The following is a 57,671-nucleotide window of genomic DNA, read 5'->3' as shown; positions in this document are numbered from 1 at the left end:
CCGAGCAGACTCTTCACTTGCTCGATGAATTAATGCTGGAGTGCAAAATTAAAAAAGGAACCATGCTTTTCATGGATAATGAGGCTGCTGGGAAACTTTATTTTGTTAGGGAAGGAATTATTAAAGGGACGAAAATGACAGAGGATGGCAAAGAGCTTGTCCTTTCCATGTTTCAAAACGGTGATTTGATTGGAGAACTGAACGCATTTGGAGATGAAAAGCATAATTTTAGCGCAATTGCTTCCACTGATAGTGTTGTAGGTGTCATTCAACAGGCTGATCTTGAAGAAATGATGAGGGAGCATGGCGAAGTAGCCATAGAATTTGTACGCTGGACGGGTCTGATGCATCAGATTACACGTTCCAAGCTTAGAGATCTAATGTTATATGGAAAGAACGGTGCTTTGTGCTCTACTCTTATCCGTCTGTCCAACTCCTATGGTAAAATGGGCAAAGACGGAATCGTTCTTTCTCTGCAGCTTACCAATACTGAACTGGCTGAATTGATTGGTACTTCACGTGAGACAGTCAATCGGATGCTGGGTGTGTTGAAGAAGGATAAGGTCATTGATCATGATGAGAATGGTAATCTCGTTATTACTGATCTGGACTATTTGAAAAATGTATGCAACTGTGAGGAGTGTCCGCTTCAGGTGTGCAGGATATAATTGGGTTGAACAAATAAAAATCAACACTGGCTAATTCAAACCAGTGTTGATTTTTTATTTATACTAGTGGTTCTAACTCAGCCACATTCTTCTTTATAATATTAAGCATATTTAGAACTTCTTGAAATTTGGAGTTATTATATAATTCCATCATCGAAATGTAGACTTCTGATTTGTCTTCCCAGTTTAAAATTACTTTTGATTGAGAATACAGACGAGTATACTTAGCAGAGGGTAGCTTTGATTTTTGCAAAAACGACACTCCCAACTGTTCTAGGTCCTCTAATAATTTTAAACGATTATCAAATTGCAATGGACCTAGTTCTAAGGTTAATTTCAAACGGTCATCATTTAAACGATCAAACCAGAAAACGAAAGTGCTATCATGCCACCACCATTTTTCTCGAGTTTTTCCATATGTTCTTTCAAGGTCTCTAAATATAGGTAAGATAAATGAATGTTGTCGTAATTTCATAAGGAATTCACCTTTTTGTAAGGCTAACGTTTCTGTGAATTTTGTAAAAGCTTCCTTTGGAATTTCCTCTCTTGGAATACTTGATCGAATGATTTCGGTTTCTAGTTCTTCATCCGCTTTAGAGTATAAACTTCCCAATTTCATTTTCTCTACTGCAGATGCAATCATTTTAAAGGTCGATTTAGTTAATGGGTCTTGGTATAAGCGTTCCATACCTTTTACAATTTCTGTTTTAGTTGCCCAATCAGGAATATCTGTTACCTGGTTATATATACGTGTATATTTTTTACCTTCCATTTTAGAAGAAGATCGAATAAAGAAACCTTCAGATTCAAGGGCATTTAATAAAGCTATACGCTTTTCATCAGGCACCGGACCTACTTCTACTATCATTTTTAACTTCTCATTCCAGGTACGTTCAAACCATATAATAAAACCGCTTCCTAGCCAATAACCATCCTCTGGCCTACCAATTGTTTCTTCAAAATCCGTCCAGTCTGGCAAAATGAAGTTTGGTACCCTCACATGAGCTTTATAAACTTCTTCTGGAATTTCTTCAATTTTAGCAAATGTTAAAAACGCTTCTTTTAAAAGGTTGCTGCCTATTTTATATATGTAGTCAATCGTCTTTTTTTGTTTAAGGTAGATTCGCAATAATGCATGTCTATAGTTTTCTGATATGCTGTCTAATTGCTGAAAAACCTGGCTATAACGTGAGTATTTACGGTTTTCTTCATGTTGACTCAAGTATAATAAATCAATAGCAGCTTGATTTTTTTCATAAACGTCAACTGCAAGTTGTATAGAAGTTTCATCTAAGATAAGTTCTTCACGTAATATTTCAGTATAATTTAATAAGAATGAATATACATTGTCAGGAATAGCTTCATGATTGAGTTCTAAATGGAGTGACAACATTTCTAAAATATCACTATAATCCAAAACCCAGAAATCTTTATGAGAAGGAGCATCACTATTCAACGTTAGGAATACAGGAACTATAGTATAGTTGACATAAATAGATCGTGCATATGTAATATAATCATCCAGCTGGCCTAGTGACTCACCTGTGTGGAATTTATTCTCAATTACTAACACTAACTTTTGTGTTGTATCAACAACTACTAAATCAATGTAACGTCCAGTCGTTGTTTTTACTTCTCGGTAAACTTCAACATTTCCATATGAATGGTCAAGGTAATCTAGAAATTGAAAATTCTCAGTTTTGTCTTCATTCTCTACACGAGTGACTAAACGAGAAAGTAACTTACTAACAAAAAAACTGCCTAGCTTATGGTTTTCACTAGGATCTAGTAGCCATGCTAATACATTTGAATGTCGAATTTCAAATTGATCCACCCTTAAAACTTTTAAAGGATTAAATTGATGAAATTTTTGATGAAGTGCTGCAAACTCTTTTGAATGATCTAATTGGGCAATAGATTCAAGGGAATAAGTCATAACTTTAATTTTCTCCTAAGATTTTTATAAATTAACAGTAACACTAATTATATATAAAACTAGTAAATTTTTGTGTTATGTTTTTTACGAATATATTATATAAACAGTCGCGTTGAATTAACGCCCTTTAATCCATTGTTCAAAGAAGTTCCAATCTTTGATAGACTCATATTTATTTAAAACATCAAGATAAATTCCATCACCCTTTCCAACCTGCTATAAAGCTTGAGTACAGTGCTTTATCTGAAATAAACCTTACTTCTTACATTTTCACGAATGTATTTTTACCAGATCCAAAAGTTTCTGCCAGGAATGCAATAAAGTATATATCTATATAACTTGCTCCTAAACCATGTTTCCTCTCGGCATTAATTTTAAAGCCCCCATCTTATACCGCTTATGAAACCCTTCTGTGTAATACCTTAATTCCTCACCATTCTGCTGAAATGGTGTCATTATATATACCTCTTCTACCACTTGCTCATCCGTATGGATGTTTCTAATTCCGTCTCTGTATTTGTGCATTTCACCAAGTGCCGTTCCTATGTTATTAGGCACCCGATACTTCGGATCATAAATGTATAGCTTGTCTTTACGCTGGATGACAATATCGGGAATCATTCTTTGAGTAAATGTATAGAATAGCGCTTTAGAATCGAGAGCAACACGGTCGGGATCTCTGTATTGAAATACTCGTTGAAATGTAATGGTGTCATCGTCTACCAAGTTGACCGTACTTTCTTTATTTTCTGCTAAAGATAAAAAGATACCATCAGCTGTAGTTTTATAGAGTCCAGATGTATCAACAAGTTCTCCATTTTTCCTGGCTTGTTTAATGAGCTGCATATAACACCACATTTCGTATAATTGAAAGGTGTCTTTTAGTGGTATATCATAATCAAACCCAATTTCATATTTTTGATGTTGGTATAGTTTATCAAACCAGGTTATCCACTTCCGGTAAATTGGTTGCTTTCTTAACCTTTGGGTTATCGTGATCTGACCCTTATGTGATGGAACATTTATAAGAAATGAGTGATTTATCCAATAAAGCACTTTATTACTCATCTGTTCTGCTTCCTCTTTTAATGTTCCGTTTGCGTAAGTACGGTATTGAGAAAGGAGATGTCTTAGTTCGAGAAGCTGTTGTTTTAGTAACCTGTTCTCATAAAGATCATGGGTTTCATGTCGTTTGGAAGTCCAGATTTGGTTTGGGACATGCTTTTCGATCGTTCCATGTTTTCTTTCCAGCCATCGCTCTGTTGAAGTATGCACTTGTTGAATTTTTTCTCGGTTCATCAATAGACTTTCTTGCCTTAGTACTGAAAATGGGTTGGTTTTTATCTTCTGGAAAAGCAGTGATAGCTGGTGAAAACTTCTTTTTACATATGACCACTGTGCCCACGATAAATACCGTTCTCTCCCACTCGAATTGAATCCCTTATTTAACCCGCTATAGTTAAAACAGACAGCAGCTTCACTTAAAATATCACTCAACATCCAATCGTACTGCTCGTTAGTCATCTTTCTTTCATCAGTATAAATATAAGTTGTAATACTATAATCATTTATTTCAAAAACAGCTTCTCCTGATTGAAAGGGTGTAATTAGCGTCCCAGTGACACCTGCATCATTCAAAATAGATGGAAGTGGTATTCCATTAAATAAGACCGCAGAATTGGACTCTCCCTCAAGTTTCCATTCATAAGAAGTGGCTTCTCTTAGATAAGCTTCTTTTATGGGCAACCACCCCTCCTCATTTGTTTTTATTAAGAACCTAACGCCAGAACTGGGTTGCTCCATAACGCTCCAGCTCCTTTTCCATTCTCACAATATGACTACATGATTGAGATTCTTCTCCAAAGTAATCTAGAAATTTACTTTTCAATGTCGTGAGTAGTTCTGTTATTCTCTCGTCACCTCTTAACTTCGGTAATATCTTTTCACTGATGACTCGATCAAGTGCAGACATTGCATCAAGCCCAAAATCCTCATCCAGTTCTTTATTTCTAACCAATTTATTAATCATCTCGTTCATTGTTCTGTATCCAAAGTGAAGGTCAAATGATTTTAGATCGCTATGGATCCCAGTAAGAATATCGAATTCATTATTTATCAATACTTTTACAGACTGATCAAGTGTTGACCAGAAATTCTCAAAATCCACATCAGAAAGTGTCATGACAAAAGCGCGATCCAGCACTTTATCAGATAAACTGTGTGTCGTTTCGTCCACGTTAATTGTTCCCAAAACATAAACATTAGGCGGTATACTTATTTTTTGGGGAATATCTTTCACATCCTCACGATTATGAAGCAATATCTCTTTACGAGATTCAACTGCACTTAAATAATCGCTTAAATAATATTCAACTCGAGCCAAGTTCATTTCATCCAATACAATAAAGTGTGGTTTTTCCCGCTCTCTTTGTGCTGAAAGTAAAACTTGAAGAAACTCAGTCATCACATACTTTTTTTCAAAAGAACTATAATATCCGAAAAGTGCAGTTGCATCCATCCAATCAGGACGCACTGGAATAATTGTTAGATATGGATTCTCTGATTCATAATCAAGTCCGTATACAGCATTTGCATACAAACGGCATAGCTGAGTTTTCCCAGTCCCTGAAATACCATTTAGAATAACAAAGTGCTTGTCATCTAAAGCTGTGAGATTCAAATGAAAATCACGTATGATATCTAATGAAAATGTAAACTGGCTGTCAATAATGATTTCGTATATATCCTTAAAAGAAAAATTACTAACAAATTCAATTTCTTGTGTTTCATCTACCTCTTTATTTTCTTCTGACTCTTCAGTGGTACTAGGCAACTCTAATTTTTCACTTGCAAAAGCAAACAATAAACAGGCAATAACTAGGTCCTTTTTCATGGCACTTATTTCTTTATCGAAGGAATTATTTTCATTATTAAAAGTACCTATGTAATATGCATTGTTGTCAGTCTTAATTCCATGATTAGTTAGTAAGTTCATGGCATATTTCATAACCTCTGTGTTATCTAGGTTGTGGGTTGCAAACAATTTCTTTATCCACCATTCTATCTTGTTATTAGAAATCAATTCTCTAACATTAGAATAGATATGTCTGTGTCCTTCCAATGTTACACACATAACTTGATTGGGTGCATGGGCTTGATCGATTTCAAAATACACAAAATAACCCTTAGTAATTAGTTGGTCCTTATCATATATAGAAAAAAGTTGTCGCCTCGCCCTAGGCTTATAACTTTCTACCTCTCCATAAATAAGAGAATACGCGTTATTTAACAGTTGAACTGTATCTTCTTTTTGAGAATCCTCTGCAAACAAATTTAAAATGTAATTAGCTTTTTCTCCTAAAACTTTCTCATCTTTTAGCCTTTCTCTTATTGGTAATGTCTCATCCCAGACCTTAAATAAATAATACTCTAATTTCTTACTCTGCAAAGTTTCAATTAAGGGCAGTTCAATACCAAAGTGATAGTAAGGACGTTTTCTTTGTTTTTTAAATCTGGAAAAGACATTTTCAAATTCTTTAACACTTACTATTTCTTTTTTAAACCATTCCGTTTGAAAGTAAAAGGATATCTCCTCTGGTAATTGATGAATAGTAGACATCATTTTACCTGTTCTCATTAAGTACCAAATAGGAAAGAAGGTAGAATCTACAGAAATATAAAGTTTTTGATCAACGCCGTTAAACTCTAACGTTAACAAATTTACTTCTTGTAGTCCGATTCTTTCATTAAGTGCAATATAATATTTCTTACCAGTACTTGAGTTCTTTTTTTTCTCTTCATATTTTGGGTTTCTTGAATCGCTATATGTAGTTGATAATGTATCAGAGTAATCTCTAATGAAACGATTTCCTGTTAAAAGGAAATTTTTCTTGCAAAATTGTTCAAAAAACGGCTTAATTTCAACATGGATATTTTCTAAAACACTGCGACATCGGCTTGCAGTTTCACTTTCATTAAAGATAGCTTGGTAGCTTGACAGATTGAAAGAACCCTCGAATACTTCATTCATGTTTACTTCAACCCCTTTATTTGAAACATGTCTATTCTCATTTTCATATCGTTCCGGGAAATGGTCTCTGTCTTTTTCCCATCCCCTGTTTTCTTTAAAATGACACATTGTGACTTCAGATAATTTGTATTCATTTTTGTATCCTTTTAACAATTCCATTCCTTTAATTTTTGCTTCAGCCAATGTATCTGCCTCAGTTTCTCTAACAAAACTATTACCATCAACAACAAATACTTTATAAGGTGTATTTATAAGATTTGCTGTCAAGACATAAAAACGAGTCTCTTTACCGATACGATAATCATTATCTCTGAAACTTCGATCTAATTTTTCATTTAAGGAAATCATAGTTGGACGTCTCTCCCTAATAATGTTTATTACTTAAAGTTTACCAATAACCCTGTGCTAAAAAAAGGAAACGTTTCTTACTAGCTGGAAGGGATAAATATCATGTTCATCGAATTATCCATTGGATATTGATTCTATGAATGAATTCTAAAGAAAGGATGTACTCCATGAACTATACCTATTTTAATCTAGACCAAGCAGCAGACAGCATCTACGCAGCAATTTCCAAAGATGGAACCGGCTCACTGGGCAATGCCGGCTTTGCGGATTTAGGCGGGGAAACAGTTGTTTTTGATACGTTTCTTACTCCTGCTGCTGGTGAGCAATTGAGGAAGGCGGCTGAAGCACTGACAGACAATAAGGTAAAGTATGTTGTTAACTCTCAATGGCATGGAGACCATGTATATGGGAACCAGGCTTTTGAGGATGCAGTGTTTTTTGGGACAGAAAAACTGCGTCACGTATTTTGGGAGAAGCATTCTATTGATGTGGAAAAGGTTCAAGCGGGTTTCTCTGGTTATCTTAACAGCTAAAAAGAACTGCATGCGGCTGAAACCAATGAGGCGAGACAGCGTTCAATCGCCATTGACATTGAGGATAAGACAGAATTGTTTAATGCCATTCCGATCCTGAAACCTGTCGCACCATCGATCACCTTTACAGATCGATTGGTGCTGCACGGAACCAAACGCCGTGCAGAACTGCTAACCTATGGAGGCGGGCATACGGATAGTGATTCCATTCTTTATTTTCCGGATGACAAGGTCTTGTTCTCAGCTGATCTTGTCGTCATTGATAACCATCCATGGATGGGGGCTGGCCAGCCTGAAGAATGGTTAACAATCCTTGACAGAATGGCTATGCTCGATTTCCATACGGTCGTTCCAAGACATGACCCTGCAGGAAGACAGGGTGCAGAGCATCTGGAGCCTGTCCGACGATACATAACCGAAGTTCTGAATGCGGTTCAGAACCTCAAGGATCAGGGAATCGATTCTGCTGAGGCTGCGAATCTCGATCATCTTGAGTTTACGTCCGGATCGGAGCCTGCAGGCTTCTTAGGTAAAAACATTTCTGCTCTATTGTCTCAAACGAAAGCAGCACAATCCGTTTAATAAACTTGGGTTCACCATCTTTAAAAAACGCAAAACAAGCCCCGAAGAAGAAAAATGAATAGCGTTTTTATTCTTTAGGGCTAAGAAAGAGACCTGAATTTGGCCTCTATATTTTTAATTTCATTCTTACTTGTACTTGCTTCTGAACACTTTTTAATATATTAAATATGTACATAGCCTTCTTGATATAGTCAGAAAGCTGTACTCCAAATTTCTCTCCTATTTCAGGATTCTCTTTATAATAACGTTCAGCAGCTTTGGAAATTTCAGGATCATCAAAAGTCAACTTTTTGAGGAACTCGTTCCATTGTGTTGCCAATTGTGTTACATCCAGGTCTTCAGGTGGTGTCCCCTTCTCGTATTCCACACGGATCTTTGCGGTTATGTCAGACCATTCACTAACATACTGCTTTCTTTTCTCCAGTCCAAACTGTTTGAACATCTTTTCCTGTTGCTCTTGGGTAAAGTATTTATCTTTATTCAAATTAATCACCTCAATTAAATTTATAAATTGTTCATGAGTCACTTCTTGTTGATTATTAAGCAATTCGTAGATTTTCTCCAAACGGCTGCATAACAGTTCCTGTAGGCGTATACGCTTTTTCACATCATCTAACTGTACTTTGATGAGTTCAAGTGGATTAAAATTTTGATTCTCCAATATCTCTTTTATTTCTTCCAATGCAAACCCTAATAGCTTAAGGGACATAATTTGCTGCAGCCTGACTATATCAGACTCTGTATAAAGCCTATGACCCGTTTCTGAATGCTGAGAAGGAGAAAATAGTCCAATCTTATCATAGTGATGAAGCATTCGTACCGTAAGCCCGGTTTGTTTAGCTAATTCTCCTACTTTCCAATTGTTCTTATTCAGGATCAATCCCTCATTTCGTACGAATTGTTTTTGCCGGCAACCTAACTATACAACCTGACACTGTGTTAGCTTCAAGCCCATTACGTTTATTTAAAAAATTTAATCCAACCACCCCCTGGCCTTTTTTCAGCCTACTATTATTTATAAGACAAAGCCCATACACACAAAGAGTAATGCTAAATTAGAAAGATTCTTTCAGCTTGCAATGCAAAATTTATTGGACAAATAAAAAAAAGCGAGGATTTCTCCCCGCTTACGCTATTTGTTTAATAAGCTTCTCTTAAAAAATGTTTGGAGCTATAGAGCTATTTATGTTTAAAATCCGGTTTTTTTTTCTGTATAAATGCTTGAACACCTTCCACTACATCGTGGGTTTGAAAGACCTCACCAAAATATTTGGCCTCTACGTGAAGCCCTTCTTCCAGTGAACCATTACAGCCCTCATGAACCGATTTCTTAATATAAGATAGGACCGGCAATGATAATTCCGTTAGTTTCATAGCAATTTCTTTTGCTTTTTCTACCGACTTTCCTTTTTCAACTACATAATTAAGGAGACCTATTTTCTCTGCTTCTTGGGCCGTTATCGGCTGGCCCGTATACATCAGTTCCTTTGCCTTTGTCTCACCTATAAGCCGCGGCAGACGTTGTGTTCCCCCCGCTCCTGGAAAAAGTCCAAGCTTGATCTCAGGCAGTCCAATCAGTACATGTTCTTCCGCAATCCGCAAATCACAAGCAAGCGCAAGTTCACACCCTCCGCCTAATGCAACTCCATTTAAGGCAGCTATGGTAGGTTTGTTTAATTCATAGATTTGATGAAAGGCTCTTTGCAATTCCCTGGATTTCTGCTCTGGGAGCTCCTCTCCTTTCCCCATCCATTCAGGAAACTCTTTAATATCCGCTCCAGCCATGAACGCTTTGTCACCTTTTCCTGTAATAATCACAGCGACGATGCTTTTATCGTTTTCCAGTTCTTCTGCCCATGCAGATAACTCAGAAACCACATGGCGGTCCAGTACATTTAACGGTGGGTTATCAATCATTAAGATCGCTATTCCTGCTTCTTTATGACATGCGATTGCTTTTGTCCGCTCCATTTGCTTTCAACCTCACCTTCCATTTACCTTTAGCCTATAATTGGCTTGTTCCCTGTCCCATGCATCCCCAATACCAAGCGCTTTTAACTTGAATTTCTGAATCCTCTCAGTTGCTGTTTTTGGAAATGAATGGATGAATTCAACGTACCGGGGCACCATAAAATACGCCATCCGATCACTGCACCAATCAATAATTTCTTCAGGAGTAAGACTTTGCTCCTTATGGAGAATGACATACAGCTTTACATCCTCTTCCCCTATTTCCGACGGAACGCCTACTGCAGCCGTTTCCAATACGTTTGGATGGTCATTCACCGCTTTTTCTATTTCCCATGAGGAGATATTTTCCCCCCGCCTTCTAATGCATTGTTTGGTTCGGTCTGAAAAATAAAGATAGCCTTCTTCATCTTGATAACCGCGGTCTCCAGTATGGAACCAGCCGCCTTTTAAAGCTTCGTCTGTTTTCTCCGGATTTTTGAAATATCCCTTCATCAGCACTTCTTCTTCCATCGGATGAATTAAAATTTCACCCAGTTCTCTAACTGGAATCTCACGATCTTGTTCATCTGCAATCTTCACTTTAACCGATGAAAAAGGCTTCCCCATAGAAGGTGGACGGTTGGCCGTCAAGGTGTTGGATATGCAAAAGCCGGTAGTTTCCGTTAGTCCATAGCCTTCAATAATTTGGACACCAAACCGCTCTTCAAATACCTTCCAAAACTCTTTTGGAGTAGCAGCACAGGCCGTTCGCCTTGCCGGGTTATTATGGTCATTCGGTCTTTCCGGCTGCTTGCAAAGGATGGGGATCATGGAACCGAGTGAATTAAATATGGTTGCCCGGTGATCACGGATCTCATCCCAAAAACGTGAGGCGCTGAACCTTTTACCAAGAGCGATTGTGGCGTTTTGTGCAATTGCTCCCATGACAGTATGCGCTTGGGCATTAATGTGAAACAGCGGTAAAGATGTAAATAAAATATCGTCTGAAGTGGCTTGTATCATATGTTCGGCAAAGGCTTGTCCGGATTTCACATAAGAGGCATGGCTGAGCATCACTCCTTTTGGCAAGCCGGTTGTTCCTGAGGTGTAAAGAATGCTTTGAATGGCGTCTGGAAAAACGGATGGATCTATATCAACAGGCTGAGCAGTCTGCAGAAGCTGTTGATAGGAAAAAACGGGGTTGAAGTCGATATGAGGCTCTAATTCCGTTTTTTCGGAATCTGTGTCACTGTCATTAACAATAATGAGTTTCACTTGCCGGTTCAATTCAGAGATGCTCGGAAGAATTTGGGGAAGGAATTCATGATGAAAGATAATAGCCTTGCATTCAGAGTGAGATAAAATGTAGGTTAACCCTTTTCCTATTAAGTGTACGTTTAACGGAACAGATACGGCTCCCAAAAAGGACAAGCTAAACCATACATCCAAATATTCAGGGCAGTTATTTAACATGACACAAACATGGTCTCCGTTTTGAATATCAAGTTCCTTTAGCCCTGAAACAAGACGGCCGATTTTTTCATGCAACTGCTCGTAAGTAAATTTCTCCTTTTCAAATTGCAAGTACACTTTATCGGGGGTTTTCTCGATGTGATTCAGTAAAAAACTAGGGAAATTAGATCGTTCCAACTAACTCTCTCCTTTCCTTTGAAGCACTTGGAGTTGATTTGGCCGCTTTTAAAAAATAGAATACAGGATAATCGCCAAGAACATGCCGACTAACGGCAGGGCCACACTTAACACAAAGACCGGTTTATACGTACGTTTATGAGTCTCTCCACATATCGCGCGGATCGTTGTCACGATATACCCGTTATGCGGCAGTGAATCTAATCCTCCCGATGCCAGTGTGGAGATTCGATGCATGGCATTCGGATCCAAACCTTGAGCCATATAAATCGGGGCCAGAATTGGCAAGGCAATCCCCAATCCTCCAGAAGCTGAACCTGTCAGCCCGCAAATTAATGTGACCGCAACTCCTAAGCCCAATAAAGGCGGTCCTGGGATATTCACTAATGAATCGACAACTACTCCAAACGCGGGAACTTTCGCCGCCACGCTTCCAAATCCTACGACGGCACATGTATTGGCAATCGCGACAAGAGCATCTTGTGTACCAGCGGCCAGAGATCCCCAATATTGTGGAACGAATTTCAGGTTGAGCACCCATGTCAATAAAATACCGGTTCCAAGCGAGATGAGAGCTGCACTCGTAGAAGAAGTAAACTGAGCCATAATATTTAAAATACCGATAACCCCAATTAACGGTATAAGAGAGGTGACGATGTTCGGTAATTCCTTTTTAAATGGTGATTCTGTTTCAATGGCTGTTACTTCTTCAAGCGCTGCTGCTAATTCAGTGGCTTCACCTTTTTTCGGACGAAATAACGGATGGGATTCGGGCAATGAAAAGGTTTCCCCATTGTTTACGGCTTTTCGTACTTCACGCCCTATATAAAGACTGCCTGCGATTAAAATAAAGATTCCAATCAGGATGCCTATTAATCCTCCAGCAGTTGGCTGTGTTTTAAAGAAGGTAGTAGGAATGATGTTTTGTATTTCTGGTGAACCCGGGGAAGTCATTGAAAACGAAATGGAACCGAATACAAGGGCTGCAGGAATGAATCGATGAGGAAGGTTGGCTTTTCTGAATAAAGAAACAGCTATGGGATAAACCGAAAAACCAACAACAAACAAACTAACGCCGCCAAAAGTCATAATGGCACACGCTGCAACAACCGCAAAAACCGCTCGCTTTGGCCCGGCTGTACGGCTGATCCAGTCTGCAATGGAATCAGCAGCTTTCGTGTCCTGCATGACTTTACCAAAAATCGCCCCTAGCAGAAAGATTAAAAACCAGGTGGCAAAATAGCCTGTAAAGCCGTCCATATAATACTTGGTCAAGGCTGTCTCAAGGTTGATTCCACCTGTCAGTGCAACAACTACTGAGCTAATAATGGCTGCAATAATAATATTGACCCCTCGCATGGTTAAATAAATTAATAGGGCAAGTGCCAGAAACAGTCCTATCATACTCATTGTGATTTCCCCCGTTTCTACGATTTAATGGTTTGAGAATTGGTAAACTGGTAATCATAGCATAATTTGTACAGTTCCATTAATTCACTATCATCCGGCACCCTCGGATTATTGCCGGGACTACCGCTGGCGATCGCGTCTCTGGCCATCTTTTCTAGACTTTTCAAAAATTGCTCCTCCTGAATTCCCCATCCTTTCAAGTTAGGAATACCAAGCTCGAGGCAGAGGGCTTTCATCTCTTCCACCACTTTTTGCGCTGTTTCCCGTTTTGTAAGCCCTTTCATTTCTTTGAGAATTAAATCCCCGATGTCTGCTAGCCTCTCATAGCAATCTTCCAGACTATACTCCAAAACAGCAGGAAGAAGCATCGCATTCGAAATGCCATGCGGCACATGAAACAGTGCACCGATCGGCCGGGACATTCCATGAACTAAGCAGACCGAAGAATTGGAAAATGCCATTCCTGCCTGCAGAGCTGCAAGGGACATTTTTTTCTTTGCTTCTATATTTTGAGGCTCATGATAGGCATCTCGTATACTTTCCATAATGTGCCCAATGGCGGTTAACGCTAGAAAATCGGTAAAAGGATGAGCACACCTTGAAAGATACGCCTCAATCGCGTGAGTAAGGGCATCAATTCCGGTTGCAGCAGTTATATGTTTAGGTGAAGTAATAGAAAGGACCGGATCAACAATCGCTGCTTCCGGCATGAAGGCGGGCTGTTTAATCATCATTTTAATATCATGGACGGTATCGGTTATGATTGTTGCATCAGTTGCTTCAGACCCGGTCCCAGCAGTTGTAGGAATAGCGATTAATGGAACGGCTGACTTCTGTGCAATCTTCCGGCTATTCATATAATCGCTGATGGATCCTCCATTTGTACCAAGAACGGCAACCGCCTTTGCGGTATCAATACAGCTTCCTCCACCCAAGCCAATAATGACGTTGCAGGACTCGGCGTTAAGCTTGTCCAAAGCTTCATAAACAAACGTATCTTTCGGCTCAGAATTAATATCTAAATACGTGGCTGAGGATACTCCTGCTTCTTTTAAATAATGCTGGCATTCTTCAACGTACAGCTGCTTTTCCATCATTCGGTCGCTAATGATGAGTGCGTTGTTTCCGAGTTTAGACGCTACTTCTCCGACTTTCTTAAATGAATCCTCTCCGTAGAGTATGGTTCTTGGCATTTGCAGAACTGAAACCATAATAACTACCTCCTTTTTTGTTTATTATTAGAATCCATAAAAATGCCTTTCTTCCATGCGATTTACTTCGACAAGGTTAAGGAGATACCCTCTAAATACAAATTGTTTCTTTTTGTTTTCAATTTCCTGTATGTAACAGTGTGTGAAACTACTGTTTCAATATAAGTCACCAGTGCTTCACAATGAAAATCCTTCCAAAGACTAATCAGATCAGTCCTTATTTTTTTCAATAAATCAAAAGGCTTGCATTGGTCAGCGTAAGGGAATACTATTATTCGACACTGAACTTGATGGAGGTTTTTAAATGAGTGTGAAACGTATTCCATTCCTGGATGAAACGGCGTATGCCATTGAAAACGAAGAGATAAAGGCCATTGTCCTCCCTTCCCAAGGGAGCAATTTGATTTCTATTGTGGATAAGAAAACAAACACTGAAATACTGAGAACGCCTAAAACCAGAGAAGAATACGAAACGCGAAGGATGGTGTTTGGGACACCTGTACTGTTCCCGCCTAACCGGATTGAAGATGCAACATTTGAGTATAATGGCCGGAAGTACGAATTGGAGATGAATCGGCCGAAAGAGAATGTTCATATCCATGGATTTGTTCATGATAAGGAATGGAGCGTTCTTGAGATCGAAGAAAGCATCCCTAGAATGAAAACACAGCTCCGATCGGCTGATTATCCGCACATCCTCAATCAATTCCCTCACGATTTTTCGATCACGATGACGATTGAGATCGAGGGAAACGAAGTGATACAAACCACTGAAATCACAAATAACGGCGACTCCCTTATGCCGTGCGGAATTGGCTACCATACAACCTTTCAATTTCCGCAGGAAGCCAAATTATTTCTTGATGTTCAGGAAAAATGGCTGTTAAATGAACGGCATCTTCCTACAGGGGAGTTGGAAAGTATCGCAAATAAAAAAGAGTTTTCCGATGGAACTTCCCTGTCTGGCGTGGCGATGGATGATGTTTTCTTAATGACAGAAAACAAGACGGCAGGCATCGAACGTCCTGGACAAGGCATTAAAGTCTCCTACTCCCTTTCTGATGATTTTACCCAATGGGTTTTATTCACAGCCAGCGGTAATGAAAATCTGCTTGCTGTTGAACCATATTCCTGGGTGACCAATGCGCCGAATTTGAAGCAGCTCCCAAGAACTTTAACGGGGTTTGACGACATTAAGCCGAAAGACACAAAAGAATATGTCTCCAGATTTAAAGTCGAGCGTGACTAAGGCACAACAAAGGGAGTCCTTCATTAAAGAAGGGCTCTCTTTGTTGTCCATTAGGGGTGCCTTTACTCTTTACTTAAAACAGTTTATCTTCGTCCGAGTTTCTTGGTGTCCGTCTTGTCCGGTCTCTAAAGTCGCGGTCTGCCTCATTCCTTACATCTTCATCTGGGTATAACTCTCGGTCTGTATCATCCGTAAGATACGAGTTTGCCCGGAGAGGCCGCTCAGTGTTATCCATTACATCAGCATCTCTTCGAAAGTCTCTGTCACGATGGTTATTGTCAGTAGTGTTCCCTGCAGTGTATCCATCTCTGGTATCTTCCACATCCGTAGCTATCCTAAATGTTCCATAATCAATCCCAGCATTCGTAGGATTTAAGGCATCTGATTCATCCGTTGCAAGATCACGGTCTGAATCGACCATCAACAAAATTTTGCCTGATTCTACGTCAGAAGCATAGGATGCAGCTTCCCGGTCAGGTATTCCATAATCCGATAGTCTTTCGCCCAGGCTATTCTTGCTGTTCGTGTACTCATCATCCATAAATGCAGCTTTTAGTTTGTCCAAGAAAGACTCTTTATGAGGCTCTTCCACATTGTCGACCGTTGCACCGGTTATTGTTTCGACGGTATCCGTATAATGATCATGATTCGTTACTACGGAGATCTCATCTGTGTCATATCCTCTCAATTGCAATTGCTGTACAGCACTTACGACCGCTTCCTCAGATTCATATACACCTATGACATGCTTGCCCATAATGAATTCCTCCTTTATAAATGGTCTTTCTACTGTGGTTAAGTACCCGGATCTACACTTTGCAAACAAAAATAAGGAAAATATACAGGTTTCATTTTTTGAAGCATGAAAAAGCCCGTTTATCCCAGTTTCGATAAAAGGCTTTTATTCGAACCTTGCAGATACTATACTTTTACTCTCTCAATCCATAGATCTTTATAATCCGCCCAACCCAATATGTTGAGCGTTACACCCTGCAATGATTGATGGTGGAGAATGCTCTGTTTTGAATGGTAGAGGAATAGGAGAGCATGGCGCTGTTTCAGCAAATCTTCCAATTCGTAAAATCGCTGCATTCTTTCATCCATTGTAGTAGCTTTAAATACTTGCTGGATCATCTGGTCCTTTTCTTCACGAAGATCCTCATCCATCAAAGAGCTGATAAAGGAATTGCCGACTTCATACATATCGAGAAGAGCTAGTTCCACAGGATCGGCAAGGACCTCACCTGACAGGATAAGATCGGCCTCCCGCATCACTTCTGCTTTTTTCAATTCCTCGATGGGTACAACCACAATCTCTATCTCCACTCCCACACTGGCAAGCTGCTCTTTTACCCACTCTGCGTTTAATTGGTTGGTTCTCATTTCATAGGTATATAGCTTTAAAGGTTCACCTTTGTATTCGGTATCAATAAGGAGGCGTTTCGCTTCAGACTTTGAATGTGTTCTCTGCGATTCTATTGAACGTGCTGGGAGAAAACCTGCTGCCGGCAGCATCCTCTTCCCACCCAGTTTTTCAATCAAGTCTTGGGAATCAACAGCTTGCTCGATCGCTTTACGGAAAAGAAACGAAGACTGCGGCCCTCCTTTTTTCAGGTTGAACATCAGGTAGGTCGCTCCTTTTTCAATATGATCGAGTGCCTTGTAGTGCGCTTCTACTTCACTAGCGACTATAGGATGCGGCACATATTTCATCTCACCTGGAGGAACGAACAACATCTTCTCCCCGTCATAATCTGGCCATACCCAAATTTCAATCCGGTCTAAAAAAGGCCGTTCCTTAAAGTAGTGCGTATGTGCAGTAAGCTGAAGCTGTGACTCGTCATTGCTCTCCACAATAAATGGACCACTCCCAACCGGCTCTCGTTTATAGTTAGACAACAATTCAAAATCACGCGGCACGATGGAAAGCCGTTCCGTACTGAAATAATAATCAAAAAGGCCATTCGGCTCGGACAGTTCAATTCTTAGTTCATAATCGTGAACAACCGTGATAGATTGAATCCTCTCCATCATCCATCGATGTGGGGAACCGTTAATAGGATCGTGAATTCGCTCGATGGTGTATTTAACGTCTTCAGCTGTTAGCAGCTTCCCGTGATGAAACAGAATTCCTTTCCGCAGGAAGAACGTCCAGACCATCAGCGACTCATCACTGCGCCAATGATGACAAAGGTGTGGTTCGAGTTTACCTGAAGTACCGTTATAGACAAGAAGGGTATCAAAAATCTGCTGAATCATATGTGCTTCTGTCCGCCGATTCACATACGCCGGATCAATGTCTTTGATCTCCCTATAGAACGGGAACCGCAGCACGTCAATCGCGATGTTCTCCTTCTGTTCCAGATGATAGCCTAACTGCTGCTGTACCCACACATTGAATTCCTGCTGATACGCTGCATCCAGTTCATAGTTATGTAAAAGTTGCTGAGCCTGACTTAAGTCACCCTTCACTACCTTCTCTTTTGCCAGCTCCATCAGAAAGGAATTCTGCTCTATTAAAAAAGCGAGAGACGAACGATTCCCCCGCCCCCTGCCTGGCAACCAGCTCACCCACTCCTGATCCACCATCTTGTTCAGGAGAAAGTTTGCATTTCGCTTGGAGCAAAAAAGTACCGAACTGATCTCCTCCAGTGTGACCGAAAGCGGCAGATGGATCCCTGTATCTCTGTAATGTTGTCTTAAAGTGAGGTAATGCTCCTGCAGCTGCATCCGGTCACTCTCCTTTTTGATAAAAGATGAAAGATTTTGATTTTAATTTACACTTTTTTTCATATTTAAGGAAGATACACTGGTAATAGAAGGGAGCGTTTCTGATGGAGATGGAAAAGGTCGTTCAGATGCCGGCTGCAGAAAAGCCGGTGTTATGGAAAAATAAGAATTTTATGCTGTTGTTTATTACAGGACTCATCTTTTCGGTCGGAGGGAAGATCTATGAGCTTGCTCTTCCCCTCATTTTATATGATTTCACCCATTCATCGGTGGCTATGTCGAACATGAGGGCCATCGAATTTTTGCCAAATCTGCTGCTGGCCATGTTCATCGGAGTGCTCGTCGACCGGGTGAACAAGAAACATTGGTCTCTTTGGACGATCGGCATCCAGAGTGTCGTTTTATTCGGATTGTTCTTGGCCCTGCAGATGGGATATCATTCTTTACCGCTCTTTTATGTATGTGGTTTCCTGCTTATGACATGCAGCTACGCGTTCTTTAATGCCCGCTACAGTATGGTCAAACAGGTGCTTCCGAACGAGCTGCTCACACCGGCCAATGCCTCGTTTTCGTTTGTAACAACACTGATCGGTATTATGGGGCCAGCGATTACTGGGTTTATCTTGATGCTGTCGAGTCTTCATGATGGACTTCTGCTTACATCTGTTGCCTTTTTCGTCACCTTTTTATTCTTGTTGAAGCTTGATCATAAGGAAGTGGTTGTTCGAAAAAAGCAGCACTTTCTCGAGGATTTAAAAGAAGGGTGGATAGCTCTCCGCGAAAATCGGCCGCTTTGGCTAATTACTATTCTTGTTGTTTTTATCAATTCTACCTCTGGTATGGTCGACACGATGATTGTCTTTTTTGCCAAGGATGAATTGAGGCTGACCACATCAGAGCTTGGGTTAACCCTTTCCTTTGCAGGGGTGGGCGGCTTGGCGGGCAGCAGTATGGTCAGTATTTTGAGGAGAAAAGTGAAGCTCGGCAAACTGCTTGGTTTGACGACATTTGGCTCAGGTTTGGGGTACTTTATCTTATTTCTTGCTCATACCTCTCTTCTGCTTGCGACAGGTTTGTTTTTTGAAGGGTTGTTTGGAACGATATCCTCGGTATGCATCTGGACGTTCAGGCAGGAGACAACACCTCAGCACCTCATCGGCCGGATCGGCGGCCTGACCGGATCCATCTTCAAGCTCGGTATGCCGCTTGCCATTGTTGCCGCCGGCTGGATCGCGAAGTTTTCGCATCCTGGTACCGTCTTTTGGATTGCTGCACTGGCAAATGTTCTTATCTTTTTAGCATATTGGAGATCGTCCTTATGGCGGGTATAATCATCTACAAAAAAAAACAGTTGTAATCAATGAATGATTAACAACTGTTTTTACCTTTTATTTCGTATATTCCTTAACCAACACGGCGTTGTTCAAGTTTAGCTAATTCAGCCATTACCTCTTCTGATACACCAGCGTGATGCAGAAGCAAAGCCAAATGTTCCGGAGTAAGATGAGCGCTGCCCAGTTCCATCTCTTTAATGCGAATGCCGTTCTTTTCTTTTTCCACCTCAAGAATGGCACCATGGAATCCAGAGCTTAAACGAGCCGTCTTTACTCCATCTTTAGATTCTCTAATTACAATTCTGTGTTCTCCCATATTCAGTTCTTTAATAATTTTATCCATTCAAATATTCCTCCACTTAGTTTGGTACCAAAATTATATACTTCATTTTACTTTTTCAAGTTTAATATGTGATTTTTTATAATATTCCTTTTGAACAATAAAAGACCAATCATAATGAGTAAATAACCTATCGTTCCACCAAACGTATTAAGGATCGGATCATTTGTATCGAAGGATCCAAATTTGAAAAACAATTGGGCCATCTCATAGATAAAACTCAAGTGAAGGTTGCCAGTAATACCTATCGTACTTAAAGTTAAAATGACTTCACCAAGATGTAAATTCCCATTAAGACGCTCGATGTAATATTAACGGCCGTTTACATTCTTATCTCTATATTTGTTTTAATGCCAGGATCGGTGTGATGATCCGCTCGTCTTCATTGTGGATGTAGACATAGTTAGAGATTAGTACTTTACCCCATAATGCATCCAGGATTTCATTGGATTAAAATATAGTAAAACCCCTGGCTTATTCACGATTAGGTGGAAGGACAGTTTCAAAAACAAAAAAAGCTGCCGCAGCAGCTTTTTTGGATGAGTTAACTTATTTTCCTAATGTTGAAATTTGCCACGTTACACCGAATTTATCTTTTAGCTGGCCATAAGATGGGCTCCAGAAGGTTTCTTGCAGCTCCATGATTACTTGGCCGCCTTCTTTTAATTTTTCAAAAACTTCTTTTGATGTTTCAACACTGTCAATCGTGATTGCTACTGTTACTTGGTCTCCAGTTTCATAGGGCATCCCTGGGAATGTATCAGAAAGCATCAAGTCATGATCTCCCACTTTTAAATGGGCATTCATTACACGGTCTTTAGCTTCTGCTGGAACAGGATATTCCGGATTCTCCGGCTGGTCGCCAAAAGTTTGTACAGATAAAACCTTTGCATTCAATGCCTTTTCATAAAACTTAACAGCTTCTTGTCCATTTCCATTCGTTACTAAATAAGGATATAGCCCTACGATCATACTAGACACCTCGTTTTTTTATTTTGAATTTTTCCGAACAAATGTTCTTATTTATTTTACTATATGTGACATTAAGATGCAATATATTATTCACTCAACTGCTCATTATTTTTTAAGTGAGCAGTACAATTTGTGAATCGGATGAGCTGGCCATTGCGAGTGTATTCAAGCAGATGAATGCCTGTATTGTCAGAGTGAAACCAAACGGTGTTGACGAGAGGCAGCTCCAGGAAGCCTTCAATAATCTGGGTGATCATGCCTCCATGAGAAACAACCGCAACTCTGCTGCTATTCTTGCCAAGTTCCCTAATTGAGGATAAGATCTTTTCTCCTCTCATCCTGAAGTCTGTTTTACTTTCATCTTCCTGTTTTTCTTTAAGGTAATCTATGTAGGTTACTGAACAGCCAGTCGTCTTGGATAGAAGATCAGCTGCCTGTCTGGCTCTGATCAGGGTACTGCTCCAAATCAGATCGGGCGGAAGTTCAGCACAAACTCGCTGTGCCATCCTTTCCACCTGTTCAACCCCTCTGCTTGTCAGCGGCAAATCAGTTGAGCCAGTGTAGTCTTCATCTAAAAAGTCATCTTCTGATTCACCATGCCGAATCAATAAGATCTGCATATGCACCTGCCTTTCCTAAAAAAAGAACCGATATTACATCGGTCCTCCATTGTATGAACTATTATTTTTCGCATTCTCTGATTCTAGAAGTTTAACCGGGTCATCCTCTTGGAGTATGGTCCTCGTTGCTTTGCTGGAGTTTACAAAAAATCCAATCATAACGGCAGCTGCAATCAACAGCAGCAATAACCAAGCCACCAGACATAACCTCCCCTTTTTTATACCATCTCTCTGCTCTACCCTATGAAACGAATTCGCAAATGATGAAGAAAAAGGCTGGAATGGTTTAAAACCATCACTGCCCTATTAAACTTCTCTGTTAAAATGCACATTCCTCCTGAGCCATGAGAAATTTTTCTCTGGTCTTCAAGCTATTTCACCTCAATGGCCAGCGCGTAGCTTGCGTCTCCTTTTTCCCAATGAGCAGAGATGTCATAGATGTAGATCCCTTTTTGTTTAGGTGCTTTGAATGCATTTCCAAGTACCTTCACGGCTTTTGTTTTTTTTGTTGTTCAGCCGCGAGTCACATCCAAGGATTTTCTCAACGGCTTTTTCTTAAAGGAGATGTTTACCATTTCTCCGGATGACAAGTATTTATTTCACCATAGCTACAGGCTTTCTTTTATTTCGATTCATTTTTGACCGATACTGCATCAGAATAATGGAAGCTATGACAAATGAACAGATACCAAAGCCGATGACCATTTTTTCAAAACCAATGGTATCCAGGAATAACCCGGTTAACAGCATGAGAATTTGAAAGATAATGTTGTCTGTCATGCCTTTGATGGAGAAGAACCGCCCATGATAATCAGAAGGAATATCGGTTTGGAAGATGGTCGTTGTCACCGGAAAAAGCATGCCCGCTGACAGACCAAACAAGCCGAACGAAACGACAGACATCACGGGATGATTGGCTAAAAATAGTGATGTATGAGCGGTCGCGATGAGAAATGTGATTGCAAACAAATACGGCAATCGCGGACGTTCACGAAAGAACCTTCTTGCTAAAAAGGTGCCAAGGAACACACACAGCCCCTCTGTTGTATAGAGAATTCCTTTGATTCCGGGATTGTGCTGAATCTGGCTGATCTCGATGACCATCAAGTTAAAGCCGGAAAGAAACAAATACGGCGGTATAAGAAGAAAGATACCGTAGACAACCTTAGATTGATTTTTCACGATAGGATAAAGTTCTTTTAACGTACTGAAGAAGCTTTCTTTTTTACTGTCTGCTGACTTTTCTCTGGGCTTTTGCTCTACTACCATATAAAACGTTAAGAAAAGTAAAATAATATAGGATACGAGTGTCACCGTGTACATCGCCGTTAACGACATGCCGACGAGCATCGCCCCTCCAAGTGCTGTCCCAGCAATTCTTGCACCGGTAAAAATGTTCATGTATACACCGTTTGCCTGCAGCAGATCTTCTTTTTTCACGATTAACGGAATAAGTGTCTGCATGGCCGGATTGGAAAACGTCCCTGCAATTCCGATGATAAACGTGTAGATCAGCATCCACCAGACATTATCGTTGGCAATGGCTAGGTACATGAAAACGATCGCAAAACACCGCGCAAGACCCGCATAGATGAGTATTTTTTTCTTATCTCCCCGATCAATAATCCTCCCAGCCATTGGAGCCAGGAATACTCCGACCAAAAACCCCGATAATAGAAGCAATGCTTGTAAAAAGGATGACTCCACGTTCTTTTGCAAAAATTCCAGGTTGCCGATGATCCCGACCCATAGACCGGTACTCGAAACCGCAACACCAAACATGAGTAATAAAAAGTTTCGGTTCTTCCACATTCTATTGTTTAACCCCTCTCCTGATCCACCCGCACAATATTTAACGTACCCACCATATTTTAACATGGTTTCTATGAAAGAGACGGTCTTTAAATTCATAATAAAAGAGGCTGCAACTGCAGCCTCTTTCTCTAGCAATAATTAATTATAGGTTTGCTCTGTGTTTGGTTAGTGGTACTTCCTGACGAACGGACTTTCGATGAAGCCATTCGTAAATAATAGGAATAATGATAAAACTGTTGAGGGTGGATGTAATTAACCCGCCGATTACTACGATTCCCAAAGTTTGTGAGATAACTGTATCTGAACTGTGTGAAAAAGCCAATGGCAATAGTGTTAAGATTGTAGCCGCAGCGGTCATCAATATTGGACGTACCCTCGATAAGCTTCCTTGTAAAACTGCAGTCCTTACATCCATTCCCTCTCTGCGGTTTCTCTCCACCTTATCGATCAATACAATCCCATTCGTTACTACAATTCCAGTAAGCATCAACACTCCGACTAATGAAGCCAAGTTCCATTCTCCTCCAAACAGGCCTAGCGCAATTACAACTCCGCTTAATGCCAGAGGAATACTTAGAAGTACAGAGATTGGTGCTCTCCATCCTTTAAACATGGAAGATGTAATAAGCAGTACAAGCAAGATGGAGAAGACAACTGCGATAACCATATCAAAAATCATCTGTTTGACCTGCTCGGTTATGCCTCCCATGGAATAAGACACACCATGCGGAAGTTTCATATTTGTTAGCGTTTGGCCGACCGTTCCTGAAACTCCGCTAATATCATTGGAAGTAATCTGCGCAGTGACGACTGAGAACGGCTGTCCATCCCTCTCACTGATCGTAGCAGGGGATGTATCTTTTGAGATTTTTGCCAACTGTGCAAACTGCACATTTTTGCCTTCTTTGTCTTTCACTGTTTCGTTCGCTAATGATCCCAAAACATCACCTGGTGTTGCTTCCAATGTTACTTTCGAATGTTCTCCAGTAGAAATCTGTTCCAAGAACATATCCACTGGCAGCGATTTATGATTCACACTGATGGTAGCATCCTTCGTTGGAGCCGTATAACGTCTCACTACGCTCAGTACATCTGCCATGTTGATGCCCTTTGCTTTAATAACAGATGAGTTCAAGGTTACCTTATACTTAGACATTCCGTTCGTTAAATCTACTTTGCCATCCACACTTAATCCTGAAATGCGAGCCAATTTTTGGCGTGCTTCTTGAGCGGTTTTATCCAGTACTGCTTGATCGGCACCGCTAAACATTATTTTCATTTGTGAATCATCACCTGAAATGTTCTGGCTCGTAACGGTATAGACTACTTGTTTCGAGAGGTGAGGCAGCTGTGAGCGCAATTGTTTTATGACGCTATCCACATCTTTGTTGTTTTTTAGAACAACAGAAAGATTGGCAACATTCGGGTTCTGAATAAAACCGCCGCCTTGGTCAAATACATCATCGCTCTGAGGTGTCATCGTGGAACCAAAGCTGGCTGAATAAGCTTTTACGTCCGGATCACTTTTTAGGGCATGTTCAATCTTTTGAACTTCTGTATCCACTTCCTTGATGGTACTGCCCTTTGGCAATTCTGCTTTAACTGCAATTTGTCCTACTTTTGCACTTGGTAAAAAGCTCACCGGCAAAAACGCCGAATAAACAGCAGCGAATAAAAAGACGAGAAGTGAAGCAAACACCATAATCTTTTTATGTTTGAACGCCGCTTCCAAGACAGGTTTCATAACAGGCTCTATGGTAATTGCCTTTTTCGATGAAGGGCCTCCCTTCCAGCCCATGAACGCCAAAGCAGGAATGACGAGCATCGCAACAAAGAACGACGTAATCAAGGCGATAACGACAGACCATGCAAATCCGCTGTACGAAGCGCTGATCACTCCGCCTACCAGCGCAATCGGGACATAGACGGCAATCGTCGTAAGCGTAGATCCTAAAATCGCCGGAATCATTTCAGTTACAGAAGAAGCAAGCAGTGGCAGCAAGGCTTTGTCTGGGGCATTCTCCTTTTTTCTGTACATGTTATCCAAAATGACGATGGAATCATCCACGATCCGCCCCATCGCCACAATCAATCCGGAAACCGTTAGAATGTTAAGGGTAATCCCCATCGATTTCAGGAAAATTGTCGTTGCCAGCAAGGAAATAGGCAATGATATGGCGATAAGCAAGGTGGATCTTACGTTTCTGAAAAAGAAGAACACACAGATCATGGAGAATAAACAACCGAGCAATCCTTCCCGTATCAATCCATGAAGAGAGCTGTTTAATTCCTTCTCACGGTCAAGTAATACTTGGAAATGTACATCCTTTGGATTGACGGTATCCAGATGAAGATGCTGGATTCGATCTTTCACCAGTTTCGCAACCTCTGTAATGTTTGCAGAAGGAGTTTTTATCACATTTAATTGAACACTTGGTTTACCATTGGTCCTTGATACTGTTTTTACATCGTTTAATGAATGGGTTATGGTACCCACTGCAGACAAAGGAATCAGTTTTCCTTCTGAATTCTTAATGGTTGTATTTTTCATCTGATCTTCTGTTAATGAAACTCCATCAAAACTAACCGGAATGGATAAAAGGTTATTAACAACCGTCCCCTTTGGCAGGGATGGAACGGACTTCGCAAAAGAGTTATTGATATCATCCAGGGTTAATCCGTTTTTGATAAGATCTTTCATGCGGATCGTCAGCACATAGCCGTCCTTTGCCCCGCCAAAGACTGTCACATCAGATACTCCAGGCACTGTTTTCAGCTGCTTGACGATCTCTTGCTGTGCAGTGGATCTTAAGGTTTGTTCATTAAGGTTTGCACTAGTTAAACTATAAGATAAGATCGGAAACGAACTTGTGGTTAATCTCGTTACAGTCGGTGTCGACGTGATCGTTTGCGGCAGATCGGCATTAGCGAGTGCTTTGTTCACATCAGTTTCAGCTTGTTTCATGTCATAATCCATTGGAAAGTATAGACTCATAAAGAGTCCGCCATCATATGAATTAGTCTCCACGTCAGTTAAGCCATCTGTTGTTCTTACCGCACTTTCCAAATTATCAGTAATGTCCTGTTTTACCTGTTCAGCTTGATATCCAGGTACCCTCATGCTGACTGTCAGTGTTGTATTATTAATTCCAGGAAGATAATCCCGTTGCATTTGGTAGGCGGAAATCCCCCCCCACGCCAAAATTATAACCGCACACACGATCATTAAAATGGCTCTTTGCATTGATGCTTCCACCAATTTCTTCATTCTCTTTCCTCCCTATTAATATTTCTATCTGTCTTTTGTGAAAGCATGGTTGGCCTCTGCAGTCCTACTATATAGAGACAACCTTAAATTTCTCTGAGAGTACTCTTAAAAATCCATGAGAATGATAAATTTTTACTTTTTTCATGCTACATTGGATACAGTATAGGAAAATGCCATATTTGGAGGCAGATATGAAAGAGCGCATTTTAGTCATAGAAGATGAAGTACAGATCGCGAAGATGCTGAAAATTGAATTAGAGCTTGAAGGCTACGATGTTCTCGTTGAACATAACGGAAAATCTGGCCTTGCTGCAGCATTACAGGAAAAAATAGATTTAATTCTGCTGGATATCCTGCTCCCCGGTTTAAACGGGATGGAAGTGTTGAGGAAAATCAGGAACGCCGATTCAAATGTCCCTGTGATTCTTTTAACAGCCAGGGATTTAACACTTGATAAAGTATTGGGATTGGATCAAGGGGCGAATGATTATATTACCAAACCTTATGAAAGTGAGGAATTGATGGCGAGGATCCGTGCTTGTATCCGCACTCGTCCATTGCTGAAAATTGAAAATAATATTGATGAGGAAACGCTGTTGACTTTGAAAGATTTAACCCTAAATCCTGCTACACGGGAGGTCATGAGAACCGGAAAATCCATTTCATTGACGCCAAAAGAATACGATTTACTATTTTACTTGTTGACCAACAAAAATCAGATCGTGACACGGGAGTCTATTATCATAAATGTGTGGGGATATGAATATGAAGGGGATACAAACGTTCTTGATGTATATATGCGTTATTTGCGAAAGAAAATAGAAAGCGGATTTGACGAACCGCTCATCCATACGGTAAGGGGCGTAGGCTATATCGCCAGGGAGAAATAAAATGAAGATTACCACGAAGATTAACCTGTATACTACAGCTTGGCTGCTTGCTATTCTTTTACTCATAAATGGAGTTGTCTTTTTTTCCTTTATGAAGATTACCGTAAATATGGAAGAGCAAGCTGTCCATCAGAAAGCTCACTCCATTATTCAAGTACTGAATAAGAAACCAGGTCATGTTTACTCTGATGAAATCCTTACTTCCTATTTAACCAATCACTCTTTCATTCGTATCATTGATGCCAAATCAAAGGTTATTAACCAAGTAAGAAATGATAAACATCTCAATAAATTCAAGCCGCATTTTTCTAAGAAGACAGAATCAAATCTGCATATCATACATGAAGAACAGGGCGAAGAACAAATCTTAATTGTTCGTGTGCCAATTACCAGTCAAGGCAAGGTCACAGGTACGATTGAAATCGGGGAAAGACTCCTTGGGCTTGAAATGCGCAAGGATATATTATTATCAATCTTAACGTTCTGTACTGTCATCGCCGTCCTTTTATCATTGCTTGGCGGGAGATGGCTGTCCAATGTAATTATGAAACCCATCTCTTCTATGATCAAGACAATGGAAAACATTGAGCAAAGCGGTGTCCCGCAGCAGCTTGTTATCAATACCGAAAAGAAGGACGAGCTTCAAAAAATGGCCACCACCTTTAACCGTATGATTGTAAGGCTGCAGGAGAATCTTGAAAAGCAAAAGCAGTTTATTTCAGATGCATCTCATGAACTAAGAACACCGCTTACAGTCATTAAAAGCTATGCCAACTTTTTGAGGAGAAGTGATGTAAAGGACCACAGATTGTCTAAGGAAGAAGCAGCGGAAACTATCTATTCGGAGGCTACCCGGATGCAAAACATGACACAGTCCTTTCTTGCCTTGGCCACCTCCGAAATAGAAAAGAATGTCCACCTTAAGCCCATAGATCTAGGTGCAGCCTGTTACCAGGTTTTAGAGCAGATGAAAGAGGTATACCAAAGAGACATCACGTTTCAACACGATCAGCAGACCCTTTTCATTCTCGCAGATGAAGCTGCCGTGAAACAGGTACTTATTATCGTTCTGGATAATGCGCTAAAATACAGTATGTCTACGATTGATCTAAAGATGATGAAAAAAGATAACTATGCTCTGCTTACTATTCAAGATTATGGGACAGGTATTCCCTCTTCTGATTTAGAACATATTTTCGAACGTTTTTACAGGGCCGATAAAGCCCGAAGCCGAGAAACTGGAGGTACAGGATTAGGGCTTTCCATCGCGAAAAATATTATGAAACATCATAATGGAAACATTAGCATTCATAGTGAGGAAGGAAAAGGAACAGAGGTGGAGCTGAAATTTCCAATCTAGCCTGCCATTTTTCTTTAGTATGGAAGTAGAAAGGATGAGGAAAGAATGGAAGCTAAACACGTAAAAACAGATGAAGAACGAGAAGATGCCTTTAAGATTCGGAAAAAGGTGTTCGTCGAAGAACAAGGCTTTCCTCTTGAGGATGAATTTGATCAGCACGAGGATGCGGCTGAGCATATTCTTGTAATGGACGGAGATCACCCCGTCGGTACTGGCAGATGGCAGATTGTTGATGGCGTGGCAAAATTTGAACGGATCTGCGTCCTTCCCAGCCATCGCAAGTTCGGTGTTGGTAAAATCATCATCAGCACGCTTGAGGAAAGTGCGAGAGAAAAGGGGCTAACGGCTGCCAAACTGCACGGCCAGACCCAAGCAGAGCCCTTTTACGTAAAATTGGGTTATAAATCCGCATCCGGTGCATTTATCGAAGATGGTATTCCGCATATAGTAATGAAGAAAAACCTTGGATAATCTTTTCCAAGGTTTTAATTTGTTAAAGGGGCTACTCCATGACTTTCAGAAAATCATCATTCTTTTCTTTAGGAATCATTGTTCTAACGCTTGGCATTTCCTTAACCATTCTTTCAAACTCCGGCACTTCTCCATATGACGCGCTTCTCGTTGGATCGTTTAGAACCATCGGCCTCACGGTAGGCTCGTGGGAGATTATTATTGCCCTGTTGATGATCTTCTTAAATGCAGCTGCTAGCCGGACCCGGCCTGAATACTTGGCTTTAGTGACTGCCTCAATTACTGGTGCTGGCATCGATTTCTGGCTTTTCACTCTCGAAGGGTGGCTGAAACCCGTAACGTACTTCTCTCAATTTTCACTGCTCGCTTTGGGTATGGTGTTCATTGGTATCGGAACATCCCTCTATTTACAAGCTGAATTTGCACCCATTCCTCTCGACCGGCTCATGCTCATCCTTCAAAAACAGGCCGGCTGGACGATCGCTGTCTCCCGGCTGGTCATCAGTGTTGTAATTCTCTCACTCGCCTTTCTTCTCCACGGACCCATCGGCATCGGAACGATTTTAACCGCCTTCTTCAATGGAACCATACTCTCCTTTTTCATGCCCTATGCCATCAGACTGTATCAGACATAAATACCGCTTATTCTTGTTCAACTAACCAGATGCTTTAGTTCAAAAAAGAAAAGCTGCCAGTTGAAAATCTTCTCTTAATAATCCCATCACGCACAAATTGTAAGACTCAGACGATAGCTACGCTCTTTTATTAACTTATTCCCCTTAACATAGGTGAATGGATTGGAGTTCAAAAGTTAGTTAGAGAAAACCTTCTACCTCCATATTAAAAGAGTATCCATAATGCTTTTTTTAAATGCCTCATAATTAAAGTGAACAGCCACACTATGTATTTTATACTCTGGGTTTGTTGTAAAACGCAAGTCGGCAATGCTTTGACCAAATCCCTCCCCCCGATCTGGTATTACTTTTATAGGAATTTTTGTAAGGCTAACAAAATTAGGATTTAACAGATACCAAATGGTCATAAAATCATGCATCGGACTTCCTTTTATGCCTGGATTAGATTTAGAGTAAAAATTGTAGTAGTAGTCCAACATCGGTTTAATGATGAGTCCTGCGGGGTCCTTTGTGTTTTGGTGAAATCTGTGGATGGTTTGAACCATTTCGGGAGTAACAAGTGCATACTGAGTGACGTTTAATGGGATAAGCGTCAAATTTTTTGCATGTTGCAAGACGAGGTTCGCTGCATAAGGATCAGAGTAAAAATTGGCTTCAGCTACGGCCGTTACATTTCCAGGAACAAAGAAGGCTCCTCCCATGCAGATATATTCCTTAACGTTTCTCATCTTTTCTAAATTAAGAACAAATGCGGTTGCTAATGAAGAAAGTCTTCCAAGGTTGATGATTGATAGATCCTCAATATTTGCATCAATGATCTGATAGATATCATTAAAAGGGAATACAGGATAAGGAATCTCGGGGGGAATGATTGGTCCTAATCCAACTTTTCCGTGTACTTCAGGAAAATACTGTACCGAAATACCCGTTAAAGGGACAGAAGCACCAAGAAATACAGGTACTTTTTCTTGTCCCATAATGAACTTTATATAATTAATATTCCTAATAACATCAACTCTGGATACATTACCATAGTCAGCTACGATACCTAATATTTGCACTTCTTCTTTGCGGAAGAAAGCATATATGAGAGCAAAAGCATCGTCTATTCCCAAATCTGTAAAAAGAAGAACCTTTTTGGGCATACACATTCCTCCATTTCTCTAAATGTATATGACACCAAAGATCACCGATATGCTCCGTGGATAAGAGTAGCCACAATAAATACCTTCAGGATTTCCTTCTTCTCTAAATAACTTTCCTTTTAGTTCAATTAGAAAAAAACCGTAAAAAGGCGTCGATTAATTTGGGAGCCCATTTTTATTAAGAACTCACATATGCATTAGCATTCACTTCGGTATTCCAAACAGGATTCCCTGGTTATCTAAACAATAAGCAAAGTAACCCATTTTTGGAATAGCGGTTTTAGGTACAACCACTTGTCCGCCATTTTTCTGTAACCTTTTTTATGTATTCGTCGCCTGAAGATACTTCGATTGAATTCGTGGTTCTGGTTGCCCCGTCAGGAAAAAAGCTTTTAAAGAAATGGTTTGGCCTTGCCCCTATGATCAATAAAAACACATAGTAGATTGCCGTCATAACAGCAAGTGCCATTTCAGTTTTTCCCCCTCCTAAATCTTAGTTATTTTATCTCTTCCAAAAAAGTTGCTTACTGCTGATAAAGAGTTTGAATGTTCCCTAAGTCCTGCAGAAGCAGACCAATTTCCTCCTGGCTCAGTCTGATCGGCATTGCATCATAAAGAGTGATCACCTGGCCATCCAAATCACTCTGATGTTTCTGCAGATAACCGTAAAGTTTATTTAACTGGCTGACTGACAGTGTAGATTGTGTTGTAAGATGCTTCACTTGCTGAAGCGAAAACTCGTTCATTACCTCATCAAATTCACCAGAGATAATGTTCCCGTTCATTTGCATGTATTCCACTCCCTTGCTTCATTTTTGTTAGTTTACCCTTTGTCAAAAAATTTTCTCTTCTTTTTGTCACAGATGATGGCCTTTTCTCGTCTTGTTTGTAAAAGAGAAAGTGGTGATCTTATGAGAACATTTGAAACAGCGATCATTGGCGGAGGAATTGCAGGTTTAACAGCTGCTGTTTATTTAGCCAAAGACGGAATTTCAACTGTGGTCATTGAAAAAGGAAAACAACTGGGCGGCCGGGCGCAAACGGCCCAAAAAAATGGAGCCTATCTTAACCTTGGCGGGCATGCTCTCTATAAAGGTGGTGAGGCGGAAGCGATACTAAACGAGCTTGGGATTAAACCACCAGGAAGTGTGCCGGAAACGAAAGGCAGTGCCATCTGGAATCAATCTTTATATACGCTTCCGGGCAGTTTAAGCTCTCTGCTTTCCACCAGGCTTCTTTCTTGGCCAGGGAAAATGGAATTAGGAAAGCTTTTGGTCAAACTGAAAAAAATCGATGCTAAAACAATGGGAGATATGAGTTTGAGACAATGGGCAGAAGCTGAAATTAAAGATCCCATGGTCAGACACGTTTTTTACGCGTTATGCCGAACATCAACCTATTGCATTGGCCCGGATGAACAAAGAGCTGGTGCTGTAATACAGCAGGTTTTGAGAGGCATGAACGGCGTCATTTATGTAGATGGCGGCTGGCAAACCATTATTGAAGAATTAAAAGAGATAGCAGTGAAAGCGGGCGTAACAATCCTCACTCATCAATCCGTCTCTTCTGTCCTAAAGAACGATTCTTTTACCCTCTTATTGTCTAATGGGGAAACGATTAATGCGCATTCTGTACTATCTACTGCAAGCCCGGAGCAAACGTTCAGACTGATAGAAGGAGCTGAAAATACGTCTCTTTCCGCCTGGAGGGAAAGGGCAAAACCGGTGTTTGCTGCTTGTCTTGATGTCTCGCTGCACACTCTTCCGAATCCGAACCAGCAGTTTGCGATTGGAGTGGATCAACACATTTTATTTTCCAATCATTCTAGAGCGGCCCGTTTAAGTGAAGACGGTTCAGTGGTCTGTCAGCTCATTAAATATTTGGGGACAGAACAGGAGAATAATGCAATAGAATGTAAACAGGAGCTGGAACATGTATTAGAGATGCTGCAGCCCGGCTGGAGAAAGGAACTGAAAGCCTATCAATTCCTTCCGCACATTGCCGTGATGCAAGATTCCTGTGCAATGAACCATCACTTTTCCTATGGCCCATCCGTCCCGGAAATTCCTGGATTTTATGTTGCAGGAGATGGCGCTGGCCATGGCGAAATGCTCGTAGATGCGGCCTTCGCAAGTGCAAAAAGAGCCGCATCAGCTATTGTTCAGGAAGCTGTGAACCGCGGAATTCAAAAGGAGGCATAACGTGAGTCCGATCGATACAGAAATGCTTTATACCACACACCGCCCACTTCTTTTTTCCTTAGCGTACCGAATGCTGGGCAGTGTACAGGACGCCGAGGACATCATCCAGGATACATTTATCGCATTAAATGGAACAGAGGCCGAGCACATTCAGAATATTAAAGCCTATCTATGCAAAATGGTAACCAACCGCTGTATCGACCGGCTGAAGTCTGCTCGAAAGAAAAGAGAACAGTATGTTGGAGAGTGGCTGCCTGAGCCGCTGCTTACAGAAAACACCCAAAGTGAAGATCCGGCCCATCAAATGTTCATGAAAGAATCAGTATCCATGGCTTACTTGCTTCTGCTTCAGCAGTTGTCGGAAACAGAGCGAGCGGTGTTTCTCCTTAAGGAAGTCTTACAATACAGTTATGAGGATATTGCTGAAATGGTTGGCAAAAGCAGCACGAATTGCCGGCAGATCTTTCATCGGGCGAAGAAAAGCATCGGAAGTCCTTCTGAAGAAAAGAAAATAACGAAAAAAGGAGCGTCACTCACCGAACAGTTCTTTCGTGCACTCACTTCCGGAGATACCGATACTTTGCTCAGCCTGTTGTCAGTTGACGCTACCCTGATCACAGACGGAGGCGGAAAAATAAAAGCCGCTATCTTCCCGATCCTTGGAGCAGACCGCATTTCACGCTTTTACCAAGGCATTTTGCCAAAGCTTCCGAAAGACGTCAGCTATACCTTTACTACGGTAAACAGCGAGCCTGGAATGATTTTAACGGTTGGCGGGCATGTCTATGCTGTCATGTCCCTTCATATTGAGAATAATAGAATTCAAAACATCTACTCGGTCATGAATCCCGATAAACTTACTCATATCTCTGCCTAAAAAAAGACTGCTTTCTCACAAGAGAGCAGTCTTTTTATCCTTGCTTATGAATCCTCTTCTCTCCCCATGCACACATCTGATTTAAGATGGATCTTAATTAGAGATGTTGGGATTTTTGATGAGGACCTATAATGAGGTCCTCTTTTGTTGTCAGGATTACAGTTTATGTTCATACTAACAAGGTATACTAGAACAACTTCCGAACCGGGAGAACACGTGGAGGATTTACTTGAATAAGAAACTGAAGCTTGTCCTTATCATTTTGTTAATCTTGCTTGTTGTCTATGCCGGCGGCTTTTTCATCTGGACGCAGAAAACCTTTAAACCTACGGCTCAATTGAACCAATTAGTGGACGTAAAAAATGAGGTCCAGCATAAAGACGGCATGTATATTTTCAAACCGAAAAACATGGAACCGAAGGATGGTGTGATTTTTTACCCTGGAGCTAAAGTTGAGCCAACCGCCTATTCCTACTGGGCGAAAAAGGTAGCTGATGCCGGGTATCTCGTTGTCATACCGGAAATGCCGCTGAAGCTGGCTCTACTCGGCAAAAACAAAGCCGAAGAGGCGATGAAAGCTGATCCTGATATTAAGGAATGGTATATCGCCGGCCATTCACTGGGCGGATCAGCAGCTTCCGCTTATGCCTTGAAACACCCACATAAGATTAAAGGTATGATCTTCCTTGGTTCCTATACAACGGAAGGTTCAAATTTATCGAAAGCCCACTTCCCTCTTCTTTCTATCTATGGAGAACGAGACGGCTTAACCACAAAAGCTAAAATCAACGGCAACAAATCGTTTAATCCGGCTGACACCACCTACTATGAAATCAAAGGCGGGAATAATGCCCAGTTTGGCATGTACGGTCCTCAAGCCGGTGACAAAAAAGCACGTATCTCCAACAAGAAACAGCAGGATCAGGTGATCAAAGAAATCCTATTCTGGCTCAATAAAGAAAACCAGCACTAGTCACAGTGCTGGTTTTTTCATGTGGTTATTGTACAGAACAAGATCCGCCTGTTGATTCGGCCTTACGGTTTTAAGATAATAATCTTCCGCCGGCCAATATCGATTTTGGAATTTCGTAATGTTTTTCTGCGTTCTTTCACTTTCCCGCAGAAATCTTGTCTCTTTCGGGCAATCCAGATAGACGAGATAATCAAAGAACGGTCTCCATTCTTCCCTTTGAAGAAATACGCCTTCGATGATGATGAGACAGGTTTCTAGAAGCTGAACTTCCTGAAGGCTGAGGGTATCGGATTCGTTATTATAAAATGAGACCTCAAGCGATCTGCCGTTTTTTAGTCGGCTAAACATGCTTCGAGTAAGCTCCTTTACATCCCACTGAAGATGATAATACTCAGCCCACTCCTCCCGGCCGGTGTGATAGCGTTTTTCCCTTTCCACGATATGATTGTCAATATGAATCAAAAAGTGTGGAATTTCATTTTGAATGAGATGGTGTTGTAAATCTTTTGCCAAGGTACTTTTTCCTGAGCGGCTTAGGCCATCGATTCCAAGGATGAAGCGCTGGCCTGTTTTTAGCTTTGGGATTTTTTTGATGATAGAAGATATATTTATCTGCATGCTTTGTACACTCTTTCCAACGGTGCCTGGCACCATATCACGGTAGGGTCAGCTGCCAAGATACGCCGAACTTGTCCGAGGTCCAGCCAAACTTCCTGCTAAATGGATAGGAGCCTAGCGGCATTAAGACTTGTCCGTCCTCTGACAATTTCTGAAATACTCTATCAATCTCTTCTTCTGTATCACAGGTTACATACATAGAGATTGAAGGTGTAAAGGTAAATTCATGCTTCACACTGCTGTCGATACAGAGAAACCGCTGCCCGTTTAAGCTGAACTCCGCCTTCATCACTGAACCTTCTGCTCCTCCCTCATTTGCACCGTATCGAGTAATCTTCGTAATCTCTGAATCATCAAAGAGTGAAACATAAAAGTTCATCGCTTCCTCTGCTTGGCCTTCGAACATTAAAAAAGGTGTTACTTTGGACATTTCCACTCAACTCCCTGCATATTTAAATTAACGATCACTTTAATCCACAACCTGCATGCTATGTATAATAGTAATAGATGACTTTCTACTAAGTTAAGTGAGGAGTAACGAATAATGATAGATTTACGCTATCCGGTTGGCTTATTTGCACTAGATCAAGACATTACAGAGAAAAAGATTGAAGAATGGATCCATGACATTGAGTCAGCGCCTAATCAACTGAAAGAAGCAGTTAACGATCTTACAGAAGAACAATTGGATACTCCTTATCGTCCTGGAGGCTGGACAGTACGGCAGGTTGTCCATCACTTGCCTGATAGCCACCTTAACAGCTATACACGCTTTAAACTGGCGCTCACAGAAGAGAATCCAGTCATCAGGCCTTACAAGGAAGATCAATGGGCCGAGCTGCCTGATTCTAAACTCCCGATTGCGGTTTCCATTCAATTGCTGGAAGCTCTCCACGAACGCTGGATCGTACTGCTTAAATCGTTAACCACTGCTGATCTTGAAAAGACATTCACTCATCCCGATTCCGGAGTTGTAACACTAGCGCAGAACATCGGGTTGTATTCCTGGCACAGCCGTCATCATATCGCTCATATCACGTCGCTCCGCCAGCGATTAGGCTGGTAAATAAAACATCCAATGATTCATTCGTTGGCTGTTTCTTCTATACTACAGAACTCTCTCCTCTTTCTATTGTTTGTCAGTGTTAATTTCCGAAGTTCGATCATATGTGCTTCCCTCACTCTTTTACTATGCCAAAAACAAACCCATCGTAGCCTTTGCTTCCTACCGTCTGCATCGCTGTCGCTTCGATCCTCGGCTCATTGGCCAACAGATCCATCAATGCTCGTGAACCCTGAACACTGGAATCCTGACTGTTGCCATCCACTACTTTTCCATCACGCACTACGTTGTCTCCAATGATTACTGTACCTGGCTTAGAAAGCATCAGCGCCCACTTTAAGTAGTTGGGGTTGTTTGGCTTATCAGCATCAATAAAAATAAATTCAAAAGAAGAGAATCCTTTTTCCTTCAGCGTTGGCAAAGATTCAAGGGCAGGACCTACAAGCACTTCAATTTTGTGGTCCAGTCCTGCTTTCCTGATGTTCTCCCTCGCTACATCTGCATGCTTTTGGCTGTATTCCAATGTAATGAGCCGTCCATCTTCCGGCAGCGCACGTGCCATCCAAATACTGCTGTAGCCGCCAAGCGTACCAATTTCAAGAATGTGTTTTGCTCCTTTTAACTTGGTCAGCAGATAAAGAAACTTCCCTTGACTGGGTGAGACATCAATTGACGGTAAACCAGCCTCACTGTTGGCTTTCAGAACATAATCCAAATCCGGATCAGCTCCATGAAGCTTTGAGCTGAAATAAGCATCGACATTACTCCACGTTTCCTCCACTGCGCTCTCTCCTTTTATCCCATTATATATCTACAAATCTTTACTTTCGCTGTCAGCCCTGCTTTTCCTTCTGCAGGAGCGATATGTTATCACCCATTGGCTGACATTTGTCACAGCCATTGCTGCGGAATCCCTTTTTCATTAAAAAGAAGACTGCTCATGCAGCCTTCTTAATTGTAATTCTTGGATTCTATCGCTTTGACCAGCCGGATCAGCCAATAGAGGGCAATCCAGGGAAGAATATAGGCCGTTAAAAAGGGAACAAAATTATAAAAAGCAAAATGAGCATCTATCCCCATTCTCTGAAGAGCAAAAATCACAATGACAAAACCTAAAATAACAAGAATTATGGTCTTAGCATTTCTGCTCACTGCCATGCATCCACCTCCTATTGCTTAATTGATTCTATTTCAATGATCAAAGATTGCGTTTCTCGCAGCCATTTATCAACTGCTTTTTTGGGGAAATACACCGTGCTCCCCACTTTAATAAATGGAAGCTCACTCTCAAGGTCATCTCCGCTATCTAGTTGAGGACCCAGTTTCTTAACTTCTTCTGCAGTTAACCCTAGATATTCCGCTAACTCCGACTGTGTTAATAGTTGCTTTTGAGCAGTTTCCCCGGTAGTTGTATGGATTGCTTTGGGGCTAAGTGGTCAGATATAAACCAGCTTCCCGCTGTGATTCCTATGGCTAAACAAATAATAGAAAATGCAACTGAATGATTTTTCATGCCCGCCCCTAACCTCCAACTTTAAAAACTTTATGCATCCTTTCATTTTAACTATACAATTTTTTGGAAAATTTTTCTATAAAAGTTGAGGATTAAGATCTTAAAAAGTTATTGATTACTTCTGTATAACGTTTCGGCTCTTCCATGCTCGGCGCATGCAAGGATTTCTCAAACTCCACGAAGGCTGCTTTCTGGATCAAACTGGCCACTTCTTTTCCATCCTTTGGAGGAATAAGAGTGATTTAGACGGTCTACGGTGGGCGGTTTGGGTCGTTACTTGCGGGTTTGGCGGGTTTACTTGCGGCTTTAGCTCGTTTACTTGCGGTTCGACAGAGTTTACTTGCGATTTCACACCCGTTACTTGCGATTCGACAAGGATTACTTGCATATCACGTCATTTTCATAAAAGAATATACAATAAAGCACCGCTGGAATCAATCCAGCAGTGCCTCGCTATTAGCAACAATCATATTTCTATAGCATCAAAATTTCCCGAATATCTTCTTCAGTAAGGGACGAAGCCGGCTTCTCCCCAACGCCAATAATCTCTTCAATGAGATCTTTCTTTTTCTCTTGCAGTTCATTCATTTTTTCTTCGATTGTACCTTGGGTAACCAGTTTGATGACCTGGACGGCATTGGTCTGCCCCATCCGATGGGCACGGTCAGCTGCCTGGTCCTCGACAGCAGGGTTCCACCATATATCATACAGAATGACCGTATCAGCACCCGTCAAGTTAAGGCCTGTCCCTCCCGCTTTCAAGGAAATAAGAAATAGATCACGTTCACCTGAATTGAATCGATTGCATAGCTCCACCCGTTCCATGGAGGGAGTTTGTCCATCCAGATAGAAAAAAGGAAGGCCTTGGTTCGCTAATTCCCTTCCTATGAGCTCCAGCATTTTCGTAAATTGAGAGAAGATCAGCACCCTTCTTCCAGATAGCTTGGATTCCTCTACAATCTGCATGAGCTGCTTAAATTTCCCTGATGTCCCTTTGTAACTGTCTACGAATAAAGCGGGATGGCAGCAAATCTGCCGTAAACGCGTCAAACCAGCAAGGATTTTGATGCGATTTTTCCGAAGTGTATCTTTGTCCAGATGCTTTAGTGTGTCGTGCCGCAGCTTCGCCAAATAGGCTGCATATAGTTTCTTCTGTTCAGGAAGCAATTCAACTGATTCCATGGACTCCGTTTTTTCAGGAAGTTCCATCAGGACATCCTCTTTTAACCGTCTCATCAAGAATGGAGAGATTCTTCGTGTAATGGTTTTCTTTGGAAGATTACTAAATTCCTTTAATCCGCGCAATAGCTCAGGAAAGACAACATGAAAGATCGACCACAGTTCTTCCAGCGAATTCTCCACTGGTGTACCTGTAAGCGCGAATCGATGATCTGCCTTGATCTTCTTCACAGCTCGTGCCGTTTGCGTCACAGGATTTTTAAAAGCCTGTGCCTCATCAAAAAATACCGTGTGAAAGGCTTGTTTCTCATACCACCCGATGTCCTTGCGCAACAAGGGATAAGAGGTGATGATAACATCATGAACCAATGCTTCCTTTATTAATGCTAATCTCTCTGCTTTACTGCCATCAACCACAACAGATTGTATGTCTGGAGCGAATTTTTTCATTTCACTCAGCCAGTTGTACGTCAAAGAAGACGGGCAGACAATAAGGACCGGAGACTTCTTTTCACGAATATCCTGAAGCACCGATACGATGAATGTGATGCTTTGCAGCGTTTTTCCCAATCCCATATCATCAGCAAGGATCCCGCCAAATCCATACCTGGCAAGTGTTTTCATCCATTGGTACCCTTGTTTTTGATAATCTCGCAAGATCGGTTCCAAGTCTACAGGGACCTCGAATGCCAAGCAGCCCGGATTTCGCAGGTTTTCCAAGAATTGAAGGAAGGATTTCTCCAAATCAAACGTACGATCCTCAGCAGTATCAAGCATTTGCATTCCCTGAATGAAAGGTAGATTGAGGCCATTTTCCAGATCATGATTTGGAACAGGCAAGGCATACAGAAAACGTTGAATTTCATCAAATTCCCTAGTTTCTAAAGAAAGCAGCGAGCCGTTTCTCAAACGGTAATATTTTCTTTTCTCCTCGAGTGCTAAAAGAACATCTCGTATTTGTCCTTCAGGAATACCATCGATATCAAATTTGAATTCCAGCCAATTGGTCCGTTCTTTTTTGAGCTTTACTCTAATCTGCGGCCGTGCATTCTCTCTGAAAATACGATTTCTCACAGAGGTGGTTGCATAGATTCCGGCGATCTTTTGGAGTTTAGGAACAACATGATATAAAAACTCATATTCCAGCTCTTCATTATGCAAAAAATATCCGCCATCTGTCTTGGCAAACGAGCTTTCCTCCATTAGCCTGAGTATCATTTCCTCTTTCTCCACATCTCTGATAAGTTTGGAGTTTTCCTGAAGATCACGCCTGACCAATGGATCAATGACGATATTATCATAATGAAACTCCAGCCCGGCAAGGAGTCGATTCTTTACACGATCCAAGTATAGTTTGGCTGTTAACGGTATCTTGGCAAATTGCTCGGTGATCGCACGAGATACATGAACTTCCCCGAGGCGTTTCAAGCCTGGAATGACTTTTTCTAAAAAAATCCCCATCTGCTTCTGAGAAATCGGGATGACATTCGTTCTTGATGCATTCAGCATTCGTTTCAGTTCTGAAAGGCGTGAGCAGTCATCACTTTTTAACTGAAACAGTTTTCCTGCTGAAAGGACAGAGCGATAGGAATGCAACACAACCATCTGCTTTAGTCCTTCAATCTTCAAATGATAGCTATTTCCTTGCGACTCTCCAAAGTCAAACTGTAGAGACAGCGGTTCTTTCGATGTCCGAAACCTTCTATACGTGTTGCCATACTCCAGCTTTACCAATGGTGCTTTCTCAAACAAAGGCAGCAGCATGTCCCAAGAAGAAGGGGAGATAAATAAGGTGTTGTTATGAGTAACCTCATTCGGCCGGTCTAACAGTTCATCGATATATATCTGTTCATCATGCATGGCTTTTATAAGCTGTTGAAGTACCGCATCGTTTTCCATTTGAAAGCAATGGAGGCACGGATCAAATGTGAATGAAAGGGAAAGCGGGCTGGTATTCCCTTCTTCCACACGTTGAAGAAAGTCCCGGATGTGCTGCACTTTAACCGAACCGATTTTCACCTCTAGGCCTAAAACGGTTTGTCCTTTGCTTACTTCCACGGGTTTGCAGGTAAACTCGACATCAAGCACTTGCCTTTTTTCAAAATGAAGCTGATGCCTGCTTGATCGCTTGTGCTGATCAATAAAAAGTGTCAGAAAATCTTCTGTCAGTTCTTGATTTTCCAGAGATACAGAAAGATGTCGACCGGAAATCAGAGGAACTGTCCCTTGTTGCTGGTGATGGTAAATCGCAAGTAAAACGGCTGCAACGTGCTGACAATCCTTTTGAAAAGAAGCCAGTGTCGGACAACTGCACTCAGACCGAAAGCCTCCGTTCATTTCCCGTTCAATGGTGACATGAAAATCCTGTGTTCCTGTAACTGCTGCTTTACAAGCATCCATACTGTAACTTTCAAAGTACACTTTATCCGCTCGATAAAAAGAGTCTCCTTTTTTGAAGGAGACCGTACCGCACTTTTCTTTGATGATGCTATGGTTGAGTTTGATGTTCAAATGTTTTGGCCCCTTCCTCAGGATGTTTCGACTCTGCTAGTTATATGATAGTAAAAATCCCGAAAATATGCGAGGTTTTATCAATCAATGACTCCACCTACCTATGAGATGATAAAATGGTTTTTTGTGTGTATCATCAGCCTGTCCTTTGATACAATAAAAAAGAGCTAATCAATCTAGCTCCTCTCCTGCAACACTGCTATTCACCCATAGCTCAATAAAGATAACCTAATAAATCAAGATTCCCTTCACTCCAATTGGTCATGCCGACTTGCTTAATCATTAATTTATCAATGTGTTCAGTACCTATACCATTTGTAACTTGGGTTTCATGATTAATTTGCATCCATTTGCATTTATTTCCAACTGATTGATATCCATTTTTTAAATATAAGTCCATGTTATCTGCAAATAAGAGTATAAAATCAATATCGCGTCCCTGAGAAAACCTATCAATTTCTAAAAGCAGCCTCGAACCAATACCCTGTGAGCGGGCGTTTTGCGAAACACACAAATCAATTACACCGAGTATTTTTAGAGGCTTTCCGTTTAAATTCATCACTCTGTAATCCAATCCTACATGTCCTATGAGTTGACTTTCCTCGTTAAAAGCTAGAAATCTAAAATGCGGTAACTGCTTAAAGTAAATTCTATTCGTTGGATAGACATCTGGAAAACTGCCATTTAATAATTCTTTTATACGCACCGATAGATCATTACTAATATCATATTCAAATACTTTATCTATTTTCAAGTTACCTCTCCCATACCAATATTTTCGTAATAACAATTCTACAAATTGCACTTTCATACCTTCTTCTACATGACAAAATCAACCTAGGGAATAAGGTCGAAAAAAATATAAAGAAAGCCATGCAGGAGAAGTCAAATGGCGATTCACCTGTAAAATGGCATGCTGTTTCAGGTAAACAAAAAGCAATAGAGGGTCTAAACGACAGAAAGGTATTATGCAGCCCTTGTCATCCCAAGGGATTTTAGTCAAAAACAGATCTCTATGCAAACTCCTTCCCCTTCTTCATCCACGATTCAAATCTTAATCAATCAGGGGAGGAACAGTTCTGCTTCCCCTAAAGTGAACGAAAAATCAAACAGTAATTCTGAAAGGAGACGATGATATGAATCCTCAAGTCTTGATTGTCGGGGCAGGTCCAACAGGGCTTGTCCTGGCCCTTCAGCTCTCAAAAATGGGGATTCCATTCCGCATTATTGAAAAACATTCCGGACCTGGTGAAGCATCTCGAGCATTGGTCGTCCATGCAAGGATTTTAGAGTTTTACCGTCAATTAGGCATTACGGACGAAGTGGTAAGCCTCGGCATCCCGATGAAATCTGTTCATCTTCGTGAAGGAACGAAAGAAAAAGCAGAATTCAAGTTCAGCGATCTTGGCAAGGACATCAGCCCTTTTCCTTTTGCCTTAAGTTTTCCTCAGGATGTCCACGAACAATTTCTAGTGGAACAGCTTAAAAAGGCTGGTGTCACCATTGAGTGGAACACCGAGCTGGGTTCTTTTACGGATGACAGCGAAGGAGTCCGCACCGTTTTGAAGAAAGACGGTATGGAGGAAACCGCTGAATTCCACTATTTATGCGGATGTGACGGCGCCCACAGTACCGTACGAAAAGGGTTGGGCTTCGACTTTGCCGGAGGAACGTACGAACAGCTTTTTTATGTGGCTGATGTAGAGTCATCAAATAAAGAAACACAGGACCGCTCACTTAAAGTACATCTCAGTGAAAGGGGGTTCTGTTTGTATATGCCGGTCAGAAGTACGGGAATGATCCGCCTGATCGGCATCATCCCCCGTGAGCTTGAGCAGTCCACGTCGATTACATTCGATGAGATCCAGCCTTACGCTGAAAATCAGATTGGTTTAAAAGTTGATAAAGTCAATTGGTTCTCAACCTATCATGTTCATCATCGGGTCAGTGAGCATTTTAGAAAGGGCCGCTGCTTTATAGCTGGAGATGCCGGCCATATTCATAGTCCTGCAGGCGGACAGGGGATGAACACCGGTATAGGGGATGCGGTTAATTTATCGTGGAAGCTTGCATGGGTTCTGAAAGGCAGGGCAGACCCTGAGATCCTTGAGACGTATGAAACAGAACGGATCGCCTTTGCCCGCACACTCGTCTCAACAACCGACCGTGCCTTTCAAATGATAGTAGGACGCAATACTCGTAACCGCCTGTTCCGTACGGTGTTGATTCCCTATGTCACTCCATTGCTGCTTGGTTTCACTGCCGCACGCAGGGCTGCCTTTAATACCGTGTCACAAACACGGATTGAGTACCGTGACAGCGCACTGAGCAAAGGTAAGGCCGGAAAAGTTCATGGAGGCGACCGCTTGCCCTGGATTCAGACAGAGAGCGGCAACAATTTCGATCCGCTGAAAACAATGGACTGGCAGATTCATGTATACGGTGAAATTCATCCGGAAGTTCGGGAATATGGTAAAAGCGCAGGCTTTGCGATTCATACCTTTGTGTGGCAGTCTGAAATGGAGGATGTTGGCCTTAAGCAGGATTCCTTATATGCCGTCCGGCCGGATGGGTACGTTGCTCTTGCGGATGATACCCAAAACATAGAGAAACTGAAGCAGTTTTTTGAGAATTTCAGGATTCGTTCCTTAAAGTCGACATAAAAACGAAGAGGGTATCACATTTACTTATGTGATACCCTCTAATTTTTGATAGGTAGAAGGCTAAAAATGGATGCCGCCCGATTGATCTTTAAACTTAAAAATTATGAAACATTTGGCCTAGCATCTGCTACTCTTTAAATAGATACAAACAAAAAAAGGAGTTCGGATCATGGATACGGATAGGATTGTGAAAGATTTATACACCCAAGGGATCATAGAATCAAAAGATGCCGTCTACGAACCTTTGAGCGGAGGAACGACCAGTACGATCGGATTACTGCGTGATGGAAGCAGAAAACAATGGGTGCTTAAGTTCAACGAACCGAATGTTATTCATGCAGAGGCGGAATTCTTGAATGAATACGAGAATATTCCTTTCCTGCCCCGTCTCGTATACAAAGACCCCGAGGACCGATTCATCGTCTATCCCTTTCTTGCAGGAACAACAGACAGTTCCGGGACGGACAAAACAAACATCCTGTCCTCCCTCGTCCAGCATGTGCTCAATTACTATCAACCTTTTTCTGAAGCAAATGGATGGGGATACAGGGACGACCTTAAGCATTCCAGAGAACAATTTTTGGAGGACGAAATATGTTCAGTCAAAGAAATTATTCATTCTGGCCTGCTTGAAAAAAAAGATTACGAGCTTATCGCTGAACTTGCTAAACTTAGGTCCCAAAGCAAGGAATCTGAACTCACTTATTTGCTGCATGGAGACTGCGGGTATCATAATTTCCTGTTCTCAGAGCAGGAGCTCTCTGGTTTAATTGATCCTCAAACCTTTATCGGCCACCCGCTCCACGATCTTGTCTTTGCTTTTTGTTCTACCGCAAACGAACTTACACAAGAAACGATTATTCCTGCTGCAAAGCAATTAAAGATGTGGAATTACGATGAACAAGTCCTCAATGAGGAAGTGCTGCTCGGTCTTTTCACACGGCTGGCCAGAAGTTCTCAGCATCACCCTGCAGACTTGCCCGAATATTTGAAGGCATGGGAGAAATGGAAAGTACTCGTCTCACCTGCATAAAAAAGAGGACCTCGGTCCTCTTTTCCCCTTACTTCACATCCTTTTTTATCACCCTCCAAAACTCTTTAGCGATCACTTTATATCCTTTGATGTTGAGGTGGTTATCTTCCGGATTGGGCATGTATTTCGGGAAATGGGGATCGATGGCTCCACCTGTCGGGACATATGAATCGCCATTTGATACAGCTGCCTCCTTAATAGCAGAATTCAATGCGTTATTCAAAGGAACTAAGAACGCTTGGCTATCCTGATCATAATAAGAGAAAGGATTGTAATACCCCATCACATATACATGCACGTTTGGATTTAGCTTATCGATTGCCTGAAGGATAGACTGAAGGTTGGCACTGGCCGTCGCAATTCCTTCAGAAGCATGTGCTGGATCGGTCATCAGTTTGCGAAAAAGATCATTTGCCCCAATATTGATCGTAATATGGGTTGCTTCTTTAATCTCCTTCATCATGTCTGAATTGTTTAAAACATCCTCTTTCAGCTGTTCTGAAGTATAGCCTGGCACACCAAAATTATCATAATCTGTTAGCTTCACGTGGGATCTTTTAAAATAGCTTTGAATAAAATCCGGATAGCTCTTGTCAATGTCACCATAAGGGGTCATTCCTGCGGCTATTGAATCTCCTAACGCGACATACTCAACTTCCCTTTGTTCTTCCTGATGGTCGGCATAGACGGTCAACGGGGCAAAAGAGAACAGAGTACTCGCCGCCAGCAATGCGGCAAAAGATTTTTTCATTCAATCCTCTCCTCTTTAAGGGTTACCCATTCTTTATGAAGCGATTAAATGGAAGCAAGCCCGCAGGATCCGTTGTCATTCCTCCTATGAATCAGGCATTGACACTTTAGAACAGGCACCTAGGTCATATTCTCTCCTATCAGACTTTTTTCCTTTAAAGATAAGCCTAAAGTCCCCCTCCTCATTCCCATTCTTTTACATACCCTCCAGTCATATGTTGTAAAAAACATTTAATTAGGTGATACCATGGCCAAAAAGGTTTTGCTTTTTGCGGATGTTGGCATCGATGACACGATTGCCTTAATTTACGGGTATTTAAGTAAACAAGTGGATATCATTGGAGTGGTTGCGGACTACGGAAATGTTCCCAGGGTAATGGGATTGCGCAATATTACGTATTTGGTTAATTTATTTAATCTCTCCCAGCATACAAAGGTCATACTCGGTGCTGAAAAACCGATGACAGGAGAAGATCCCATCTTTTATCCGGAAGTGCACGGAGAGTACGGCTTGGGATACATCAAACCTCCCCAACAGCTCCCCCCTCAAGGGTTCACTGAGAACTTTTGTGAAGTTGTCTCACTCATCAACCAGCACCCGGGTGAATTGACGATTGTAAACACAGGCAGACTAACTTCCCTTGCAAGCATGTACATCTTATATAATGACTTGATTAATAAAGTAAAAGAAGTGTACATCATGGGCGGTGCATTCTGGGTGCCAGGCAATGTTACCGCTGTATCGGAAGCGAACTTTCACGGAGATCCTATTGCTGCAAAAATCGTACTTCGCTATGCCAATAATGTAACGATTATTCCCCTGAATGTAACAGACCGGGCCATCGTCACTCCCCAGATGGTCGATTACATTCAGTCTAAAGGAAAAGCTAAAATTATTAAGCCTCTGCTCGATTTTTATTATGAGTTTTATAAGAAGCGCAATCCGAGTATTAAAGGAAGCCCGGTTCATGATGCACTCGCTCTGATGGCAACTCTGCATCAGAACATGTTCTCGTTTCGTCATCTTCCTGTATACATTGATACGAACAGCGGGGTGACAAAGGGACAGAGCATCGCTGATATCCGTCCATATGCCGATTTGAACAATGGTGAAAAGAAACATCGTATTGCGTTCGATTTTATTTATTACTGGTTCTATCATGACTTCATGTCTGTCATGACAGGAGAACTCATGTAGCTTTTCACTCTACCCTGCTCTTTTTATCCTGAGCAGGTTTTATTATTGTTAAAGGCTGTTTTCGTAACATTTGTTGCCCTTGGGAGTGGTTGATTTCCGTTTCAGGCTGCTCCCTTTCCGCGGGGCGTGCGCTGAACCCCTCGGCGCACGCGCCTGCGGGTTTCACCTGTCACGCTCGTCCCGCAGGAGTCTCGCACCTTCCACTCCAATCAACTTGTCAATGAAGCTCTTTACAAAAATGTTCCCAAAGCAACAATCTTTTAGAAATGAGCCTTTTAAAAAACAGGTTTGACATTAACGCTGCGTCAAGGTGTACATTTAGGATGTCAGGAGGTGCTCACATGGAATATACGGTGCAAAAGCTAGGAAGACTGGCCGGAATCAGTACGAGAACACTAAGGTATTATGATGAGATTGGCATCCTTAAGCCGGCAAGGATCAATTCGTCAGGTTACCGGATCTATGGCCAGCCCGAAATAGACCAGTTACAGCAGATTTTGTTCTACCGGGAGCTCGGACTCAGTCTGGAAAAGATTAAGGAGATCACGACTGACCCTTCCTTTAACGGGACAGAGGCTCTTAAAGAACACCGTGAGAAGCTCCTTGACAAGAAAAAGCAATTGGAATTGCTTATTAATAATGTGGAAAAAACGATTGCTTCATCTGAAGGGAGAATGACGATGACAGATCAAGAAAAATTCGAAGGCTTTAAAAAGAAGCTCATTGATGATAACGAGAAACAATATGGAAAAGAGATTCGTGAAAAATACGGTGATGATATGATTAATCAATCCAATGAAAAGCTGAAAAACATGACGAAGGAAGATCATGAGGAAGTAAATCATTTGGCGGACGAACTAAAGACCTCGTTGGCTGAAGCCTTTAAAACTGGGGATCCTGCGGGAGAACTAGCCCAAAAAGCAGCAGATCTTCATAAGCAATGGCTGTGTTTTTACTGGAGTGAATACAGCAAAGTAGCCCATGCGGGTCTGGCGCAAATGTATGTAGACGATGAACGCTTCAAACAGCACTATGACAAAGACCAGCCAGGAACTGCTGAGTTCTTAAGAGATGCGATTCACATTTATACGGGAGTAAAAAAATAAGGAAACAGCCCATCTGCACGGTTCAGGTGGGCTGTTTTTTTTATGCCTGAATGGCCTTGGAGGAGTTCCATATTCTTGATGTAAAGTATTTATATCCTTTAACAATTAAACAAAAACAAATGCAATAAACTACTGCCGTTATAATTAAGCATTAAAATCGGATAATAAAGGGTAATACATAATCACCATTTGCTGAAAGGAAGGCCAAATATGACAGATCGAAATCGCAGGAAGCGCTTTGCATTGACTCCTCCTAAAATACTGGTATTAGGCTTTGCCGCTATCATTTTGGCCGGAGCTTTTCTCCTTTGCTTGCCTGAAGCAACTCGTAACGGACAGGGAATGTCTTTTCTTAACGCCTTTTTCACCTCAACTTCAGCAACGTGTGTCACGGGGCTGATCGTCGTGGATACCGGAGATACCTTTACCGTTTTCGGACAAATGGTTATACTCTCTCTCATTCAAATTGGCGGTCTTGGATTTATGACGTTCTCCACCTTTTTTGCATTAATCGTCGGCCGGAGAATTTCGTTTCGTGAACGTCTTCTTCTGCAGGAAGCGTTAAATAATTCCTCCACCCAAGGCATTGTAAAAATGGCGAAAACCATTGTTCTGTTTACGTTTGTTTCGGAACTGCTTGGCTCCATCTTGCTTTCATTCCGCTTTGCCATGGACATGCCAGTTAAGAAAGCCATTTATTTTGGCATCTTTCATTCCGTTTCAAATTTTAATAATGCAGGCTTTGATATTATGGGAGGATTTAAGAGTTTAACGGATTATAAAGAAGACCCCGTCGTTACGCTGACAATCGGGATCCTTATAATTCTAGGAGGAATTGGATTTATAGTTGTCAGCGACCTTATCGAACATCGGAAAAAACTAAAAAATATTTCTTTACATACAAAGGTCGTGCTTTCCACAACCGCTATCCTGCTTGTGGCCGGCACCGTTCTTGTCTTCCTGTTGGAGATGCATAACAGCAAGACCCTTCAGCCTCTATCTCCTTCTGGTAAGCTCCTGGCTTCTTTTTATCAAGCAGTAACTCCAAGGACGGCCGGTTCCAATACTCTGAACATTCCGGACCTGGCTCATCCTACTCTGTTGCTAACGATTATTCTTATGTTTATCGGGGCTTCACCAGGATCAACCGGCGGCGGGATTAAGACAACGACATTTGTGACATTGTTTGGAGCGGCCTGGTCACAGATCAAAGGAAAAGAGGATGTGGTGTTCTTTAAACAGCGGATTATTCCGACCATGATCTATAAAGCATTGACCGTTATTTTAAGTGCATTGATTCTTGTTATTGTGGTGACGATGTTGCTCTCGATCACAGAACAGGAAAACAACTTTTTGAAAATCCTGTTTGAGGCGGTCTCTGCATTCGGAACGGTGGGATTGTCCATGGGACTTACACCCGATCTTTCTTCGTTCGGCAAAATTATTATTGCACTAACGATGTTTATCGGTAGGCTGGGACCTCTGACCGTGGCCATCGCTTTGGCTAAACAAAATGAAAAAGAACTCTATCGCTATCCAAAAGGAAAATATTTGATCGGCTAAAATGAAGGAGAGGAAACAGAGCATGAAGAAACAATATGCAGTAATCGGACTCGGAAGGTTTGGATCACATTTAGCAAGAGCACTCTATGAGGAAGACAACGAGGTTATTGGTATTGATATTAACGAAGAAAAGGTGGAAGATCTACAGAATGGCCTGAGTCAGGCATTTATCGCTGACAGTACAGATGAGGACAGTATGAAAGGCCTTGGTGTCCGAAACTTTGATGTTGTGATCGTGGCAATCGGGGATGACATGGAAGCCAGTATTTTAACTGTCGTTCTGTTAAAAGAATTAGGAGTTCCCTATATTGTCGCCAAAGCACTCAGTAAACGCCACGGGCTGGTACTGACCAAAATCGGCGCAGATCAGGTGGTTTTCCCTGAACGTGATATGGGGCTTCGTCTCGCTCAAAACCTGATGCATCCGAACATCATCGATCATCTTAAATTATCGGACGATTACAGTATAGAAGAAATTAAGATTCCTCCAGACTTGGTCGGACAAACCATACAAGCCCTCGACATCAGAGCCAGATACCAGCTGAACGTCATTGCAATCCGGCATACGGACGAAGAGGTTACGGTTGCTCCTGGTCCGGATTATTCTTTGAAAAACGGCGATCTTCTCGTCATTATTGGAAAAAACAAAGACTTAAAGGAGTTATCTAAAAAGCTGGAAGAATGACAGAAGCCGTCGAGATTTAGGGACGGCTTTTGTCTGGTTATTCCGTATTGCTAAGAAAGCTTTCTCTTCTCCTCCATCAGCCGCTTAAACTCCTGGTCCAGCCTCGTGTATTCCTTATCACCAGGAGACAGGAGGCTAAGCTCTCCCAAAACAGCACTGATTCGGTTCTCAATAATCATCCTTTTTTCAAGAAGATCCGTTTTTTTATGATTTTGCGGCTGTACCGGTTTTTGTTTGGCTTCAGCAAACTCTTTAAAGCCCTTTTGCGTTTTTCTTATGTTTCCATCTTCAAAAACCAGCAGCTTTTCACACGTTTTTTCCAGGAAATAGCGGTCATGGGAAACGATAAGCAGTGTACCGCTGAACGACAGCAATGCTTCCTCAAGCTGCTCCCTGCTTGCCAGATCAAGGTGATTCGTCGGCTCATCCAGAATCAGAAGATCATGTTTCTGCATGATGAGCAAGGCGAGCTTCACCCTCATCCGTTCACCAAGACTCAATTGATGAATCTGCTTCTTCAGCATTCTTTCATCAAACCCCATATTGGCGAGCAGTGTCCGGGCCGTAGAGGCTTCTGACCGGACTTCAAAAACATCGTGTATCAAGTTAACTACCGTTTGTTCCGATGGGAGGTCTGTAACATCCTGTGTCAGATAGGCCATTTTTGCGCTTGAACTGATCCAAAGCTCACCCGAATCGACGGTCTCCCTACCTGTCAGCATTTTAAGGAGCGTCGTCTTGCCGCACCCGTTCGGACCTGTCAATCCCAGTCTTTCACCTCGTTTAATATAAAACGAGCTTTTCTGAAAGAGCGGTCGAGAACTAAAACATTTGGAGATTTCCTTCGCATCCACCAGCCGCTTTCCCCGTTTCTCCGGATTGTCCCAGCCAAACTGTATTTTTGTTTCCTCCTTTGGCTTTTCCACACCTTCCAATTCAATCTTTTTCAGGCGTTTGATCCGGGAACTGATCTGTTTATCCATGCTCTTTGCTTTGCTTCTATAAAATTCTTTTGTGCCGCGCATATCTGCCATCTTACCGACTTTTCCTGCTTCTCTATGTGCTTTCGACGACCAGTTGTCCAGCCTTTCAATCTCAGACTGTATTTTTTGCTCGTACTTTTTCTGTGTTTCATACTGATGCAGCTGTGCATGGTACCTTCTCTCCTTCTCTTCCCGATAAAATGAATAATTCCCCGGAAAATCAACAGACTTGCCATCATCCAGTTCAATGATTCGATTCACGGTTTGATCAAGAAAATACCGGTCATGCGAGATGATCAGTGTGGTACCTGTAAATGATCTCAGCTCCTGAATCAGCCATTCGACTCCTTTAAAATCAAGGTGGTTGGTCGGCTCATCCAGTATGAGAAGGTCGGGCCTTGTTGACCAGATATGTGCGATAGCCAGCTTCGTCCTCTCCCCTCCGCTTAATCCTGAGAAACGGCCCTCATCCCAATTCTGTACTTTCTTTAAACCGAGACGGCTGGTCATCTGCAGAAAATCCTCTTCTTCACTCTGCATATGTGAAAAAGTATTAGTCGTATAGGAGGTGGACTGCTGAAGATAACCGATCTTCAGTGGATTTTTATGTTTAACGATAGAACCTTTACCGGGCTGAAGTGTTCCGAAAATCAGGTTAGCCAAAGTTGTCTTTCCCGCTCCATTAACACCAACCAAACCTATCCTTTCATTACTGTCTATATTCAAAGAAACCTCTTTTAAAATCAGGCGCTCGCCAAATTCTTTACTTAATTCGTGACAGCTTAATAGAGTCATCAAAAATCACCGCTTTGCGTTTCGTTCAAAGGCAATAGGGACTCATGATATCTGAAGACGAAAAAAAACCGCATTCCTGCGGTTTTTGGGTAAGCGAAAAAAGATACGAAAAAACACCTCAAAGTGCATTGACCGTTAGACCAGCTTCAGCACACTGATACATTGAATTTAACCGTTGAGGGTCTCCTATAGACATACGTATCCCATCCCGCTCCAAAGCCGCAGAGCATCACTTGCCGTGCAATCAGATTTCATGATCGACAAGGGGATTAGTTCCACATAATGTCTAATTGGATACCTCCTTCACATTGTTGGTATTAGTATAACACGATTATGGTAAAATTGTGCAACCCATTCTGTCAGAGAGAAGTAAGCCTTAAAGAAACAGCATTCCCACCATTCCACTAAACACACCTAAAACGATGACCGATAAGGTGACAAACGACAGAACACGTTTGGGATAGGACCTGGAAACGATGAGTAAGGACGGCAAGCTTAGCGCCGGCAGTGTAATGAGCAAGGCAGCCGCAGGTCCTGCACCAAGACCTACGAGCATAAACGTCTGGATAATTGGAATTTCGGCAGCAGTCGGAATAACGAACAGCATGCCGGCAAGAGCAAATCCGATAACAGCAAACAAGCTGTTGGACGCTGTTTCACTTAGCTGCGGAAACAGCCAGACACGTGCTGCACCAAGTAAAAGCACCGAAAAAATGTAAGCTGGTCCAATATGGAGCAGCATGGTGCCCAGGCTCTTCATCCATCTGATGAAAAACGGTCCTTCCTCTTCCTCAAAGTTCTTGCTTTCCGGCACTTTCTCCATATCTACTGGCTCAGCGTTTTTGGCAAAACGATTGGCAAAGTAACTGACACCAAACACGAGTATTATTCCAAAGAATAATCGCAGTACCGTAAATTTCCATGATAATACAAATGTCATAAAAATCAGGGTTGCCGGGTTTATGGTCGGATTACCCAGCCAAAAAGCAAGGCTTGCTCCAATCGACACTTTCTTCTTGCGCATCCCCACGGCCATTGGCGCCGCACAGCAAGTACACATCATGCCTGGAATGGACGCCAAACCTCCTGCTGCTGTACTGCCAAACGATGTTTTTCCAAGCACTTTAAGCAGCCATCGTGACGGAAGCAGCACTTGAATCAACGAACCGAGTAAGACCCCCAGTAATGCAGCTTTCCATACAGACTGAAAATAAACTTTTGCATAGTCCCAAGCAGTTACCCATGGTGACGCCGAAGCTGCTTGATCACCAAGGATCGATGGACCGATAGAATGAGTAGCTGAAACTGAGATCACCTTTTGAAAATACGGCCACCATTTTACATACAGCAAACCAGCCGCAGCAACCGCCATGAATATAACAATGACCCAGATTGCCTCTTTGCTGGTGGATTTTCCATTTTGAACACTATGATTGATTTGAGACATATATCCCCCACCCCAGTTTTTTTCCGACCTTAAGATTGGATAGTAAATTATATCACAGTTCCTGCAAAAACATATTTTTAAGCCTTCCAAAATTCGGCTAAAATGAAATTAGAGAAGAAGTATTTTATAATAGGATATAGACGTGCAGTACAGAAGGGCGGAAAAAACCAGTGTTTCAGGATATTGCCATTGAAAAGCTTATGTCATCCTACAATAAAAAAGAGATTACACTCATTGATGTACGGTCACCCTCCGAATTTAAGGATTCTACGATTCCGGGAAGCTTGAACATCCCTCTTTTTAATGATGAAGAACGTGCTGAAGTTGGGACTCTATATAAACAGCAAAGTGTGGAAGCCGCTAAGGAACGAGGACTCGAGATTGTTTCTGCCAAGCTTCCTGCTTTTATTAAAGAATTCTCGAAGATCGCTGGACCCAAAGCTGTTTTTTGCTGGAGAGGAGGAATGCGCAGCAGAACGACTGCGACTGTGCTTGATCTCATGGGAATTCGTGCTTACCGGCTGCAGGGCGGTTTCCGTGTGTACCGGCAGTGGATAATAAAAAACCTAGAGGAGATGGAGTTTGCTCCCAAAGCCTGCGTTCTCCATGGAAATACCGGCACCGGTAAAACATTAATCCTTCAAGAGCTTGCCAAGCAAGGATTTCCAGTTCTTGATCTTGAGCAATTGGCCGGTCACCGCGGTTCCATTTTTGGAGAAATCGGTCTTCAGCCAAACAACCAGAAAATGTTTGAATCTCTCCTTTTTCATCATTTGTTTGCACTGAAAGATACACCTTTTGTTCTGATGGAGGCTGAGAGCAAACGAATCGGAAAAGTCGTGCTTCCGGGTTTTGTAACGGATAAAAAGCAGCAAGGTCTCCATATTTTCCTGGACATGCCGATTGAGGAACGGGTCAATCATATCCTTGAAGACTATCTTCCGTGGGAGCATCACGAGGAATGTCTTGCCGCATTTCAAAAGATCAAACGACGCATTCATACACCAATAGCTGCTCAGATTGAACATGATCTGAGTGCTGGAAACTATCATTCAGCTGTCCGCCTGCTGCTTGAGCACTATTATGATCCACGTTACGAGCATCATGATGTCGAATATCCAGAAGACCAGCGAATTACTTTAAAAGTTAATAATATTGCAGAAGCCATTGACCAAATTAAAGAAATTCTTCAAAAAAGAAAGCCGGCACATCAAGTTCTGTGAGTTTTCACAGCCATTGCCGGCTTTTTATTATTGATAATCCTGATATATTATCGAAAAAGCGAATTTATTATCGATACGGCCCCAACTCCATCTTCCTCTTATTTCCTTTGAAAGAAGGAGAATCCACCCTATAAGTCTAATAAATTCAATAATCATATTATGGGACCTATAATACACATAAGAGAATAAAGATATTTCATGCAGAAGGAGTTACTTATATGACCACATACCAATCAAGAAATGACGTTCCTGAACAAGAGAAATGGCACCTGACCGATATCTATCCTTCACTGGCTGAATGGGAAAAAGATTATGAACAGGTGAAGGAAATGGCTGAAGAATTAAAGGCGTTTGATGGAAACATTGATTCAGGTAAGTCACTGCTTGAATATCTCACTAAACAAGAAGAGCTCTCCCACACGTTCAATCTCGTTTATGTTTATGCCATGCTGAATGTGGACGTGGATACGCGAAACTCAGATTCTCAGTCCTTATTGGATCGCGCGAAGCATGCCGGAGTGAAAATCAGCTCTGCCACTTCATTCTTTATGCCTTTCCTGTTAAGTTTGGACGAAGCACAGCTGAAGGAATATATCGCAGAGGATGAAGGGCTGAACTACTTTGAAGAAGATCTGTTTGATTCCTTTCGCTACAAGTCCCATGTCCTGAGTAAAGAACAGGAGAAAATTGTTTCCCGCCTGGGTGAAGCGCTCTCCTCTCCAAGCGGCACATTCAGCATGATTAATAATGCGGATATTAAGTTCGGCGAAGTCACTGATAAAGATGGTAAAAAGGTAGAAATGACCCGCGGCATGTATTCCAAATTGATTGAGGATGAAGACCGTGAAGTAAGAAAAGAAGCATACAAAGCTTATTATGAACCCTACGTGGCATTAAAAAATACGATTGCTTCCACCCTTTCATCAGCGGTTAAAAACAATGTCTCGCTTGCTGAAATCCGCAACTATCCTTCTGCTCTTGAAAAAGGTTTATTTGGTGATAACGTACCAAAAGAAGTCTATGAAAATCTCATAGCCACCACAAAAGAAAACATTAAGTCCATGCACCGATACACAGTAATCAGAAAAGAGAAACTGGGACTTGATGAGCTGCGCCAATACGATCTTAGCGCTCCCCTTGTAAAAGGAGTTAAGCTGGACATTCCCTATGAAGAAGCCTATGAAACGATGGTTAAAGCACTCGCTCCGCTTGGCGATGATTATGTTGAACGATTGAAAGAGTTTAAAAATGCACGTTATATCGACGTTAGGGAAACACGCGGAAAACGTTCTGGAGCTTATAATCTTGGGTTGTACGGCGTTCATCCTTTCGTGCTTCTGAACCATCAGGATGATCTAGACAGCCTCTTTACGCTGGCACACGAAATGGGACATGCGATGCACAGCCATTATTCCAATAAGCAGCAGCCAAAAATCACAGCCGGCTACAGCATTTTTGTCGCAGAGGTTGCTTCTACCGTTAACGAAGTACTTCTGATCAATTATTTGCTGAACAAGGAAACCAACAAAGATATTAAAAAACATTTGCTGAATCATTTTATCGATCAGTTCAAAGGAACATTGTTTACGCAAGTGATGTTTGCCGAGTTTGAGATGAAAACACACGCACTCGCAGAAGAAGGCCAGCCGCTGAATGCTGAGGTCTTCAACCAAATCTATGAAAATCTGTTTAGAGAGTACAACGGCGATACCGTGATATTTGATGAAGAAGTGAAATATGGCTGGTCCAGAATCCCTCATTTCTACCGTCCATTTTATGTTTACAAATATGCTACAGGGTTTGCGTCAGCTATCCACCTGGCTACAAAAATCTTAGACGGCGACCAACAGACTCTTGACTCCTACTTGGATTTCTTAAAAAGCGGAAGCTCTGATTATCCGCTCGATCTTTTGAAAAAGACAGGTGTCGACTTAACAACCCCAGAGCCGATCGTCAATGCGCTGAAACGCTTTGAGGAACTGGTAGAGGAATTTGCACAATTATAAGAAATTAAAAGGGGCTGTCCAGAAAGTCGAAAATTGACCTTCAGGCAGCCCCTTTTTGGCTTGAAAAATCTTCAATGAAAAGTTAATTGAAGTGGAAGATGCGAGACTCCTGCGGGACTAGCGTGACAGGTGAGACT

50 protein-coding genes and 1 pseudogene (1 of these 51 running past the window's edge) are annotated in these 57,671 nt (G+C 41.7%); 21 read left to right on the top strand and 30 right to left on the bottom strand.

Annotation, left to right across the window (positions count from 1 at the left end):
- Positions 1-668, top strand: partial view of a Crp/Fnr family transcriptional regulator gene (locus M1K46_RS05555; RefSeq protein WP_256225263.1) — the 3' portion only. Its footprint begins 58 nt before the window's first position; only the last 668 of its 726 coding nucleotides appear in the window; the start codon falls outside the window, past its left edge; its stop codon occupies positions 666-668.
- Positions 669-726: 58 nt separating this feature from the next.
- Here M1K46_RS05555 and M1K46_RS05550 read toward each other — a convergent pair whose 3' ends face one another.
- From M1K46_RS05550 to M1K46_RS05540, 3 genes are all read right to left on the bottom strand, one after another.
- Positions 727-2,604: a PD-(D/E)XK nuclease family protein gene (locus tag M1K46_RS05550; protein ID WP_256225262.1), complete on the bottom strand. Its 1,878-nt coding sequence runs from the start codon at positions 2,602-2,604 to the stop codon at positions 727-729.
- Positions 2,605-2,949: 345 nt separating this feature from the next.
- Complete coding sequence (locus tag M1K46_RS05545; protein WP_256225261.1) at positions 2,950-4,350, bottom strand: DUF2357 domain-containing protein; 1,401 nt, start codon at positions 4,348-4,350, stop codon at positions 2,950-2,952.
- Positions 4,351-4,381: 31 nt separating this feature from the next.
- Positions 4,382-6,982 (bottom strand): McrB family protein, encoded by a 2,601-nt coding sequence (locus M1K46_RS05540; protein WP_256225260.1) that lies wholly within the window; start codon positions 6,980-6,982, stop codon positions 4,382-4,384.
- Positions 6,983-7,149: 167 nt separating this feature from the next.
- On the opposite strand from M1K46_RS05540, the gene M1K46_RS05535 reads away from it, so the two are divergent.
- Both M1K46_RS05535 and M1K46_RS05530 read left to right on the top strand, forming a co-directional pair.
- Complete coding sequence (locus M1K46_RS05535) at positions 7,150-7,515, top strand: MBL fold metallo-hydrolase (protein ID WP_256225259.1); 366 nt, start codon at positions 7,150-7,152, stop codon at positions 7,513-7,515.
- Positions 7,516-7,590: 75 nt separating this feature from the next.
- The gene (locus M1K46_RS05530) at positions 7,591-8,097 is read left to right on the top strand and encodes an MBL fold metallo-hydrolase (RefSeq protein WP_256225257.1); all 507 of its coding nucleotides are present in this window, start codon (positions 7,591-7,593) and stop codon (positions 8,095-8,097) included.
- Positions 8,098-8,203: 106 nt separating this feature from the next.
- Here M1K46_RS05530 and M1K46_RS05525 read toward each other — a convergent pair whose 3' ends face one another.
- The 5 genes from M1K46_RS05525 to M1K46_RS05505 all read right to left on the bottom strand — a co-directional run bounded on the left by M1K46_RS05525 (position 8,204) and on the right by M1K46_RS05505 (position 14,318).
- Positions 8,204-8,977 carry a MerR family transcriptional regulator gene (locus M1K46_RS05525; RefSeq protein WP_256225256.1) on the bottom strand — a complete coding sequence of 258 codons (774 nt, stop codon included), beginning with the start codon at positions 8,975-8,977 and terminating at the stop codon, positions 8,204-8,206.
- Between the two features lie 299 nt (positions 8,978-9,276).
- A complete protein-coding gene (locus M1K46_RS05520; protein WP_256225255.1) occupies positions 9,277-10,068 on the bottom strand; it encodes an enoyl-CoA hydratase in 792 nt (263 codons plus the stop codon).
- Between the two features lie 12 nt (positions 10,069-10,080).
- Positions 10,081-11,697 carry an ATP-dependent acyl-CoA ligase gene (locus M1K46_RS05515; RefSeq protein ID WP_256225254.1) on the bottom strand — a complete coding sequence of 539 codons (1,617 nt, stop codon included), beginning with the start codon at positions 11,695-11,697 and terminating at the stop codon, positions 10,081-10,083.
- Positions 11,698-11,745: 48 nt separating this feature from the next.
- Positions 11,746-13,107 (bottom strand): GntP family permease, encoded by a 1,362-nt coding sequence (locus M1K46_RS05510; protein WP_062239412.1) that lies wholly within the window; start codon positions 13,105-13,107, stop codon positions 11,746-11,748.
- Positions 13,108-13,124: 17 nt separating this feature from the next.
- Positions 13,125-14,318, bottom strand: coding sequence for an iron-containing alcohol dehydrogenase (locus M1K46_RS05505; protein ID WP_256225253.1), 1,194 nt, complete (start codon positions 14,316-14,318; stop codon positions 13,125-13,127).
- A 304-nt stretch (positions 14,319-14,622) separates the two neighbouring features.
- On the opposite strand from M1K46_RS05505, the gene M1K46_RS05500 reads away from it, so the two are divergent.
- Positions 14,623-15,567: an aldose 1-epimerase gene (locus M1K46_RS05500; protein WP_256225251.1), complete on the top strand. Its 945-nt coding sequence runs from the start codon at positions 14,623-14,625 to the stop codon at positions 15,565-15,567.
- Between the two features lie 73 nt (positions 15,568-15,640).
- On the opposite strand, the gene M1K46_RS05495 is transcribed toward M1K46_RS05500, so the two are convergent.
- Together M1K46_RS05495 and M1K46_RS05490 are read right to left on the bottom strand one after the other, a co-directional pair.
- Positions 15,641-16,324 carry a general stress protein gene (locus M1K46_RS05495; protein WP_256225249.1) on the bottom strand — a complete coding sequence of 228 codons (684 nt, stop codon included), beginning with the start codon at positions 16,322-16,324 and terminating at the stop codon, positions 15,641-15,643.
- A gap of 164 nt (positions 16,325-16,488) precedes the next feature.
- Positions 16,489-18,297 (bottom strand): ABC transporter substrate-binding protein, encoded by a 1,809-nt coding sequence (locus M1K46_RS05490; protein WP_256225247.1) that lies wholly within the window; start codon positions 18,295-18,297, stop codon positions 16,489-16,491.
- Between the two features lie 104 nt (positions 18,298-18,401).
- Between M1K46_RS05490 and M1K46_RS05485 the strand changes: the two genes are divergently transcribed.
- Positions 18,402-19,628, top strand: coding sequence for an MFS transporter (locus M1K46_RS05485; RefSeq protein ID WP_256225246.1), 1,227 nt, complete (start codon positions 18,402-18,404; stop codon positions 19,626-19,628).
- Positions 19,629-19,701: 73 nt separating this feature from the next.
- On the opposite strand, the gene M1K46_RS05480 is transcribed toward M1K46_RS05485, so the two are convergent.
- From M1K46_RS05480 to M1K46_RS05450, 7 genes are all read right to left on the bottom strand, one after another.
- A complete protein-coding gene (locus tag M1K46_RS05480) occupies positions 19,702-19,974 on the bottom strand; it encodes a hypothetical protein (RefSeq protein ID WP_256225245.1) in 273 nt (90 codons plus the stop codon).
- Between the two features lie 47 nt (positions 19,975-20,021).
- Positions 20,022-20,195: a VanZ family protein gene (locus M1K46_RS05475; RefSeq protein ID WP_256225244.1), complete on the bottom strand. Its 174-nt coding sequence runs from the start codon at positions 20,193-20,195 to the stop codon at positions 20,022-20,024.
- 325 nt (positions 20,196-20,520) lie between these two features.
- Positions 20,521-20,943, bottom strand: coding sequence for a VOC family protein (locus M1K46_RS05470; protein WP_062239390.1), 423 nt, complete (start codon positions 20,941-20,943; stop codon positions 20,521-20,523).
- Positions 20,944-21,029: 86 nt separating this feature from the next.
- The gene (locus M1K46_RS05465) at positions 21,030-21,563 is read right to left on the bottom strand and encodes a histidine phosphatase family protein (RefSeq protein WP_091008947.1); all 534 of its coding nucleotides are present in this window, start codon (positions 21,561-21,563) and stop codon (positions 21,030-21,032) included.
- A gap of 33 nt (positions 21,564-21,596) precedes the next feature.
- The gene (locus M1K46_RS05460) at positions 21,597-21,761 is read right to left on the bottom strand and encodes a hypothetical protein (protein ID WP_156316240.1); all 165 of its coding nucleotides are present in this window, start codon (positions 21,759-21,761) and stop codon (positions 21,597-21,599) included.
- A gap of 396 nt (positions 21,762-22,157) precedes the next feature.
- The gene (locus tag M1K46_RS05455) at positions 22,158-23,375 is read right to left on the bottom strand and encodes an MFS transporter (RefSeq protein WP_175501961.1); all 1,218 of its coding nucleotides are present in this window, start codon (positions 23,373-23,375) and stop codon (positions 22,158-22,160) included.
- A gap of 145 nt (positions 23,376-23,520) precedes the next feature.
- On the bottom strand, positions 23,521-26,646 hold the full coding sequence (locus M1K46_RS05450; protein ID WP_256225243.1) for an efflux RND transporter permease subunit: 3,126 nt from the start codon (positions 26,644-26,646) through the stop codon (positions 23,521-23,523).
- A gap of 191 nt (positions 26,647-26,837) precedes the next feature.
- Here M1K46_RS05450 and M1K46_RS05445 point away from each other — a divergent pair, with 191 nt between their 5' ends.
- From M1K46_RS05445 to M1K46_RS05430, 4 genes are read left to right on the top strand one after another with little or no spacing between them, the layout of a single operon-like run.
- Positions 26,838-27,536 carry a response regulator transcription factor gene (locus tag M1K46_RS05445; protein ID WP_053355148.1) on the top strand — a complete coding sequence of 233 codons (699 nt, stop codon included), beginning with the start codon at positions 26,838-26,840 and terminating at the stop codon, positions 27,534-27,536.
- Between the two features lies 1 nt (position 27,537).
- Positions 27,538-28,896, top strand: a complete 1,359-nt coding sequence (locus tag M1K46_RS05440) for a HAMP domain-containing sensor histidine kinase (RefSeq protein WP_256225242.1) — start codon at positions 27,538-27,540, stop codon at positions 28,894-28,896.
- A 45-nt stretch (positions 28,897-28,941) separates the two neighbouring features.
- Complete coding sequence (locus M1K46_RS05435) at positions 28,942-29,367, top strand: GNAT family N-acetyltransferase (RefSeq protein WP_256225241.1); 426 nt, start codon at positions 28,942-28,944, stop codon at positions 29,365-29,367.
- Between the two features lie 38 nt (positions 29,368-29,405).
- Complete coding sequence (locus tag M1K46_RS05430; RefSeq protein WP_256225240.1) at positions 29,406-30,002, top strand: YczE/YyaS/YitT family protein; 597 nt, start codon at positions 29,406-29,408, stop codon at positions 30,000-30,002.
- Between the two features lie 194 nt (positions 30,003-30,196).
- On the opposite strand, the gene M1K46_RS05425 is transcribed toward M1K46_RS05430, so the two are convergent.
- The 3 genes and pseudogenes from M1K46_RS05425 to M1K46_RS05415 form a co-directional block, all read right to left on the bottom strand.
- Complete coding sequence (locus M1K46_RS05425) at positions 30,197-31,147, bottom strand: nucleoside hydrolase (RefSeq protein WP_091008927.1); 951 nt, start codon at positions 31,145-31,147, stop codon at positions 30,197-30,199.
- 204 nt (positions 31,148-31,351) lie between these two features.
- Positions 31,352-31,529 (bottom strand): annotated as a pseudogene (locus tag M1K46_RS05420) (VOC family protein); the annotation flags it as partial.
- Between the two features lie 142 nt (positions 31,530-31,671).
- Positions 31,672-31,938, bottom strand: a complete 267-nt coding sequence (locus M1K46_RS05415) for a hypothetical protein (protein ID WP_256225239.1) — start codon at positions 31,936-31,938, stop codon at positions 31,672-31,674.
- A gap of 120 nt (positions 31,939-32,058) precedes the next feature.
- Between M1K46_RS05415 and M1K46_RS05410 the strand changes: the two genes are divergently transcribed.
- From M1K46_RS05410 to M1K46_RS05400, 3 genes are all read left to right on the top strand, one after another.
- Positions 32,059-33,348: a phytoene desaturase family protein gene (locus M1K46_RS05410; RefSeq protein ID WP_256225238.1), complete on the top strand. Its 1,290-nt coding sequence runs from the start codon at positions 32,059-32,061 to the stop codon at positions 33,346-33,348.
- A gap of 10 nt (positions 33,349-33,358) precedes the next feature.
- On the top strand, positions 33,359-34,225 hold the full coding sequence (locus M1K46_RS05405) for an RNA polymerase sigma-70 factor (RefSeq protein ID WP_256225827.1): 867 nt from the start codon (positions 33,359-33,361) through the stop codon (positions 34,223-34,225).
- A 229-nt stretch (positions 34,226-34,454) separates the two neighbouring features.
- Complete coding sequence (locus tag M1K46_RS05400; RefSeq protein WP_256225235.1) at positions 34,455-35,198, top strand: alpha/beta fold hydrolase; 744 nt, start codon at positions 34,455-34,457, stop codon at positions 35,196-35,198.
- On the opposite strand, the gene M1K46_RS05395 is transcribed toward M1K46_RS05400, so the two are convergent.
- Both M1K46_RS05395 and M1K46_RS05390 read right to left on the bottom strand, forming a co-directional pair.
- Entirely contained in the window at positions 35,199-35,810 is a 612-nt protein-coding gene (locus M1K46_RS05395; RefSeq protein ID WP_375162180.1) for a kinase, read from the bottom strand.
- Between the two features lie 43 nt (positions 35,811-35,853).
- The gene (locus M1K46_RS05390; RefSeq protein ID WP_256225233.1) at positions 35,854-36,246 is read right to left on the bottom strand and encodes a VOC family protein; all 393 of its coding nucleotides are present in this window, start codon (positions 36,244-36,246) and stop codon (positions 35,854-35,856) included.
- A 114-nt stretch (positions 36,247-36,360) separates the two neighbouring features.
- On the opposite strand from M1K46_RS05390, the gene M1K46_RS05385 reads away from it, so the two are divergent.
- On the top strand, positions 36,361-36,882 hold the full coding sequence (locus tag M1K46_RS05385; RefSeq protein ID WP_256225232.1) for a YfiT family bacillithiol transferase: 522 nt from the start codon (positions 36,361-36,363) through the stop codon (positions 36,880-36,882).
- A gap of 112 nt (positions 36,883-36,994) precedes the next feature.
- Here the strand turns inward: M1K46_RS05385 and M1K46_RS05380 are convergent, their stop codons facing one another.
- From M1K46_RS05380 to M1K46_RS05365, 5 genes are all read right to left on the bottom strand, one after another.
- Positions 36,995-37,660, bottom strand: coding sequence for an O-methyltransferase (locus M1K46_RS05380; protein ID WP_062239346.1), 666 nt, complete (start codon positions 37,658-37,660; stop codon positions 36,995-36,997).
- Positions 37,661-37,830: 170 nt separating this feature from the next.
- Positions 37,831-38,037, bottom strand: a complete 207-nt coding sequence (locus M1K46_RS05375; protein WP_091008911.1) for a hypothetical protein — start codon at positions 38,035-38,037, stop codon at positions 37,831-37,833.
- 447 nt (positions 38,038-38,484) lie between these two features.
- The gene (locus tag M1K46_RS25805) at positions 38,485-38,601 is read right to left on the bottom strand and encodes an alpha/beta fold hydrolase (RefSeq protein ID WP_375162174.1); all 117 of its coding nucleotides are present in this window, start codon (positions 38,599-38,601) and stop codon (positions 38,485-38,487) included.
- Positions 38,602-38,866: 265 nt separating this feature from the next.
- Positions 38,867-42,082, bottom strand: coding sequence for a DEAD/DEAH box helicase (locus tag M1K46_RS05370; RefSeq protein ID WP_256225231.1), 3,216 nt, complete (start codon positions 42,080-42,082; stop codon positions 38,867-38,869).
- A gap of 214 nt (positions 42,083-42,296) precedes the next feature.
- Positions 42,297-42,836, bottom strand: a complete 540-nt coding sequence (locus tag M1K46_RS05365) for a GNAT family N-acetyltransferase (RefSeq protein WP_256225229.1) — start codon at positions 42,834-42,836, stop codon at positions 42,297-42,299.
- 382 nt (positions 42,837-43,218) lie between these two features.
- On the opposite strand from M1K46_RS05365, the gene M1K46_RS05360 reads away from it, so the two are divergent.
- Both M1K46_RS05360 and M1K46_RS05355 read left to right on the top strand, forming a co-directional pair.
- Entirely contained in the window at positions 43,219-44,745 is a 1,527-nt protein-coding gene (locus M1K46_RS05360; RefSeq protein ID WP_256225228.1) for an FAD-dependent monooxygenase, read from the top strand.
- Between the two features lie 169 nt (positions 44,746-44,914).
- Positions 44,915-45,778, top strand: a complete 864-nt coding sequence (locus tag M1K46_RS05355) for a phosphotransferase family protein (protein WP_256225227.1) — start codon at positions 44,915-44,917, stop codon at positions 45,776-45,778.
- Between the two features lie 28 nt (positions 45,779-45,806).
- On the opposite strand, the gene M1K46_RS05350 is transcribed toward M1K46_RS05355, so the two are convergent.
- Positions 45,807-46,529 (bottom strand): SGNH/GDSL hydrolase family protein, encoded by a 723-nt coding sequence (locus tag M1K46_RS05350; protein WP_256225226.1) that lies wholly within the window; start codon positions 46,527-46,529, stop codon positions 45,807-45,809.
- A gap of 246 nt (positions 46,530-46,775) precedes the next feature.
- Between M1K46_RS05350 and M1K46_RS05345 the strand changes: the two genes are divergently transcribed.
- The 4 genes from M1K46_RS05345 to M1K46_RS05330 all read left to right on the top strand — a co-directional run bounded on the left by M1K46_RS05345 (position 46,776) and on the right by M1K46_RS05330 (position 51,080).
- Positions 46,776-47,726 carry a nucleoside hydrolase gene (locus M1K46_RS05345; protein ID WP_256225225.1) on the top strand — a complete coding sequence of 317 codons (951 nt, stop codon included), beginning with the start codon at positions 46,776-46,778 and terminating at the stop codon, positions 47,724-47,726.
- Between the two features lie 341 nt (positions 47,727-48,067).
- The gene (locus tag M1K46_RS05340) at positions 48,068-48,832 is read left to right on the top strand and encodes a MerR family transcriptional regulator (protein ID WP_256225224.1); all 765 of its coding nucleotides are present in this window, start codon (positions 48,068-48,070) and stop codon (positions 48,830-48,832) included.
- 210 nt (positions 48,833-49,042) lie between these two features.
- Positions 49,043-50,395, top strand: a complete 1,353-nt coding sequence (locus tag M1K46_RS05335; RefSeq protein WP_062235601.1) for a TrkH family potassium uptake protein — start codon at positions 49,043-49,045, stop codon at positions 50,393-50,395.
- Positions 50,396-50,417: 22 nt separating this feature from the next.
- Entirely contained in the window at positions 50,418-51,080 is a 663-nt protein-coding gene (locus tag M1K46_RS05330; protein ID WP_256225223.1) for a potassium channel family protein, read from the top strand.
- A gap of 50 nt (positions 51,081-51,130) precedes the next feature.
- Here the strand turns inward: M1K46_RS05330 and abc-f are convergent, their stop codons facing one another.
- The gene (abc-f, locus tag M1K46_RS05325) at positions 51,131-52,858 is read right to left on the bottom strand and encodes a ribosomal protection-like ABC-F family protein (RefSeq protein WP_256225222.1); all 1,728 of its coding nucleotides are present in this window, start codon (positions 52,856-52,858) and stop codon (positions 51,131-51,133) included.
- 376 nt (positions 52,859-53,234) lie between these two features.
- Entirely contained in the window at positions 53,235-54,305 is a 1,071-nt protein-coding gene (locus M1K46_RS05320; RefSeq protein WP_256225221.1) for a permease, read from the bottom strand.
- A 170-nt stretch (positions 54,306-54,475) separates the two neighbouring features.
- Here M1K46_RS05320 and mnmH point away from each other — a divergent pair, with 170 nt between their 5' ends.
- Both mnmH and pepF read left to right on the top strand, forming a co-directional pair.
- Positions 54,476-55,528 (top strand): tRNA 2-selenouridine(34) synthase MnmH, encoded by a 1,053-nt coding sequence (mnmH, locus tag M1K46_RS05315; protein ID WP_091008869.1) that lies wholly within the window; start codon positions 54,476-54,478, stop codon positions 55,526-55,528.
- Between the two features lie 218 nt (positions 55,529-55,746).
- Positions 55,747-57,534 carry an oligoendopeptidase F gene (pepF, locus tag M1K46_RS05310; RefSeq protein ID WP_256225220.1) on the top strand — a complete coding sequence of 596 codons (1,788 nt, stop codon included), beginning with the start codon at positions 55,747-55,749 and terminating at the stop codon, positions 57,532-57,534.
- Positions 57,535-57,671 lie beyond the last annotated feature (137 nt).

This window comes from Fictibacillus sp. WQ 8-8 (genome assembly GCF_024494405.1).
GTDB lineage: Bacteria > Bacillota > Bacilli > Bacillales > Fictibacillaceae > Fictibacillus_C > Fictibacillus_C marinisediminis.
Note: the sequence above shows the minus strand (reverse complement) of the source record. Positions and strands in the feature narration are given on the sequence as shown.

Excerpts from the sequence above, each read along its gene's own strand:
- M1K46_RS05550 (WP_256225262.1), bottom strand. The coding sequence starts at position 2,604 with ATGACTTATTCCCTTGAATCTATTGCCCAATTAGATCATTCAAAAGAG.
- M1K46_RS05540 (WP_256225260.1), bottom strand. The coding sequence starts at position 6,982 with ATGATTTCCTTAAATGAAAAATTAGATCGAAGTTTCAGAGATAATGAT.
- M1K46_RS05535 (WP_256225259.1), top strand. The coding sequence starts at position 7,150 with ATGAACTATACCTATTTTAATCTAGACCAAGCAGCAGACAGCATCTAC.
- M1K46_RS05520 (WP_256225255.1), bottom strand. The coding sequence starts at position 10,068 with ATGGAGCGGACAAAAGCAATCGCATGTCATAAAGAAGCAGGAATAGCG.
- M1K46_RS05510 (WP_062239412.1), bottom strand. The coding sequence starts at position 13,107 with ATGAGTATGATAGGACTGTTTCTGGCACTTGCCCTATTAATTTATTTA.
- M1K46_RS05505 (WP_256225253.1), bottom strand. The coding sequence starts at position 14,318 with ATGGTTTCAGTTCTGCAAATGCCAAGAACCATACTCTACGGAGAGGAT.
- M1K46_RS05500 (WP_256225251.1), top strand. The coding sequence starts at position 14,623 with ATGAGTGTGAAACGTATTCCATTCCTGGATGAAACGGCGTATGCCATT.
- M1K46_RS05495 (WP_256225249.1), bottom strand. The coding sequence starts at position 16,324 with ATGGGCAAGCATGTCATAGGTGTATATGAATCTGAGGAAGCGGTCGTA.
- M1K46_RS05490 (WP_256225247.1), bottom strand. The coding sequence starts at position 18,297 with ATGCAGCTGCAGGAGCATTACCTCACTTTAAGACAACATTACAGAGAT.
- M1K46_RS05485 (WP_256225246.1), top strand. The coding sequence starts at position 18,402 with ATGGAGATGGAAAAGGTCGTTCAGATGCCGGCTGCAGAAAAGCCGGTG.
- M1K46_RS05480 (WP_256225245.1), bottom strand. The coding sequence starts at position 19,974 with ATGGATAAAATTATTAAAGAACTGAATATGGGAGAACACAGAATTGTA.
- M1K46_RS05470 (WP_062239390.1), bottom strand. The coding sequence starts at position 20,943 with ATGATCGTAGGGCTATATCCTTATTTAGTAACGAATGGAAATGGACAA.
- M1K46_RS05465 (WP_091008947.1), bottom strand. The coding sequence starts at position 21,563 with ATGCAGATCTTATTGATTCGGCATGGTGAATCAGAAGATGACTTTTTA.
- M1K46_RS05455 (WP_175501961.1), bottom strand. The coding sequence starts at position 23,375 with ATGTGGAAGAACCGAAACTTTTTATTACTCATGTTTGGTGTTGCGGTT.
- M1K46_RS05450 (WP_256225243.1), bottom strand. The coding sequence starts at position 26,646 with ATGAAGAAATTGGTGGAAGCATCAATGCAAAGAGCCATTTTAATGATC.
- M1K46_RS05445 (WP_053355148.1), top strand. The coding sequence starts at position 26,838 with ATGAAAGAGCGCATTTTAGTCATAGAAGATGAAGTACAGATCGCGAAG.
- M1K46_RS05440 (WP_256225242.1), top strand. The coding sequence starts at position 27,538 with ATGAAGATTACCACGAAGATTAACCTGTATACTACAGCTTGGCTGCTT.
- M1K46_RS05435 (WP_256225241.1), top strand. The coding sequence starts at position 28,942 with ATGGAAGCTAAACACGTAAAAACAGATGAAGAACGAGAAGATGCCTTT.
- M1K46_RS05430 (WP_256225240.1), top strand. The coding sequence starts at position 29,406 with ATGACTTTCAGAAAATCATCATTCTTTTCTTTAGGAATCATTGTTCTA.
- M1K46_RS05425 (WP_091008927.1), bottom strand. The coding sequence starts at position 31,147 with ATGCCCAAAAAGGTTCTTCTTTTTACAGATTTGGGAATAGACGATGCT.
- M1K46_RS05415 (WP_256225239.1), bottom strand. The coding sequence starts at position 31,938 with ATGCAAATGAACGGGAACATTATCTCTGGTGAATTTGATGAGGTAATG.
- M1K46_RS05410 (WP_256225238.1), top strand. The coding sequence starts at position 32,059 with ATGAGAACATTTGAAACAGCGATCATTGGCGGAGGAATTGCAGGTTTA.
- M1K46_RS05390 (WP_256225233.1), bottom strand. The coding sequence starts at position 36,246 with ATGTCCAAAGTAACACCTTTTTTAATGTTCGAAGGCCAAGCAGAGGAA.
- M1K46_RS05385 (WP_256225232.1), top strand. The coding sequence starts at position 36,361 with ATGATAGATTTACGCTATCCGGTTGGCTTATTTGCACTAGATCAAGAC.
- M1K46_RS05375 (WP_091008911.1), bottom strand. The coding sequence starts at position 38,037 with ATGGCAGTGAGCAGAAATGCTAAGACCATAATTCTTGTTATTTTAGGT.
- M1K46_RS05360 (WP_256225228.1), top strand. The coding sequence starts at position 43,219 with ATGAATCCTCAAGTCTTGATTGTCGGGGCAGGTCCAACAGGGCTTGTC.
- M1K46_RS05355 (WP_256225227.1), top strand. The coding sequence starts at position 44,915 with ATGGATACGGATAGGATTGTGAAAGATTTATACACCCAAGGGATCATA.
- M1K46_RS05350 (WP_256225226.1), bottom strand. The coding sequence starts at position 46,529 with ATGAAAAAATCTTTTGCCGCATTGCTGGCGGCGAGTACTCTGTTCTCT.
- M1K46_RS05345 (WP_256225225.1), top strand. The coding sequence starts at position 46,776 with ATGGCCAAAAAGGTTTTGCTTTTTGCGGATGTTGGCATCGATGACACG.
- M1K46_RS05340 (WP_256225224.1), top strand. The coding sequence starts at position 48,068 with ATGGAATATACGGTGCAAAAGCTAGGAAGACTGGCCGGAATCAGTACG.
- M1K46_RS05335 (WP_062235601.1), top strand. The coding sequence starts at position 49,043 with ATGACAGATCGAAATCGCAGGAAGCGCTTTGCATTGACTCCTCCTAAA.
- M1K46_RS05330 (WP_256225223.1), top strand. The coding sequence starts at position 50,418 with ATGAAGAAACAATATGCAGTAATCGGACTCGGAAGGTTTGGATCACAT.
- abc-f (WP_256225222.1), bottom strand. The coding sequence starts at position 52,858 with ATGACTCTATTAAGCTGTCACGAATTAAGTAAAGAATTTGGCGAGCGC.
- M1K46_RS05320 (WP_256225221.1), bottom strand. The coding sequence starts at position 54,305 with ATGTCTCAAATCAATCATAGTGTTCAAAATGGAAAATCCACCAGCAAA.
- pepF (WP_256225220.1), top strand. The coding sequence starts at position 55,747 with ATGACCACATACCAATCAAGAAATGACGTTCCTGAACAAGAGAAATGG.